Raw genomic sequence first — 57,254 nt, forward strand, 5'->3', positions numbered from 1 at the left:
CAGGCGTATGCCTAAGCCTCCATGATTATGCCCAAGTGTCCGGTCGAAAAGGGGGCCAGTTCACTCACCAAAGATGAAACCACGAAGAACGCTGTAGCCAGAGCCAAGGAGCTTCTAGACGGAAGAACTAAGGCGGTTAAGGAAGCTACAGACAATGATGTAGAGCGGGTACTTACAAGCTTCTTTGCTTATGGTGGCAATGAATACCAGATCATCCTGGATCAAGTGCCAGAGCAAGACAGACCGCTACTCGCGGAGTGTCGTGAAGCACTAACGGGTGAAGTTCTACAACGAACAACTGGAAGGAATGGGTTCAAACTCAAATCTAGTTGGTTCAACATTTATGAAACCGAAACACCAACTGGCAATAGTCGCTATCGTGTAGACACCACCTATCGGTCAGTCATTCTTGATGATAGCTACACCAACACTCCATTAGATCAAATTCTAAGTTTCAACCATCAACGTTGTGGTTACATCAAGGTAATCAGTCCATACACCCAAACCAAATGGCTGGTATCTTGCCAAGCTCCTGCAAGCAGGTGGCATGGTGTAGATGTAGAAGATGAAATGCTTACATTTGAGTGGCTAGAGATTCACAACAAACTAGTACAGGATAATCGGTACAATCGGAGCATCGCTCCATATAATCATGACACCTTCCTTTGCCATGACGTAGATCAAGCTGTACGCGCTCTCAACATCTCCGCCGCCAAAGTCACAGGGGCTGCTTTTCATTATTCCGTAGAGTTCAAAGACGTTCATGGAAGGCAGGGAACTACCTGGGGGTGTAGGGGGTGAAGTCGGAAATTTCCTGTAGGTCGCATTCGCTGATGGGTAACTGCTCGGTGAATATGTTCTAGGAGCCAACTTATCGTACCGTGCGATGGCAGTGGCGGCCTTCCCTATGCCATCCTACCTTAGAGTGCTTAAAGACGCTGTACGGTACGCTCCGCCCCTTTTCTTCAGTTGAACCTACGTGCAATGCGTCGCATAAATTATATAGTCGAGGGCACTCGCGGAGCTAGTAGATTTCTATGACCAGTCCTGACGATGAGGCGCAACGCCTAAGAGAGCAACTACATCGCAATCAGATCATCACGGCGGTTATCGCTGCTGCGCTGGTAGCTTTTGTAGTTGCTGCTTACCTAGGTGCATTCAGTCGAACTGAGTTCAAGGAAATTCCTGATTGGGTATCTGCACTTACATCGGTAGTTGCTGCGGCTATTAGTGCTTATGCGGTCTATTTGGTTGCTAGAACGCTTGAAGCTACAAAAGAAACTCTTAAAGCCACCCAAGAGATGGCGGCGGATACTAAACGAATTGGGGATGCGCAGATTAGGCCGTGGGTTCTGTTAAGCAACTATGAGGTCATCAATACGGCGTTTGGCCCTGAGGTTCTGGCGAGATTTGCAAACTACGGTTTCTCACCTGCCTTGCAGATCTTCTACGAAATTAAGGTTGAGTGCTATAGGTCTGTTTACTGGATTGGTGACAATGAGTGCGGTGATGATTTATTAGGCGAATGGATCGCTAAAAGTCAGAGGGAGTATTATTTGGTCCCTTCCGGAGAGGACAATATTTGCGCTCCGATAGATCGAAATAAGATACCTGAGGGAACGAGGTATATTCGAATCAACCTACATTGTCGCTATGGCGATCTTATTTCTGGTAAACTGCTTTCTAAGCGCTACTCTCAAAGCATCTCAAAAGGCGAATCATTGAACGCGGATAAGGCCATTCAAGAACCTTAAGCTTTCTAAGTTATCAGTCTGGTCATGAGAAGAATTTCTAATATGCAATGCAGTTTTTTGCCATTTGAGTTTGTTGATCGTCTCTTTTAGCAAGGCAAAGTCAAGTTTATTTCCTGAATATAGACCATAAGTCATGGTTGGAATATCGTGGCCTAACAGGTTCGCAGACACGTTCTCAGCTATGCCTAACCTTTCCCACTGTGTCGTTACACCCTTCCTGAATGAGTGAAAGACAAGATTGCTACCATAGCCAAGCTTGAGTTTGAGCTTACCAAACCTCTTGCCAATGGCGTTGGACCTGTCACCGTACTTGTTGTAGCTCAGTCCTGAAATTAGATAACCGTCTTTGCTTTCCTTCTTCATTGAAGCCACCAGATCAATAAGATCATCGTGCAGGGGAACAGTTCTCCATCCTGTTTCGGTCTTGGCATCTTCAATGAGGATTCGATCATCCTTAGCGGATTCAAGCTTTAGGCTGCAAAGTTCTTCAATCCTACAGCCCGTGAACGCTCCCAATTGAATGAGATTGGAAAGTTGGGCATCTTCTTTCTCCTGGCTTGCTTCAAGTAGCTTCTGGTAATCGTCAGGTTCGAAATGCCTTCTTCGCTGCGCTACTTCTTGCTTTCTGGTCATTGTCCTTGCAGGAACTACATCCTTGAAGGGTTCGGAGAGCTTTAAATCCTTCTTGTCTACAAGGTATTTCCAGTATTGCCTGAGATTCGAAACGATTCGCCTACATGTGGCAACTGATAGGCCATCTTCAGCAATAAGAGTCTGTTCCACCCAGTCCTTAACTTCTCGATTTGTAGCGTCTTCGGCACATTTGAATTTCTTCAGGAAGCGTTTAATGTCCGACATTCTCATGTCTTTGGACTTTGCCTCAAGATGGTTCAGTGTCTTTTCATAGTCTGAAAGGTGATGTTTGAGAGGGAACTTCTTACCGTGCAGCACAGCCAGCAGTTCATGCCGGTTCTGTTCCAGTTCCTTTAAATCTTCCTTCGACTGAGGCGAAAGAATCAAGGCAAGCTCAGTAGGATCAGGCTTCACCTTGGCGGTCATCTTCTGTCTGACCAGAACGACCCTATCCAAGTTTGTGGAGCTTCCCCGAGCGGCTTCAATCTCAGCCTTCCACTGGGCTACAAAGGCATGTTTCCTGACCTCTGCCACCTTCAGGGAGTCCGTTTGTAGGCTCTGAATGAACCTGGGCTTGCCCAGCTTAACCCTGAGGGATCTTGGGACCTCTACAACGCAGTACCAGCCCTGACGGCGCTTCTGTAGGTATTGGGGCACGATCGAGCCTTTCAGTGAGCTAACCACACACGCTAACCACACACGTTGACCACTTTAACCTTATGTACATCAAGGAGAATAATGGGTTAGGACCTTAGATCATCCCATCCCTTCGTCTCCGCCACCTTTCAACCCCGCCAGCGCTTGATATTCCGGATGGGTCAGGCTTGCTCAAAATGGCGGTGGTCCGGTTACTTCCTGCCGGGATCAATCGGAGAATCTGTCTCGTGACTGGGCGCAATAGTCCCACATGAGCCTTCGCTATCACTGACACTGTCGTCCCGAAAATTCAGATCGCTTGCATCGGTGCTTTGCCCGGTCGGATCGGCCCTCATGCTAGGGAGCGTCCTACCCTTGCGTACCGCACCAGCGGGCTGTCGTGTCGCCTGGGACGACCGTCCCGGCAGCGCCAAAAGGAAACCGGCCGCATGCTGTGGCATGCGACCGGTCGGGTTGGCGTCGGCGTGCAGACGCCGGTCGGAGGCCCACGCCAAGGGCGCGGGCAGTTCCGGTCAGTTCTTGGCGCGGATCTCGGCCAGCGATTTCTGGACCGCGTCGACGACGTCCGCGCCGATCTCGGCCTTGTGCTTCTCGTAGACCACTTGCGACTTCTCAAGCATGCGGGCCTGTTCTTCGGGGGTGATCGTGTTGAACTTCAGGCCGGCCGCCTCGACCTTCGCAAGCGAGGTCTTGTTCAGCTCCTGAATGACCGAGCGCTCTTCGTCGCGGCCGACCGCAGCGCAGTCACGCAGGGCCTGCTGCTCTTCGGGCGCATAGGTGTTGAAGATTGCCTTCGAGAACAGGAACAGGAACGGCGTGTAGGCGTGCTTGGTCTCGCTGACGTAGTTCTGCACTTCGTAGAACTTCGAGGTGTCCAGCGTCACATAGGGGTTTTCCTGCGCGTCGATCGCCTTGGTTTCCAGTGCCGAGAAGACTTCGCCGAAAGCCATCGGGGTCGCGTTCGCACCGAAGTTCGAGAAGGTGTCGAGGAAGATGTTGTTCTGCATCACGCGCAGTTTCAGACCTTCGAAGTCTTCCCATTTGGTGATCGGCTGTTTCGAGTTCGAGACGTTGCGGAACCCGTTTTCCCAGTAGCCGAGGTTGACGAGGCCCGCCGCATCCAGCTTTTCGTTCAGAAAGTCGCCGAACTCGCCATCCATGACCTCATAGGCTTCCTCGTTGCTGCGGAACAGGAAGGGCAGATCGAAGACGCCAAGCGCCGGGACGATACCGACCAGCGGCGAGGAGGAGGTCACGACCGCCTCTTGCACGCCCGAGCGCAGGGCCTGCGTGGCCTGAAGGTCGCCGCCAAGCGCGCCGCCCCAGAAGCCGGTCATCTTCATCTTGCCGCCGGTCTTTTCGTCCAGGCAGACCTGCATGGCCTTCATGCCGTTGTTGACCGGGTGATCTTCGTTGATCCCGTTCGAGACGCGGAAGTTGCGGTCCTGAAAATCGGCCAGTGCCGGGGTTGCCGCCCCAAGCAGGGTCGAGACGAGAAGGGCGGCCTTGATTGCAGTGCTTTTCATTTGGTTTCCTCCCAGGAGATGGAAAAGCGAAGATGGAATGGTGTCAGTAGAGCCAGCTTGCCGGAACCGTCACGATCTGCGGGAACAGGACCAGCAGGAACAGGACGAGGGTTTCGGCGATCAGGAAGGGCCAGACACCGGTGATGACCTTGCCCAGAGGGATCTTGCCGACGCCGCTGACGACGTTCAGGACGACACCCACAGGCGGGGTCAAGAGACCGATGCAGCAGTTCATGATGAACATGACGCCGAAGTAGATCGGGTCGATCCCGGCCTTGACGACGATCGGCAGCAGCACCGGCGTCAGGATCAGGATGGTTGGCGTCAGGTCCAGTGCCGTGCCCACGATCAGGATCAGGACCATGATGGCGAACATCAGCAGTTTGGGGTTGTCGATCAGCGGCTCGATATAGCCCGTGATCTCGTTCGGGATATTCGCGGCGGTGATCAGCCAGGCCGACACCAGCGCGGCGCAGACGAGGAACATGATCGCGGCGGTGGTCTTGGCGGCCGAGAGCAGCACCTTGGGCAGTTCGGAGGGCTTCAGTTCGCGATAGACGAACATGCCGACGAACAGTGCGTAGAAGGCTGCGACGACGGCGGCTTCGGTGGGCGTGACGACGCCCATCTTGATGCCGCCCAGGATGATGACCGGCATGCCAAGCGCCCAGGCCGCGCGCGCCGCCGAGCGGCCGCGATCCGGCCAGCTGGCTTTCGGCAGGCTTTCGATCTTGTCCTTGCGGACGACCAGCAGCCAGGTGACGAGCAGCGACAGGCCCATCAGCACGCCCGGCACGATCCCGGCCATGAACAGCTTCGAGATCGACACGTTTGCCGAGACGCCGAAGACGATGAAGGCCATCGACGGCGGGATGACCGGCGCAATGACGCCGCCTGCAGCGATGAGGCCCGCCGAGCGCGGCACGTTATAGCCGGCGCGCGCCATCATCGGGATCAGGATCGCGGCCAGCGCCGCGGTATCGGCAGCGGCCGAACCCGAAATCGAGGCCATGATGATCGCGGCGACGATCGCCACGATGCCAAGGCCACCCCGGATATGTCCGACGCAGGCAATCGAGAAGTCGATGATGCGCTTGGAGAGTCCGCCCGCATTCATCAGTTCGCCCGCCAGGACGAAGAAGGGGATGGCCAGCAGCGTGAACGTGTCTGCGCCGATCATCATGTTCTGGGCAATGATCTGGGTGTTGAACATGCCCATATAGGTCATGAGCATGACGCCGCAGAAGATCAGGGCAAAGGCGACCGGCACACCGATGGCCATGGCCCCGATCAGGGAAGCGATAAAGACGATCAGGGTCATACTGCGCGCTCCGCGAGCTCTTCGACGCTGTGGAATTCACCGGCGAAGGCGGCGATCTCGGCGTCGGTGATCTTGCCGGTCAGCAGCCGGACAAGGCGCTCAAGCGTGATCAGGATGATACAGGTGGCTGTGAAGATACCGGTTCCGTAGACCCAGGACATCGGAATGCCCGAGACAGGGGCAAGCATGCTGTTGTTGATCGGAAGCTGTTTCCAGGTCCCGACAAACAGCACGCCCGAGCAGCCGATGATCATGAGGTCGGACAGCCCCATCATAAGCATGCGACCCTTGCGGCCGAGCATGGCGACAAAGGTCTCCATGCCCATGTGCAGGTTGTGGCGATGGGCGACGACGGCGCCGATGAAGGTCAGCCAGACGAAGAAGAAGCGCGAGAGCTCTTCGGTGACAGGAATCCCCGAGTTCATCGCGTAGCGCATGACCACGTTGACAAAGACCATCAGCGCCATGCCCCCGATCAGGAGGATCAGCACACCGTCCAGAACGCGGTCGAAAAGCTTGATTGCGGTTTTCATCAGATCTTCCCTCCCAGTCCGCGCTTCACCAGGTTGCGCATCAGGTCACGGGTGCCGAAATCCCATTCCGGGCAGGCATCCGACCGGTCGACCCAGTTCACCAGGCTGCCAAGGCGCGGGGTCGAGATCTCGACACGGTCGCCGATCTCGTGGGTGAAGCCCTGGCCCTTGCCGCGGCGGTCCTTGACCGGGGCGAACATGGTGCCAAGGAACAGCACCGCGCCGTCGGGATACTGGTGCGAGCGGTTACGCATCTGCCCGACCAGATCGGCGGGCTTGCGGCTGATTGCTTCCAGCGGGCTTTCGCCGGTCATCTCGAAGCCGTCCTCGCCCTGAACCAGTAGGGTGACGACGACCTTTTCGACCACGTCCAGCGTGAATTCGCCGTCGAACAGGCGGATGAACGGACCGATGGCGCAGGACGCGTTGTTGTCCTTGGCCTTGCCCAGCAGCAGGGCCGAACGACCCTCGACATCGCGCAGGTTCACGTCATTGCCCAGCGTCGCGCCAAGGATGGTGCCGTCCGAGCGTGTGACCAGCACCACTTCGGGTTCCGGGTTGTTCCATTCCGAGATCGGGTGCAGCCCGACCTTGTCGCCGCAGCCGACCGAGGACATGGGCTGGGCCTTGGTGAAGATCTCGGCATCGGGGCCAATGCCCACTTCCAGGTATTGCGACCACAGGTTCATTTCCTGCAGCAGCGACTTGACCTGACGGGCCTTGTCCGAGCCGGCCTGCACGCCACGCAGGTTTTCCCCGATGACGGGGGCCAGACGAGCGCGGATTTCCTGGGCGCGGCCACTGTCGCCGCGTGCCTGTTCCTCGATCACGCGTTCCAGCATGCTGTCGGCAAAGGTGACGCCCGCGGCCTTGATCGCCTGCAGGTCCACCGGCGCCAGCAGCCGTCCGGCGCTGCCATCCAGGAATTCGTCAAGATGGCCAAGCCGGGGCAGATCCTCGGCGGCGACGCGCGTCAGAAGATCCGGGGTTTCCAGCAGCCCCGAGACGGTGGCGGAAATTCCGCTCAGATCGAAAACATCACCATTGCGCAGAATGACCGGGCAGGGGCCTTCGGCCGCCTGCGACCAGACCCGTCCGACCAGGACCGCGCGATCGGCGTCATCGGGCAATATCCCGACCGCCTTCAACGCTTGAGTTGAAGTCAAAGCAAACCTCCCTCCTACGCGGCGCCTCCGTGCCGCGTTGACACATGCGGTGTCAGACAACCTTATGACCGGATAACTAGCCGCCGAGCGACTTTCTGTCCACCGTCAAAGCAGAGTCGGGTAAAATTCGCTTAAAGATATGATTGTATTATGATTTAATTGTAAAACCGCAGGGCAAGGCCGACTCGTTGTGCCGATCCGGTCAGGTGAAATCGCATGGCCTGCCGCGCGGCAACCGGATCGCGGGCCCGGATCGCGTCGCGGATGGCGGTGTGTTCGGTGATGGTGATGGCCCGGATTTCATCAGGCATCGTCTGTTCCCGCGCCGCGATGATCACATGCCCGACCCGGTCCGCGATCGCGCCGATGAATTGCGGGAAATATTCGTTCCCAGTCGCCTGCGCGATGATGCGGTGAAAGTCCAGATCGGCGGCCACACCTTCGGTATTCCAGTCAAGCGGCAGGGCGATGCGGGCAAGCGAGTCGTCCAGCTGGATCAGGTGTTCGGCCCGGTGATGTGCCGCGGCGATCCCGGCGGCCTCAATCTCCAAGGGTACGCGAAGCTGGAAAAGGTCGCTGAAGGCGTGCTTGTCCATCCGCTGGCCATCCTCCAGCCGGATATGGCGGAACTGGCGCTCGACGACGAAGGCGCCGACGCCTTGGCGCGTCTCGACCAGTCCTTCGTTGCGCAGCTGCGCAATGGCTTCACGCACCACGGTTCGGCTGACGCCAAAGCTTTGCGCCATCGCATGCTCGGTCGGCAGCTTGTCGCCGGGCTTCAGCGCGCCGTCGTGGATCCGCTGCGCGAATTGCTTGGCAATCCGCGTCGGCAGATGCGTGTTGCGTTCGATCTGTTCCATTCCCTGCTGCATGTTTCGCCTCTCCCCCCTGCCTTGCCTTATTCCCGTGACGGATCAGCGGGGATCAAGCTGGCAGCCGGGATTCATCCGGCCGTCCGGGTCGATCCCGCGCCGGATCGCCAGCAGAAGCTGGCGCTGCGCCTCGGGCAGGCGGGCTTCGAAATCGGGCTTCTTCAGGCGCCCGATGCCGTGCTCCGCACTGATCGACCCCTTATAGCCATCCAGAACCGTATTCACGATCTTCTTCGCCTGCTTGATCTGCGGATCGATGCTGTCCGCCCCCAGCGATGTGTCAGGCATCACGTTCAGGTGCACGTTTCCGTCGCCGACATGGCCGTAGGACACGCTGACGCAGCCGGGCATGTCTCTGGCGATCGCGGCTTCGGCCTCGGCCACGAAATCGGCCAGCTTCGACAGCGGGACCGAGACATCGGTGCGCAGGTGCTTGCCACGGCGGGCCTGACCCTCGTTCATGCCTTCGCGGATCAGCCACAGGTTCTGGGCCTGTTGGCGGGACTGGGCGACGACGCCGTCGATAACCAGCCCGTCCTCCATGGCGCCCTCCAGGAAGCGCGCCATCAGGTCGTCGATATCGACCAGACCGGAGCCCGAGATTTCGACCAGCGCATAGGCCGGGTGGCTGGTATCGATCGGGATCTGCAGGCCGGGAATCCCCTCCTGCGCCAGTTGGAAGGCCAGCGGCGGCAGGAATTCAAAGGCCGACATCAGGTCGCAGCATTGCTGCCGCGCGCGCCGATACAGCGTCATCACGTCCGGCAGGCTGTTCAGGGCCAGAAGTGCAGTTGCGACATGTTCGGGGCGGGGCAGCAGCTTGACCGAAATGGCGGTGATGACGCCCAAGGTGCCTTCGGCGCCGATGAACAGCTGCTTCAGGTCGATGCCGCGGTTGTCCTTGCGCAGTTGCGACAGCCCTTCGAAGACGGTGCCGTCGGGCAGAACCACCTCCAACCCCAGAACCAGTTCCCGGGTCATGCCATAGCGCAGCACGTTCACGCCGCCCGCATTGGTCGAGACGTTGCCACCGATCTGGCAGCTGCCCTGCGCGCCAAGCGCCAGCGGGAAAAACAATCCGGCTTCCGCGACGGCTTCCTTGAAAGCCTCAAGGACGACGCCAGCCTCGACCACGGCCGAGAAGTCCTCGGCGTCGATCTGGCGGATGCTTGTCATGCGCTCAAGGCTGAGAACCACCTGCCTTGCGGGTTGGTCGGGCACGCCGCCCAGGACAAGGCCGGTCCGGCCACCCTGCGGGACCACGTCCAGCCCCAGCGCAGCGGCGGCACGCATCACCGCCGAAACCTCGTCGGTGCTGCGGGGGCGCAGGACGGCTATCGCGTCGCTTTGCACATCGCCATGCCAGTCGCGGCAATAGTCGTGCATCCCTTCGCCGGTCAGGACGATCTGCGGATCCAGCATTTCGGACAGGCGCTGCGCCAAATCCTTACGCCCGCCTTCGCCAGTGGCAAAGCCGGCCGCTTCCAATTGTCGATCCATCTCGCCTGACCCCTCCGGTCGTCCGTCGTGAAAACGACTTGCATCATACAGAGATCAGGTTATCAGACAACCAGATAAATCCGCCCCGGCATGTCGCCGCTGCGGTCTTCATTTTCGGGGGGAACCGGAATGCATATCCTGATCATTGGCGCAGCCGGCATGGTAGGGCGCAAACTCACGCAAAGGCTGGTCGCGGACGGCGCGCTGAACAATCGCCCGCTTGAGGCGCTGACCCTTGTCGACGTGTTCGAGCCGGAAGCACCCGCGGGCTTCACCGGCAAGGTGACCTGCCTGACCGCCGATCTGTCCGACGCGGGCATGGCCGAGCGCCTGATCGCGACCCGCCCCGACGTGATCTATCACCTTGCCGCGATCGTGTCGGGCGAAGCCGAGCTGGACTTCGAAAAGGGCTACCGCATCAACCTGGACGGTACCCGCGCGCTGTTCGAGGCGATCCGTCTGGCACAGAAGGAAGACGGCTACCGCCCGCGCGTGGTGTTTGCCTCGTCCATCGCCGTGGTCGGCGCGCCGCTGCCCTTCCCGATCCCGGACGATTTCCACACCACGCCCCTGACCAGCTATGGCACGCAAAAGGCGATGAGCGAACTGCTGCTGGCCGATTATTCGCGCCGCGGCTTCTTTGACGGCATCGGCATCCGCCTGCCCACGATCTGCATCCGCCCCGGCAAACCGAACGCGGCGGCTTCGGGCTTCTTCTCGAACATCCTGCGCGAGCCGCTGGTGGGGCAGGAAGCCGTGCTGCCGGTCCCGGAATCGATCCGCCACTGGCACACCTCGCCGCGTTCGGCGGTTGGCTTCATGCTGCACGCCGCCGGCATCGATGTCGATCTGGTCGGACCGCGCCGCAACCTGTCGATGCCGGGCCTGAGTGCCACGGTGGGCGAGCAGATCGAGGCGCTGCGCCGTGTCGCCGGGGACAAGGCCGTGAACCTGATCCGCCGCGAGCCGAACGAGATGATCATGCGCATGTGCGAGGGCTGGGCGCCTGGTTTCGAGGCGAAGCGCGCCCGCGAGCTGGGCTTCACCGCCGAGTCGAGCTTTGACGAGATCATCCGCGTCCATATCGACGAAGAACTGGGCGGCAAGCTGTGACCGACGGGAACATGAAACGCATCGCGTTTCTGGGAACCGGGCTGATGGGCGCACCGATGGTGCGCCGTCTGCTTGCGGCCGGTTTCCCGGTAACGGTCTGGAACCGTGCCCCTGAAAAGGCGCAGGCGCTGTCCGCCGATGGCGCGACGGTGGCCGAAAGCCCAGCCGAGGCCGTCGCCGGGGCCGAGGTCGTCTTCACCATGCTTTCGGACGGCCATGCCGTCCGCGACGTCCTGTTCGCGCGCGGCGTGGCCGAGGCGCTGGCACCGGCTGCGGTCATCATCGACACGTCCTCGATCACACCGCAGATGGCGCGGGAACATGCCGGGCAATTGGCGGAGCTGGGCTTTGCCCATGTCGACAGCCCCGTCTCCGGCGGTGTCGTGGGCGCCGAGGCCGGGACGCTGGCGCTGATGGCGGGCGGTGATGCCGCGGTGATCGAGGCGCTGGCGGATGTCTTTGCCCCGCTGGGACGCCTGACCCATGTCGGCCCTGCCGGTGCGGGGCAGGTCTGCAAGCTGGCGAACCAGCAGATCGTCGCCGTCACCATCGGTGCGGTGGCCGAAGCGATGATGCTGGTCGAAGCGGGCGGCGCGGATCGCGCAAAATTCCGCGATGCGATCCGTGGTGGCTTCGCCGAAAGCCGGATCCTTGAACTGCATGGCGGCCGCATGGTCGCGCGGAACTTTGCCCCCGGTGGCCCGTCGCGCCTGCAACTGAAGGATCTGGATGCTGTCGCGGTGCTGGCCGAGGCGACGGGTTTGACGCTGCCCTTGACAGAGACCGTCCGCACCGAGTTCACCGAGTTCGTCGCCGCCGGAAACGGTGACGCGGATCACAGCGGCTTGCTGCTGCATCTGGAAACGATGAATGCGGGCGCCCCCGCACAGGAGAGCAAATGACGACCGGTCATCAGCCACCTCGCCGCCTGCGTTCGCAGGACTGGTTCGACAACCCCGACCATGCCGACATGACCGCGCTGTATCTTGAGCGCTTCATGAACTACGGCACCACCCCCGAGGAACTGCGCTCGGGCAAGCCGATCATCGGGATCGCGCAATCGGGCAGCGACCTGAACCCCTGCAACCGCCACCATCTGGATCTGGCCAAGCGCGTGCGCGACGGCATCCGCGACGCGGGCGGGATTCCGATCGAGTTCCCCTCGCATCCGCTGTTCGAGAACTGCAAGCGTCCGACCGCCGCGCTGGACCGCAACCTTGCCTATATGGGTCTGGTCGAGCTGCTTTACGGCTATCCCTTCGACGGCGTGGTGCTGACCACCGGCTGCGACAAGACCACGCCTTCGGCGCTGATGGCGGCGGCGACGGTGGATATTCCCGCTATTGTCCTGTCGGGCGGCCCCATGCTGGACGGCTGGCATGATGGTGAGCTGGTCGGTTCCGGCACCGTCATCTGGCGCTCGCGCCGGAAATACGCGGCAGGCGAGATCACGCGCGAGGAATTCCTTGAGGCGGCGCTGGATTCGGCCCCCTCGGTCGGCCATTGCAACACGATGGGCACGGCGAGCACGATGAACGCGATTGCCGAGGCGCTTGGCATGTCGCTGACCGGTTGCGCTGCCATTCCCGCCGCCTATCGCGCCCGTGGCCAGATGTCCTACCGCACCGGCCGCCGCGCCGTGGAACTGGTGCTGGAAGACATCCGCCCCTCGGACATCCTGACGCGCGAAGCCTTCCTGAACGCGATCCGGGTGAACTCGGCCATTGGCGGGTCGACCAACGCCCAGCCCCATATCATGGCGATGGCCAAGCACGCGGGCGTCGATCTGCGCCCCGAGGATTGGCAGGCGCATGGCTATGACATTCCGCTGCTGGCGAACGTCCAGCCAGCCGGTGCCTATCTGGGCGAGCGCTTCCACCGCGCCGGCGGTGTCCCCGCGATCATGTGGGAACTGCTGCAGGCCGGGAAACTGAATGGCGATTGCCCGACGGTCAGCGGCAAGACCATGGCCGAGAACCTTGAAGGCCTTGAGGCGACCGACCGCGAAGTCATCAAGCCCTATGCCGATCCGATGATGGAACGCGCGGGCTTCTTCGTCCTCAAGGGCAACCTGTTCGATTTCGCGATCATGAAGACCTCGGTGATTTCCGCCGACTTCCGTACCCGCTACCTGTCGGAACCGGGCCGTGAAGGGATCTTCGAGGGCAAGGCATTCGTCTTTGACGGCTCGGAAGACTACCATGCCCGCATCAACGACCCGGAACTGGGGATCGACGAGCGGTCCATTCTGGTCATCCGTGGCGCGGGTCCGCTGGGCTGGCCGGGCTCGGCCGAGGTGGTGAACATGCAGCCGCCGGATCATCTGATCAAGCGCGGCATCACCAGCCTGCCGACCTTGGGCGATGGGCGTCAATCCGGGACAGCCGACAGCCCCTCGATCTTGAACGCCTCGCCCGAAAGCGCGGCGGGTGGCGGTCTGGCATGGGTCCGCACCGGCGACGTGATCCGTCTGGACCTGAACGCGGGCACCTGCGACATGCTGGTCGATGACGCCGAGATCACCCGCCGCAAGGCTGATGGCATCCCGGCCGTGCCGCCGTCGCGCACCCCGTGGCAACGCATCTACCGCGAGACGGTGACGCAGCTTGAGGATGGCGCGACCATTCGCGGGGCCGAGGATTTCCAGCGCATCTCCTCGACGCCGCCGCGCCACAACCACTGAAACCGGCAACGACGCCGCCCCCTTCGGGCGGCGTCATGCCTTGCGCGGGAGATGCCGCCTCAGCGCCGGTCGCGGCCCAGGGCGAAGGCGCCGGGGCCGGTCGTGACCAGCATCAGAAAGACAAAGCAGAAAAGGATGGCCGCATCGCCGCCATTGGCGACGGGGAAAAAGCTTTTGGGCGCGTGCACCATCCAATAGGCAAAGGCCATGTGACCGGCCAGGATGAAGGCTACGGGCCGCGTGAAAAGGCCCAGAACGATCAGAATCCCACCGCCGAATTCGAGAATGCCCGAAAGAAGGGTCAGGCCAGAAAGCGTCTCGGGTCCGGGAATGGGGAAGCTCAGAATTTTCTGCGTGCCGTGTTCAAGATAGAGCAGGCCGGCGATGATCCGCAGAAGTCCGATGGCATAGGATTGCAGGCTGTTCAAAGTGCTGACCATGAATGGTCCCCGCATGAGGTTGGCATCATAGCCAGTCAACCGCCCGATTCCGCAAAAATCAAGCGTCCCGCGTGCAAGCGGGCACACGGAAGTCGATGGAATCCAAATGGAAACGCCGTGACAGAGGCCGCATCCGCGGGCCAGCACCTGCCTTTCCACCCTGTTCAAGCCCGCGCACGCCGGAACACGAGACCCTGCTCTGGGTGAAATCCGCATTGCGGCAGGCGTCCACAGGTCTGGGTCCGTAGCCATGTTTTCTTGCAGGGCGCGAACATGACCACCCATGCCGAGGACCTGCCCGTCGTCGATTTCCCCGAAGGGCAGGGCTATGATCCTGACAAGGCCGAGGTTACCGTTTCGATCGACGACCGGTATATCGCCAATGACCAGGACCTGGATGGCGACGGGAATCCCGATGCCTGTATCACGTCCCGCCGCGCCTGACGCCCAGGATCAGGCAAGCGCGGCAGCGGTTGTCGTGCGGATCGCTTGCGGTTGCCGGGCAGGACCCCGGCAAGCCGCCGCGGATCAGGCGTTGAACAGGAAATGCAGAACGTCGCCGTCCTTCACCTCATAGGACTTGCCTTCGACCCGGAACTTGCCTGCTTCGCGCGCACCGGCCTCGCCCTTGTAGGTGACATAGTCCTCATAGGCGACGGTTTCGGCGCGGATGAAGCCGCGTTCGAAATCGCCGTGGATGACGCCCGCCGCCTGCGGGGCCAGCGTGCCCTGATGGATGGTCCAGGCGCGGGCTTCCTTGGGACCGACGGTGAAATAGGTCTCAAGCCCGAGCAGCTTGTAGCCCTCGCGGATCAGTCGGTCGAGCCCGGCCTCGTGCAGGCCCATTTCCTCAAGGAACATCGCGGCTTCGTCCGCGGGAAGCTGGCTGATTTCCTCTTCGATCTTGGCCGAGATCACGACATGGCCCGCGCCCTGCTCGGCGGCCATCTGCGCCACGCGCTCGGACTGGCTGTTCCCCTCGGCCGCCTTGTCTTCCTCGACGTTGCAGACGAACAGGACCGGCTTCGCGGTCAGAAGCTGCAGCATACCCCAGGCCTTCTGATCCTCGTCATCGACCTTGACCGTGCGGGCGGGCTTGCCAGCCTCAAGCGCGGACTGCGCAGCCTTCAGCAGCTTTTCCTGAGCCACGGCTTCCTTGTCGCCGCCTTTCAGCTTGCGCTGGATATTGGCCAGCCGACGCTCGATGCTTTCGAGATCGGCGATCATCAGCTCGGTCTCGATGGTCTCGGCATCGGCGATGGGATCCACGCGGCCCTCGACATGGGTGACGTCGCCATCCTCGAAGCAGCGCAGGACATGCGCGATGGCGTCCACCTCGCGGATATTGGCGAGGAACTGGTTGCCCAGGCCCTCGCCCTTCGACGCGCCCTTCACCAGCCCCGCGATGTCCACGAAGGTGATGCGGGTCGGGATGATCTGCTTGCTGCCCGCGATCGCGGCCAGCTTGTCCAGACGCGCGTCGGGTACCGCGACCTCGCCGACATTCGGCTCGATCGTGCAGAAGGGGAAGTTCGCGGCCTGCGCGGCTGCGGTTTTGGTCAGCGCGTTGAACAGCGTCGACTTGCCCACGTTCGGCAGCCCGACGATCCCCATACGAAAGCCCATGATGCACCCCTTTTCCCGGAAATCTCGCGCCTTTTATGGGCGGACGCGCCCCAAGTCCAGTGCGGGCCGTTGATCTTTACCGGGCGTTGGGGATAACGCTGGACGGCGGAACGAACTGGCTGACGGGGACCGGGGAAAAATGAGCAGAATCGACGACACCTTCGCACGGCTTGCCGAAACCGGCGGCAAGGCATTTGTCGCCTACATGATGGGCTGCGATCCCGATTTCGACACCTCGCTTGAGATCATGCGCGGCCTGCCGGATGCGGGCGTCGACGTGATCGAGCTGGGCATGCCCTTCACCGATCCGATGGCCGATGGCGCGACCATCCAGGCCGCCGGCCAACGCGCGCTGGAGGCGGGTGGCAGCGTCTCGCGCGTGTTCGACATGGTGCGGGCCTTCCGCGCGGGGGACGATCGCACGCCGATCGTGCTGATGGGTTACTACAACCCGATCTATGCGCGCGACGGCGGGGTTGACCGCTTCATCGCCGAGGCGGTCGAGGCGGGCGTCGACGGCCTGATCGTCGTCGACCTGCCCCCCGAGGAAGACAGCGAGCTTTGCCTTCCTGCCAACAAGGCCGGGATGAATTTCATTCGTCTTGCGACGCCGACGACCGACGACCAGCGCCTTCCGGCAGTCGTGCGGAACACCTCCGGCTTCGTCTACTACGTTTCGGTCACCGGCATCACCGGCGGTCCCGCCGCCAATGCGGCCGAGGTCGCACCCGAGGTTGCGCGCATCCGCGCCGCGGCCGGGCTGCCGGTCGTGGTCGGCTTCGGCATCTCGACCCCCGAGGCCGCGGCGGCGGTCGCGAGCGTCGCGGATGGCTGCGTCGTCGGTTCGGCGATCGTGCGCCTGATCGGCGAGCGCCGGTCGGTGCCCGAGATCCTGGGCTTCGTCTCGGATCTGGCCAAGGGCGCGCATTCCGCCGCCTGAGAACGGGCCGTTCGCGCCGACCAAACACCGGGTTGCGCGCGGGGGCCGTGGGCAAGTCCGTTCTTCGTGCTAAGTAACCTGCACAAGAAACGGAGATTGCCCATGCCTACCCTGTTCTTCCATGCGGGCGCCTGCTCGCTGGCGCCCCATATCGCGCTGGAGTGGATCGGCGCGCCCTATCAGGCGGTGCCGGTCGAATTCGGCTCTCCCGAGCTTCTGGCGGTGAACCCCGCCGGTGCCGTTCCCGCCCTGCGCGAAGACGATGGCTGGCTGCTGACGCAATGCGGCGCGATCCTGCATCACCTTGCCCGGATCCACCCCGAGGCGGGTTTGGGTGGCGGCGACGATCCCCGTGCACAGGCCGATCTGGACCGTTGGTCCAGCTTCTTCACCGGCGACCTTCACCCCGCCTTCTTCCCGCTGTTCATGCCGCAGCGCTATACGACCAGCCGCGAAAAGGCCGATCTTGAAGCCGTGCAGGAAGCGGGTCGCAAGCTGGTCCGGCGCAAGTTGGCGCTGCTTGATGACCACCTGAAAGGGCGGGAATGGGTGCTGGCGCAGCGATCTGTGATCGACGCCTATGCCTTCCCGATGATCCGCTGGGCGGCAAAGCTTCTGCCCGAAGGCATTTCCGGCTGGGCCAATGTCACGGCTCTGCATGACCGCATTGCCGCCGACCCGGCGGTTCAGAAAGTCCTGGCCCATGAGGAGGGCCCGAAAGGAGAATAAACCATGACGACCGGCATCCACCACGTCACCGGCATCACCCGCCGGGTCCAGGCCAATGTCGACTTCTATGCCGGCTTTCTGGGCCTGCGGCTGGTCAAGCGGACCGGCGGGTTCGAGGATGCCGAGCAGCTGCACCTGTTCTATGGCGATGCGCTGGCCTCGCCCGGTTCGCTGGTCACTTTCCTGGTGTGGGAAGACGGCGCGCCGGGCCGGGTCGGGCATGGTCAGGTCTCGGAAATCGCGCTGGCGGTTCCACCCGACAGCATCGGGACCTGGCTTGTCCGCGCGATGACCGCGCACGTCCCGGTCGAAGGGCCGACCCGTGAATTCGGAGAGACGGTGCTGCGGCTGAAAGACCCGGACGGGGTGACCGTGAAGCTGGTCGGCATCGACCTGCCCGCGGCCGCGCCCCTGCCGGATCCGCTCGCGCCGACGCGCCTGCGTTCGGTCACGCTGATGACCGAGAAGCTCGCGGATTCAGCGGCGTTCCTGGGGCAGTTCGGATATCGTCCCGGCACGGTCGAGGGCGCGGTCCGGCGCATGGTTTCGGACACGGACGTGATCGACATCCGCGACGGCTCGGGCTTTTTCGCGGGCATTCCTGGGACCGGAATTCTTGACCATGTCGCATTGCGCGCCGTGGATGCGGATGCGGTCCGCCGGATGCGTCTGGCATTGAAGGACACCGACGTGACCAGCGTTCACGACCGGAAGTATTTCCTGTCGCTTTACGTCCGTGATCCCGCTTCGATCCTGCTGGAATATGCGACCGACGGTCCCGGCTTCACCCTGGACGAGGCGCCCGACCAGTTGGGCACCACGCTGTTCGTTCCCCCCCAAGACGCGGCCCGGGCCGAGGATCTGCGTGTCCTGCTGCCGCAATTCGCCCTGCCGGGCGAGGAAAGGAGTCCCATGCGCGACCTGCATTTCGTCCACCGCTTCCACCGACCGGAAAACCCGGATGGCAGCACCATCGTCCTGCTGCACGGGACCGGCGGGAACGAGACCGACCTGATGCCGCTGGCCCATCGGCTGGCCCCGAACGCCACGCTGCTGGGGGTTCGCGGACGGTCCACCGAAGAGGGGATCAACCGCTGGTTCCGTCGTTTCGATGCCGTGACCTATGACCAGGAAGACATCCGCGCCGAGGCCGAGGCCTTTGTCGCCTTCATCGAGGACGCAGTGCGGTCCTATGGCCTTGATCCCGCGCGGATGACCTATCTTGGCTATTCGAACGGTGCGAACCTGATCGGTGCGATCTTGCAGCTTCACCCGCAGGCGATCCGCAGCGCCATCCTGCTGCGGGCCGTTCAGGCGCTTGAAAACCCGCCGGAACCCGCCGAAGGGGCGCTTGCCGGGCATGGGGTGCTGATGCTGAACGGGGCGCGCGACATGTTCGGCCGGATGGCACCGGCCTTGGAACAGGCGCTGCGCCGTGGGGGTGCCGAGCTGGACAGCCGCACCCTTGCCGCGGGACATGAGCTGTCCCCCGACGACCTGACCCAGGCCGGCGCCTGGCTGGCCTGACCGGCCCGCGCCCGGATCCTTCCGGGCGCGCCACCCCGGACAGGATTCGGCAACCTTTCGCGTCGCCGGGGTGTTTCCAAAATCCGAACATGGCATTTCATTCGTGGCGACTTGCCGAAACGCGGCACCCGCAGCAATCTCCACCCCGGAAGTGGTTGACCTGCCATGAACCATGCTCAGGAAAAGAGGATTGGGAAGATGAAGAAACCGCATATCGCCGTCATCATCGGTTCGACCCGCGCGACGCGATTCGCCGACAAGCCCGCGGCCTGGCTGTTCGAGAATGTCTCGAAACGCGAGGACATGACTTTCGAACTGGTCGATCTTCGGGACTACGACCTGCCGTTCTTCAACGAGGTGGCGTCGAACGCCTGGGTTCCCTCGCAGGATCCCCGGGCCGTGAAATGGCAGCAGAAGCTGGCAGAGTTCGACGGGTATCTTTTCCTGACCTCGGAATATAACCGCTCGATCCCCGGCTCGCTCAAGAACGCGCTGGACCAGGCCTACAAGGAATGGAACCGCAAGCCCGCCGCCATCATGGCCTATGGCTCTCTGGGCGGTGCGCGCGCGGCCGAGCATCTGCGCACCATCGCGATCGAGCTTCAGATGGTCCCGGTCCGCAGCGGCGTGCATCTGGGCGGCACCGAGTTCTTCAAGGTCTCGCCCCTGGGCGCGAATGGCGAGATGTCCGAGGTCGACGGCGTCCTGCAGCCCTCGCTGAAAGCGACGCTGGACGATCTGCTGTGGTGGTCCGAGGCCACGATCGCGCAGCGCGCGAAATCCGCCTGAACGGGCCAGTTCGGGGCGGTGAATGAACCGCCCCGGAACCCGGCATCGATCGGCGCTAGTTGACGATGAATTCGGCGTGAAGCGCGCCTGCGGCATGGACCGCCTTCAGGATGTCAATCATGTCGCGCGGGCGGACGCCAAGGGCGTTCAGTCCGGCGACGACCTCGGACAGGGACGATTCCCCGCTGACCTCGGCGAAGCCGATTCCCGGTTCCTGGGTGATCTCGGCCTGGCTGCGCGGCACGACGACGGTGTCCCCCGGCGCAAAGGGATTGGGTTGCGAGACAATGGGGGCTTCGCGCACCCGCAGCGTCAGGTTCCCCTGAGACACCGCGACATGTGAAATGCGCACGTCCTCTCCCATCACGATCGTGCCCGAGCGATGGTCGATGACCACGCGCGCCGCGATTTCCGGCTCGACGGTGATGTTTTCGATCTGGCCGATCAGGCGCGCCGGATTGACCTTGCCCAGCACGGTGGAGTCGATCTCGATGGTGCCGGAATCCAGAAGGTTCGCCAGTCCGCTGCCCAGGTTGCGGTTGATCGCCGCCTCGACCCGCGCGGCGGTGGTGAAATCCGGGTTGCGCAGCGCAAGGCGCAGGCTGGTCATCTGCGAAAAGTCGAAGGCCACCTCGCGTTCAACGCGCGCGCCGGACGGCACGGTTCCCGTCGTCGGCACGCCCTGGACGACCGAGGCTGCCTCTCCGCTTGCCTCGGCGCCTCCGGCCAGAACCGAACCTTGCGCGACGGCATAGATCTCGCCATCGGCGGCGTTCAGGGGTGTCATGACCAGCGTGCCGCCCAGCAGGCTTTTCGCGTCCCCGATCGCGGCGACGTTGACGTCGATCTGCGATCCCGCACGGGCGAAGGGGGGCAGGGTGGCGGTGACGATCACTGCGGCCACGTTCTTGGGGCGAAAGGCATCCTCGGTGACGTTGACGCCCAACCGCTCCAGCAGGCTGGACATGATCTCCTCGGTGAAGGGGGCATTGCGCAGGCTGTCGCCCGACCCGCTCAGCCCGACGACCAGACCATAGCCGACCAGGTCGTTCCCGCGCACCCCGTCCACATTGGCCAGATCCTTGATGCGCACGGGCGCGGCCCCGGCAGCGCCGGCCCAAACCAGAAGCCCGATCAGAAGCCAGGCGAGCCGCATCACAGATAATCCGCCAGGCTGAGCTTCGACAGCCGCGCGGTAATCGCGTAAAGCGTCTCGATCTGGGCCTCGGCCTCCTGCAGGGCGGTCGCGGTCTCATAGGGATCGGCGGCGATCAGGCCATTGCGCGCGACCTGCAGCGCCGAGCGTTCGGCCTGGTTCGAGGTGATGGCCTGCGCGACCTTCTCCTCGCCGACGCCGGTCAATGTGCGGGCCTCGGTCAGGTCCATCTCTCCCTGCACCAGAAACCCGCCCGCCGCGCGGGACAGTTCGCGCCGGGTGCTGTGGTCCAGGCCGCCGGCTTCCGCGGCATAGGCCATGATCGCGAACCCTTTCAGCGCGGCCCGCAAATCCTGCGAACTGGCGGTGATCGGCGGCGCTATCCGTGTCTCGGGGCTGATGGCGATGGCGGCATTGCCCGTGTCATTGCCAAGATAGCCGGTGTCGGCAAATCCGCCGCCCCCCGCGGGGGCATCGAAATAGGCGTCGATGCCGGCCAGGATGTCAGCCGCCGTGGTCGCGCCGCCGACGGCAGCCGAAATCTGCGCCATCATCGCATCATAGCCGACGACCGGCGCCTGCTCGGTCCGGCTTCCGGCAAAGACATAGCGCCCCGCGACCGCCGAGTTCAGGGAGTCGATGACCGCCCGCAGGTCGCCCGGCGCCTTGTTCAGATAGACATTCAGCGAGGCTTCGGACGACACCAGCGCATCCGACAGCAGCACGGTGCCGGTGGCGCTGGCGCGCGACTGGATGTTTTCCAGCCCGGATTGCGCGGCGCCCAGAAAACTTTGCGCCTCGGCCAGGTTGCGGGCATGCGTATCCAGCAGCGTCAGCCGGGATTCGATCTGGGTGATCCGGCCAAGGTCGCCCCCCAGCGCCTTGGGAATGTCGGCCTTGACGCCGGTCGCGGATTCCTCGGACAGGGTCGCCACCCGCGCCTTCAGCGAGGACTGGCCAAGGCGCATCTGGAAGGCACGCGAAAGGTCGCTGATCGAATTGAAATTGGTCATCACAGCCTCAGGATCTGGTCGAGCATGTCGTTGACGGTCTGAAGCACCTTTGCGTTCGAGGCATAGGCGCGTTCCAGGGACAGCAGCCCCTCCATCTCGCTGTCGGTATCGACGCCCTCGGCCAGCAAGGTCGTGCGCAGGGTGTCGGAATGGGTCTTGTCCTGCAGGGCCGTCGCCTCGCTTCCCAGCCGGAAGGTCGAGGCGCGCGACACGATGTCCGTGGCCAGCGTCAGCATGGTGCGGGGCGTGGTCGACATCGCGGCCGAAGCTGGGGCGCGGTTTTCCGACAGCGCCGTCGACATGCGCAGCAACAGGCCGCTTTCGCCAAGGTCGCCCGGACCCGCCGCGTTTTGCCCGGCGCGAAGCCGCCACAATTCGCCGCCCCGGTCGGGGTCATAGGTGTCCGAAACCGCAATCCGCCCGGCAAACCCCGTTTCGTTCGCTGGGTCCAGATCCGCCTGCAGGTCGCTGAACAGACCGTGGCCCCCGCCCAGTGTCGCATCGACCGCCGGATCGGCAAAGCGGTCATAGAGTTCGCGCGCGAAGCCATCGATCTGCTTCTGGTATTCCGGGGCAAGCTGGTCGCGGATCTGGAAATTCGCCCCGATCGAACCGCCGTCAAGGACCGCCATCTCGCTTTGCGAAAGCGCCTTGCCGTTGATCGTCAACGTCCCAAGCGCGCCGTTCTCGACGCTCATGTCGGCGGTGACGCGCCCGGCCGCCGCGAAACCGATCTGCGCCGGGGTCGTCCCGTCCAGCAGGGTCGCGCCCCCCTTGGTGAACAGCGCGACGCGGCCGTTTTCTCGCGTGACCTCGACCAGGGGAACGATGCTGCTGATCTCGTCGATGGCCGCCTGTCGCGCATCCATCAGCGACGACGGATCGCCGCCCTGCGAGCTGGTCACGGTGATCTGCCGGTTCAGCGCCGCGACGCGTTCCAGTGCGGTGTTCAGCTTGTCCACATCCGAGGCGATCGCCTTTTCAGCGCCGGTCCGGGCGTCCTCGATACCCTGAGACACGTCGCCGATCTTGGCGGCCAGGTTGCGCGCGCTGTCCAGCACATCCTGAAGCCGCACGTCGCTGTCCGGTCGAGATGTCGCCGCCGCGATGGCCGCGTCAAAGGCGGTCAGATGGCTTGTCAGCGAGGATGCGTCATCCGCAGTGCCGAAGTTGGCCTCGACGCTGGCATGGAATGTCGCCAGCGTTTCCGACCCGGTGGCACGGGCCAGCGCCAGCCGGCTTTCGGCCAGAAGCCCCGCATTGACCATGCGCTGGACGCCGTCGATGGCCACGCCCCCGCCATTTGCCGCGTAAAGGCGCGAGGACAGCTCCAGCTCTCGCCGGGCATAACCCGAAACGGATTTGTTCGAGATATTGGTCGAGACGACCTCGGTCCCGCGCGATGTCGCGGCGAGGCCGGAAAGGGCGTTCGAGATCGCCGATGAAAGGCTCATGCCGTTGCTCCTGTGTCAGTCCGGCGGTAGTCAGCGCTTGATGTTGGTCGTCTCCTGCAGCATCTCGTCGACGGTCTGGATGATCTTGGCATTCGAGGAATAGGCGCGCTGGGTCTGGATCAGGTCGGTCAGTTCGGACGCGACATCGGTGGTCGAGCTTTCGCGCGCATATCCGGCGACCGAGCCGGTCGGACCGTCCCCCGCATTCCACAGAAAGAACGCGCCCGAATCCTTCGAGATCTTGTAGGTCTGGTTGTCCAGCGCGGTCAGGCCGTTCGGGTTGGGCACATCGACAAGCGGGACCTGGTACAGGATGCGGGTCACCCCGCTGTCATAGGTGCCGTGCAGATAGCCGTTCTCGTCGATTTCCACTGCCGTCAGCACCCCCGCCGCGGTGCCGTTCTTGGTGATGTTGGTGGGTGAGAAATCGGCGCTGATCTGGGTCAGCCCGCCGGTGCCACCTGGCGCTCCGATATTGATGGTGATCGGGCCATGCGCGGCGTTGACGGTCAGTTCGCCCGTGGCGGGGTCATAGGCGCCGCCACTGAGTGTCGTTACCGCCCCCAGGGGGCCGCCGGGGGCGTCGTTGAAATCCAGCGTATAGGACGCGACCAGCGATTCGTCGGCCGGGGTCGCCGGGTCGTCGAAAGTCGCGGAATCTCGCACCTCCATCGTCCAGCTGTTGGACCGCCCGGTACCCGAGGCACCGACCGTCGGCACGAAGCTCATCGTCAGGGAACGCGAGGCGCCAAGGTTGTCGTAATATTCGATCGAGGTTGAAGAGGTTGTTCCCGCGCTTCCGCCCACCGTCGCCTCGGCGGGAAGGTTGAAGCCGACGCTGATCCGGGTCGTCGGCTCGGCATAGGTGTCGTTCACGTTCAGGACGATCGGTTGCAGCCCGGCGGTGGAATCGCGCGCCATCGTCGGGATGGTGCCGTCGCGGTTCGCGGGCCAACCCAGCAGCACCAGTCCCGAGGACGTGCGCAGGATCCCTTCGGCATCGGTGCGGAATGCGCCGGTGCGCGTCAGGGACAGCGGCACGTTCCCGGTCTGAAGCCCGTCCAGCTCGGACAGGTTCATGACCGGCAGCATCCCGCGACCGGTGATCGCGATGTCGAGGGGATTGCTCGTCCCGACCAGGCTGCCGCGCTGATCGACCACGCGGCTGGATTGCGACAACACGCCCCCCGCCGAATATTGTCCGCCACCATTCGAATTGCCGATCACGACGCTTTCGAATTCTGTCGTGACGCGGCGATAGCCATAGGTGCTGGAGTTGGCGATATTGTCCGAGATGCCCGCCAGCCGGGCCGAGTTTGCGGACAGGCCGGACACGCCGGCAGCGAGGGCGGAGGAAATCGACATTCTGGATCATCCTGTCTGAGTCGAACTGGTTCAGTCTGTCCGGCGGCGGGTTAAGATCGCCCTAATCGCCGGGAAAAGTGGTGCGTCATCTGAGTAAAATCACTTCGATGCGGTTGTTCTCGGGATCCATCGGATTGACCGAACGGTTGCGCCGGTCCGCCAGCGCGGTGACACGCTGGATCCGCCGCGCCTCGGTCCCCGCACCTTCCAGAAGGTTGCGCACGGCATGAGCGCGGGCATCCGACAGCGCCCAGACCGGAGAGTGGATCAGCAATTCGGGATAGGACCGGACATGGCCCGAGATCGCCAGCTGGTTGCGGACGCGGCCCAGGACACCGGACAGGATCCCGGCCAGGTCGCGCAGGGCGGGACTGGGCTGGGCACTGTCATCGATAAAAAGCGGCTCGTCCAGCAGGTCGGTCAGCTCGATGACCAGCCCTTCGTCCGTCATCCGGGTGACGACATGTTTCAGCAGGTTCTGGCGCTGCATGGATTCCGCGCCGCGCCCGGTCAGCTCGTCCTGGACGTGACGGGCCATCGCGTCGAAAGCGGTCTCGTTCGGGTTTCCGCCCTTGATGTCGCGGGATGAGCCGATGCCCTTGCCCGAATTGGCATCTGCATCCTGCAGGTCGCCGCCAAAGGGACCATGAGCGCCGCCCTTGGTCGATTGCACGATGGTGGGGTTGAAATACTCGGCCAGACCCTGACGCTGCTTTTCCGTGGTCGCGTTCAGCAGCCACATCAGCAGGAAGAAGGCCATCATCGCCGTGACGAAATCGGCATAGGCGACCTTCCAGGCCCCGCCGTGATGGCCGCCGCCGCTGCCGCTGCGGGCGCGGATCTTCCGGATGATGATGGGCGCGCCGCGTTCTGCCATGGCCAGTCCCTTGCCGCTGTTCCCTGTTGGTCTAGGCGCGCGGGGCCTAAGATCGGGTTAACGGATCAAATGCCGCGCATTCGGGGCGGTGCCCGCTGCGCCTTGCAAGGCGCGGGGCATCCCCTATTCTGGGCTGATGCAGATCGAAGGCACATATGACCTGACAAGCGGACGCGGGCTGATTGCCTGTCCGCGTTGCGACGCGCTTCATGTGGAACATGACCTTCATGCCGGGGAAACCGCCCGCTGCGTGCGGTGCAACGCGGTTCTGGCCAGCCCGCGCGCCGGGGCCTTCACCCGGATCATCGCCCTGTCGTTCACCACCATCGTCCTGATGCTGGCGGCGGTGTTCTTTCCGTTCCTGCGCATCTCGCGTTCGGGGTTCGGGAACGAGACATCGCTTTTCGACGTGGCACTGGCCTTCTCGCACGGGCCGCTGATCCCGCTGACGGTGGGGCTGCTGGGGGCAATCGTCGGCCTGCCGGTGCTGCGGGCCTGCCTGCTGGTTTATACCCTGCTGCCGCTGTCGCGCGGGCGGCCCCCCCGCGCCCATGCCGTGGGGGCCTTTCGCCTGTCCGAAACGCTGCGGCCGTGGTCGATGGCCGAGATCTTCGTGATCGGGACCACGCTTGCCCTGGTCAAGGTCGGCGGGCTTGCGACCATCAGCTTCGGGCCGGCCTTCTGGGCCTTCTGCGCGCTGATCCTGGTCAACGCGGCCAGCAACGTCTTTACCAGCGCCACCACGATCTGGGACGCGATCGAGGATGGCGGGGCGCATACCGACGGGCGCGAACTGCTGAGGGAGCGGCCGGAATGAACGACAGCCCGACGAATCCCGGCCATGACCACAATGCCGAACATGACGCGCCGATCCTGACGGCGCATCGCGCGGGGCTGATCGGATGCCGCGGCTGCGGTCGTGTCTGGCCCGCGGCCGAGGAAACCTGCCACCGCTGCGGCGCGGGGCTGGTGCCGCCCGATCGACGTTCGCTGAATGGGGTCTGGGCCTGGCTGATCGCGGGCTTCATCTTCTATATCCCCGCGAACCTGTTCCCGATGCTGCGGACCTCGACCTTTGGAGGGCTGGCGGGAAACAGTGAATCCACGATCTTCGGCGGCGTCCTGGAACTGCTGCATTACGGCAACTGGTTCGTCGCCGCCGTTGTCTTTACCGCCTCGATCATCGTGCCCATCGGCAAGTTCATCTCGATCGCCTGGCTTGCCCTTGTCGCGGGGCGCCCCGCCACGGTTCATGACGCGCATCGCCGCCTTGTTCTCTACGAGGTGGTCGAATTCATCGGGCGCTGGTCGATGATCGACGTCTTCGTCGTGGCGATCCTCTCGGCACTGGTCCAGCTGGGATTTGTCGCCTCGATCCATCCCGGACCGGCGGCGGTCGCCTTTGCGCTGTCTGTTGCTTTCACAATGCTTTCTGCGCAAAGCTTTGACCCAAGACTGATCTGGCGGGGGCTGCCGCTGCGAAGCCGCAAGGACCAAGACCACCTATGACCGACACACCCCCGCCCGCCGAGCCTGGCCCGGCGCTGAAACCGGCCGAGCCTGTGCGCAAGACCGCGGCCCGCGCCGTGCGTGCAGGATCGTCGCTGATCTGGCTGGTTCCGATCATCGCGCTGATCGTGACCCTGGGGGTGGGTTGGAACGCCATCGCCAGCCGCGGCACGCTGATATCGGTGAACTTCAAGGATGCGACCGGGATCACGCCCGGCGAAACCGCGCTGAAGTTCCGCGAAATCACGGTGGGCAAGGTCGAATCCGTCCGTTTCACCTCGGATCTGCAACAGGTCGAGGTGAATATCCGTGTCGACAAGGATCTGGCCCGCTTCATCGACAGCCAGTCCCAGTTCTGGATCGTGCGGCCACAGGTCTCGGCGCAGGGAATTTCGCGCCTGGACACCGTTCTGACCGGATCCTTCATCGAAGGTTATTGGGACGGACAGGCCGATGAGCAGCAGACCGAATTCCAAGGCCTGGAAAAGCCGCCCTTGACCAGCTTTGGCGCCAAGGGAACCTGGATCGTGCTGTCGGCCGAGCGGTCGCGGGGCATGACCGACGGCGCTCCCGTCACCTTCCGCGGCTTGCAGGTTGGGCGGATGCAGAACCTGCGGCTGGCCGAGAACAACGAAGGCGTGCTGGCCGATGTCTTCGTCGCCGCCCCGCATGACGCGCGGCTGACCAGCAACACGGTATTCTGGGATACGTCGGGGTTTTCGATCTCGTTCGGGGCGCAAGGTCTGGCGGTCAACGTGAACTCGCTGGCCTCGTTGCTGCAGGGCGGGGCCGAATTCGCGACGCTGACATCAGGCGGTGAGCCTGTCGAGAATGGCCATGTCTTCGCGCTGCAACCCAGCGAGGCCTCGGCACGTGAGAACCTGTTCATTGACGCGGCCAACGTCCTGCGCCTGACCATGCTGATCGACGAATCCGTCAAGGGGCTCGAGACGGGCGCGAATGTCCAGTACATGGGCCTGACGGTCGGACGCGTCACCGACCTTGCGTCGCGCACCGTCGACGGCCCGAACGGTGAACGGATTCAGCAAGAGGTGACGCTGGCCATCACGCCCGAACGGCTGGGCCTGTCCGGCGATGTGACGCGCGAACGCGCACTGGACTTCGTGGCCGAGCAGGTGGGCAACGGGCTTCGCGCGCGCATCGCCAGCGCCGGGTTCTTTGGCACCTCGCTTGAGGTCGAACTGGTCTCGCTGTCCGACAGCGCGCCCGCGGAACTGAACCGCGATGCCAAGCCAAATCCGGTCATCCCGACCGCGCCGGGCGAGATCTCGGACTTCTCGGAAACGGCGCAGGGCTTCCTGTCGCGGGTTGGCAACCTGCCGATCGAGGAGGCGCTGAAATCCGTCACCGACATGATGAACTCGATCACCTCGCTGGCCAGCAGCGAAGACACACGGGCCATTCCGGGCGCCCTGCGCGGCACGCTGGACGACGCCCGGACCACCAGCGGCGAGATGCGCCAGATCGCGACCGAGCTGCGCGAATCCGGCGCGGCGGGTCAGCTTCGAAAGATGATCGACGAGGCTTCGGCCGCGGCCGAGGCGGTCAAGCTGGCCGCTGCCGATGTCCCCGCCATGGTCGAGGAAATCGACAAGGCCGCGACCTCGGTGGCCGAAGTCGATTTCGCCGCCCTTTCCACCGAGGCGCAGGGAATCCTGAAGGATGTCCGCGCCATGATCGGCTCGGAGGACGCCGCGCAGCTGCCGCGCAACCTGTCCGACACGCTCGAGGCGGCATCGGGGCTTCTCAATGACCTGCGCGACGGCAATGCCGCCGGCAGTCTGAACGAGGCGCTGAGTTCCGCCAAGCTGGCGGCGGACAGCATCTCGGACACCGCCCGGCAGCTTCCGCAGCTGACCGCGCGGCTGGAATCGCTGGCAGCGCGGGCGGAGAGCGTGATTGCGGCCTATGGCGACCGCTCCGCCTTCAACACCGAGACGATCAATTTGATGCGCGAGATGCGGCGCGCGGCCAATTCCTTCGCCAACCTGGCCCGCACCATCGAACGCAATCCACAAGCCTTCATTCTGGGACGATAAGATGCGCCACCTTTTGATCGCCTCTGCACTGCTGGCCGCGCTGGCCGGCTGCTCGAATGGCGAAAAGACCGCCCGCTACCTGATCGACCCGCCGGCTTCGGGCGAGCGGTTGCCCAACCGCCTTGGCACCGCCGAGCTGAGGGATGTGTCGCTGCCCGAATACGCCTCGGCGGGTGAGGTCAGCTGGCAGGGTGGCGATGGAGCGGTGCGTTCGAACACGCGCCAGCTTTGGGCGGACCAGCCGCAGCGCGCCTTTACGCTGACGCTGGCGCGGGCGATTTCGGACATGTCGGGCGCGACGGTCATCGCCGAGCCCTGGCCGCTGGCCGAGCCCCCGCGCCGCACCGTCGAGGTCCGGGTGGAAAAGGCTCTGGCCCAGTCCGATGGCAGCTTCCGGCTGAGCGGGCGCTATTACGTTGCAGACTCTGCGGCTGGTGGCGCGAACCATGCGCGCAGCTTCGACATTTCGGTCCCGATGGGCGTGCAGGGCGACAAGGCGGGTCCCGCGACCATCGCGCGGGCGCAGTCGCAGGCCATCGCGCAGCTTGCGCGCCAGATCGCGACCTTGAGCGGGGCGGGAAATTCGCTGCGCACTTCGCAAGCGGCGCCGGGGCGGATCGACGACATCTTCTCGCAACCGCTGCCGCCTCTGGACGGCAGCTGAGGGGTCAGCCCGCCGCCGGGTCGAACTGGCCAAAGCGGCCCGCAGCAAAGACCAGCGGGTGATCGCCGGGTCCGGCGACCGTGACCCGCAGGACGCGGCCGATCATCACCGTGTGGTCGCCCGCATCATGGGCGGCGTGGCTTTGGCAATCGAACCGCGCGGCGGCACCGGGGATCAGCGGCACGCCCTGTTCACTCAGCCCGTGGGGAAGGCCCTGGAACTGAAGCCCGCCACGCGTGAAGCGCAGGCAGGTGTCAAGCTGTTCGGCCCCCAGGATATGCACCGACCAGAAGGGCGCGTGCACGAAACCTTCGTGCCGGGCCGAGGCTTTGGCCGGGCACCACAGCAGTAGCGGCGGTTCCAGCGAGACGCTGGTGAAGCTGTTCACCGTCATGCCCATCGGACCGGCATCGCCCGTGGCGGTGACTACCGTGACGCCGGTGGCAAAGCGCCCCAGCGCTTCACGCAGCAGGCGCGCCTCGGCGGTCGCGGGATGAAAGGTGATTTCGTCCGCGAGCCGGTCGCGGGTCGCGGGAGGAATGCGGCTCATGCGCGGAACCCTGTCATCTGCGGTCGCCCATTCATAGCCGCGCCCCGGCAGGTCATCAAGCCGAGCCAGCCGGGCCGAGCCCCGCGATCATCTGGCGGTGCAGGCCGGGTGGCGCGACGACCAGGCCGTCGCACAGCGCACGGGCAGTGTTGAACCGCAACGGGCGCCCCGAAAGCTCTGTCGCAAGGCAGCCCGCGCGCTCGGCGATCAGGCTGCCCGCGGCGATGTCCCATTCCCACGCGGCCCGTGTCGACAACGCGGCGTTGAACTGGCCCTGCGCCACCAGGCACAGCCGCCATGCGAGCGAGGGGCGGAATTCCCGCCGCACCGGCGGAACCACTCCGCGCCAGAACACCGGGTCGAGGCTGGGTTTCCCTGTCAGCACGCGCGCCCCGTCCAGCGCGCTGTCTGCCGGGGTCATCGGTTTGCCGTTCAGCAGGGCCGGTCCTTCGGAATGGGCCAGATAGGTCAGGCCGCGCGCAGGCAGATGGACCACCGCCGCCGTGATCCGGTTCCCGGTGGCGATGGCCAGCGAATGCGAAAACCCGTCCTGCCCGGCCAGGAAGGCACGGGTCCCGTCGATCGGGTCCAGGATGAAGCAATGTTCGGCGTCCAGCCGGGCGGGTTCGTCCGCGGATTCCTCGCTGAGCCAGCCGTAATGCGGCCGGGCTGCGCGCAGCACCTGTTCCAGATGCGCATTGACGGCGAGGTCGGCCTCGCTGACGGGGCCGGCGCCGTCGCTTTTCTCCCAAGCCTGGGGATCCTTGCGCCAGAACCGCAGGGCGATTTCCCCTGCCTCGCGCGCGGCATCGGTCAGCAGGTCCAGGTCACTCGCCGGCAACGGTCATCCCTTCGATCAGCAGACTGGGCACCCGGGAGGCGCGCCAGTCGCGGACGTCATTGGCGGCGGTCAGGCGCATCAGCATGTCGCGCAGGTTGCCCGCGATGGTGCATTCGTTCACAGCATGGGTGATCTGGCCATTCTCGACCCAGAAGCCGCTGGCCCCGCGCGAGTAATCTCCGGTTGTCGAGTTGATCGAGGCACCCAGCATCGACGTCACCAGAAGGCCGCGACCCATGTCCCGGATCAGGTCTTCGCGGCTTTTCTCTCCGGGTGTCAGCACCAAGTTGGTGATGCCGGGCGAAGGCGGGCTGCCCGCGCCACGCATTGCGTTCGCGGTTGATGGCATGCCCAGCTTGCGCCCGGTCGCAAGGTCAAGCGTCCAGCCCTGCAGGACACCGTCGCGGACGATGGCACGCGGGGCGGTGGCCAGCCCCTCGGCGTCGAAGATGCGCGATCCGCCCATGCGCGGCAGATGCGGTTCTTCGATCAGGTCGAAGCCCGGCGGCAGGACCGCTTCGCCCAGGGCATCGCGCAGCCAGCTCGCGCCGCGCGCAACGGCCGCGCCATTCGCGGCCGAGACCAGATGTCCGATCAGGCCCGAGGCGATGCGTTCGTCGTAAAGGATCGGAAACGCGCCGGTCGGAGGCTTGCGCGCGCCCCGCCGTTCGACCGTGCGTTCCCCCGCTTGCCGCCCGATATCCTCGGGCGAGGGCATGTCGGATCCGTGGACCCGGCTTTCCCCGGCCCAGTCACGCTCCATCCCCGTGCCTTCGCCCGTGATCGCGATCGCCGACAGGCCATGCCCGCTGCGGGCGACACCGGCGGAAAAGCCGTTCGTCGCCGAAATCCACATCCTGCGATGCGAGAAAGAGGCACCGGCGGCCTCGATCTTGGAGATGCCGTCCACGGCCAGCGCCGCGGCTTCGGCCCGCAAGGCGGCGTCCTGCAGAAAGGCGGGTTCGGGTTCGGGGCCGTGGTCGAACAGGTCCAGCCGCGTGCTGTCGGTGTCGCGGGTCAGCTCGTCCGGCTCGGCAAGGCCCAGCGTGTCATCGACCGGCGCTTCGCGCGCCATCGCGACTGCGCGCTGGGCCATGTCGCCGATGGTCCGCTCGGACCGGTCCGAGGCCGAGACGCAGGCCTGGCGTCCGCCCAGCAGCACGCGCAGCCCGATCTCGACACCCTCGGCGCGTTCGGCGTGTTCCAGTTTGCCCGCCCGCACGTCGACCGAAACCGCCGCGGCCTCGACCGCCACGGCATCGGCCTGATCCGCCCCGGCCCGGCGCGCGGCCGCCAGAAGCTGCTCTGTCAGGGACTGAAGGCGCGCGAATTCGGACATGGTCTCTCCTCGGGTCGACGGCGGCGGCGGAATGCCTTGCGCCCCGGACGGGCCGGGGCGCGGCAGGATGGCGTTGTGGCGCCGGACTTACTTGATCTGCTGCCCGTTGGCAAAGATCGCTCCGCCGTCCTTGAATTCAAGTTCGGTGGTCAGCTTGTCGTCGCTGCCCTCGACGGGCTTGGCGAACATGGCCAGCATCATGCGCACGCCCATCATCTGGTCCTGAGGGATCAGGCCGATGCTGCCCAGCTTGTCGAGCAGGCCGTTGATCCCCTGGAACTCGGCATGAACCTGGCCCACAGGGGCATCCATCGAACCGGATTCAGGCGTCTTCAGGCTGCCGGTGGCGGTTGCGCTGGCACCGAGCAGGTTCAGCGCGATCTGGTTGATGTCCAGCTGGACGGGTTCGAAGCCCGAGGGTTCGGCGCTTGTTTCATCGTCCATTTCGTCCATCTGGGCCTGGGCTTCGGCGTCATCGGCGGGGGCGTCGGGCGACATGCTTTCGGCGGTGGCGTCGTCGGTCGCATCCGCCGGGGGCGTCTCGTCGCCGGTATCGGGCTCGGGCAGGGCGAAAAGATCCTTGGTGACCTTCATCAGCCCGCCCAGGTCGATTTCAAGCGAAGCCGGATCGCGCGGCAGCTTGGCTTCGGGGTCGAACATGTTCCAGATCGCATCGCCCAGCGAAACGCCTTGCAACGAATAGGCGAATTTGAACGGCTGCGGCGCGTCCTGCTGTGTGACCGGAAGCTGCATGTTGAAGCTGCCGCTGTTCACCGCATAGTTGATCGGGAAGGGCAGTTGCGGCGAGGTCATGTCGAACTGCATCGCGTCCGAACCAAGCTGATAGCCCATGCCCGCGCTGGACAGCGTGAAGCTGCCGTCGAAGCCCTTGCCGTCATATTTGCCCGCGCCGCTGCTGGGCTGGCCGCTTTCGTCAGTGCCCGAGAATTCGAAGGTGGCGTTGACCGCCCCCGACCTCATCCGACCGTCCATCGCCAGGCCCGCCTTCAGCGCCTCGCTCATCTGCTCTTCCAGGTTGGCGATGCCCTCGGGCGCGGTCATGCTGCCATCGCCCTCGATCCCCTCCATGCTGCCCGCGAATTTCACGCTGCCTTCTTCTTCGTCGCTGACATCGCCGCTGAAGGTGACCTTTTCGGTCTTCAGGTCATAGTCATATTTCGCCGGATTCCCCGACACGACGTGGAAGTTGCCGGTCGAGTTCTGCAGCGCGAAGTTCATCGGCAGCGGGCGTTCGTCGCCGTCGCTGGTCATCGTGGTCAATGCCAGCTCGATCGTCGGGTAGTTGAAGGCGTGGGTCATGTCCTCGGGCGCGCCCGAAGTCACCATGCCGTTCCCCGGCAGTGAGACTTTTACCGGGATCGTATAGGTCCCGCCTTCGGGCTCGGCGCCTTCCAGGGTCAGGTCCATGTTGTCCGAGAAGACGGTCTTGACCTTGCCGTCGCCCTGGCCGGTCAGCAGCGCCTGCGGCAGCTTGACCTCGACCCGGCCGGTTTCAGGACCGCCCGCGATCAGGATGTCGCGCACGGTCAGCGTGTCGCCGGACATGTCGCGCCCGCCCTCAGTCACGGTGTAGCCCATGGACTGATAATATTCGACCCAGGACTGCCAGACCTGTTCCGGAGTGACGTCGGCAAAGGCGGGCGTGCCGATGGCGGCAAGGGCCATGGCAGAGCTTGTCAGTTTGCGGAACATTTCATTACCTTTCATGGGCGGAGCAAGTCATCGTCGAAGCAAGGAAAGAACATTTGCCTTGGGTTGTGCCATAGCATGCGCGGGGCTCCAAGGAGTGTTGGCATGATCTTGAGCGATTTCTCGGACGGTTTGGGGCGGATCACCATCTCGCGCCCGGACAAGGCGAACTCGTTGACCGGGGCAATGCTTGCCCAACTGACCGGGGCTTTTGCCGCAATGGCCGAACGGACCGATCTGCGCGCGGTGGTCCTGACCGGCGCGGGGCGGGTGTTTTCCGCGGGGGCCGATCTGGACGAGGCACGGGCGGGGCTGGCGCTTTCCCCGGAATGGGAACGGCTGTCGGCCCGCGTCGCCTCGATGCCCTGCCTGACCATCGCGGCCCTGAACGGCACGGTCGCGGGCGGTGCGATGGGAATGGTGCTGGCTTGCGACATCCGGCTTTGCGCGCCGGGGGCCAGCCTGTTCTATCCGGTCATGCGGCTGGGTTATCTGCCGCAGCCAAGCGACGCGCGCCGACTGTCGGAGTTGGTCGGACCGTCGCGGGCGCGGATGATCCTGCTGGCGGGACAGAAGGTTCCGGCCGACGAGGCGCTGGCCTGGGGGCTGGTCGACCGGCTGGTCGCCCCCGAAACGCTGCTGCCCGCGGCCGAGGCGCTGACGGCTGATGCGCGTGTCGCACCAGCCGGTCATGTCGCTGCGATCAAGGCCCTGATGACCTGACGCGTTGCCTGGCCGTTCAGGCGTAGGCCGACTGTCGCGAGAAATGCTGGCACAGCATGTAATAGACGACGGCGCGATACTTGTTACGGTTGGCGCTGCCGTATTTCGCGACGACCGCGTTGATCGCATCCATCAGCTCGGGGCTGTCGCCCAGTCCCAGCTTCTTGATCAGATAGTTCTGCTTGATGCGCTCCAGCTCGGCCGGATCCGAAGCCGCGACGGTTTCCGCATCGCTGTTATAGATCGATGGCCCGCATCCGACCACGACCTTGGTCAGCAGGTCCATGTCCGGCGCGGTGCCCAGTTTGTCCTTCATATCGGCTGCGTATTTCGCGATCAGGTCGTCCCGTTTGCTCATGGTGCATCCCCCGAAATGTGAACTTCCGGGGGAAAGCCTAGCGGGACGGGGCGAAATATCAACCGCAAGCATGGGCTTGCCGGTCGGCGCGGCCCGTCAGTAGCGGTAATGCTCGGCCTTGAACGGCCCTTCGGGGGTGACGCCGATGTAATCGGCCTGCTCTTTCGACAGGGTCGTCAGTTTGACACCGATCCGGTCCAGATGCAGGCGTGCGACCTGCTCGTCCAGATGCTTGGGCAGGATATAGACGCCGGGCTGGTAGTCGTCGCCCTTGGTCCACAGCTCGATCTGCGCCAGCACCTGGTTGGTGAAGCTGGCCGACATCACGAAGCTGGGATGGCCGGTCGCGTTGCCAAGGTTCAGCAGGCGGCCCTGCGACAGCAGGATGATGCGGTTGCCCGAGGGCATCTCGATCATGTCCACTTGGTCCTTGATATTGGTCCACTTGTGGTTGCGCAGCGCGGCGACCTGAATCTCGTTGTCGAAATGGCCGATGTTGCCGACGATCGCCATGTCCTTCATCTCGCGCATATGCTCGATGCGGATGACGTCCTTGTTGCCGGTGGTGGTGACGAAAATGTCGGCCGATGCGACCACATCCTCAAGCAGCACGACCTCGAAACCGTCCATCGCGGCCTGCAGCGCGCAGATCGGGTCGACCTCTGTCACCTTCACGCGCGCACCGGCGCCGCGCAGGCTGGCCGAAGAGCCCTTGCCGACATCGCCATAGCCGCAGACCACGGCGACCTTGCCCGCCATCATCACGTCGGTGGCGCGGCGGATGCCGTCGACCAGCGACTCCTTGCAGCCATACTTGTTGTCGAATTTCGACTTGGTGACGCTGTCGTTCACGTTGATTGCCGGGAAGGGCAGCAGACCCTTCTTGTGCAGGTCGTAAAGACGGTGGACGCCCGTGGTGGTTTCCTCGGACACGCCCTGCAGGGCCGCGCGCTGCCGCGTGAACCAGCCCGGAGACTGCGCGAGGCGCTTCTTGATCTGGGCGAACAGGAATTCTTCCTCTTCCGAGGTCGGGACGGCGATCAGCTCGGTTTCACCGGCTTCGACACGAGCACCCATCAGGACATACATGGTCGCATCGCCGCCATCGTCCAGGATCAGGTTCGCGGTGCCTTCGCCGAACTGAAAGATCTGGTCGGTATAGGACCAGTATTCCTCAAGCGTTTCACCCTTGATAGCAAAGACAGGCACGCCGGACTTGGCGATGGCCGCCGCGGCGTGATCCTGGGTCGAATAGATGTTGCACGACGCCCAGCGGACTTCGGCGCCAAGCGCGGTCAGCGTCTCGATCAGTACCGCGGTCTGCACGGTCATGTGCAGCGACCCGGCGATGCGCGCACCCTTCAACGGTTGGGTCGCGCCGAACTGGGCGCGAAGCGCCATCAGGCCCGGCATCTCGGTTTCGGCGATGTCCAGTTCCTTGCGGCCGAAATCGGCCAGGCTGATATCTTTGATGATGTGATCGGTCACGGCAATGCCTCAAGAATGGGTGTTTGCCGCGCCATAGCATTTGCAGGCATTTCCTGCAAATGGCGGGTCAGCTGTTGAGCCCGACCTTGACGAAATAGGTCTGGGGACTTTCGCCCGAGTTGAATCCTATGCCCGAGGCGATGATGCAGCTGGTGGCGTCGGGACGCTCCAGCACCACGGTCCATGTGCCCATCAATTCGGATCCCCACAGCGCAGTGTCGCGGGAATTGGTTGCGACCTTGTGTTCGTCGAATTCGTCGCGCAGGGCGGACTCGATCTCGGCATTGCGGTCGCACCAGGGCTGGCCGGGACCGGCATCGGCCGAAACCGGCAGCGAGCGGGCCATTTCGCGCACCGCGCGCGGATCCATGCCCGCCACGGCGGACCAGCCGCGCGGGTTGCCGGCGTTTTCTTCGCGCGGGGTGATGGTGGCGCCAGCCTGACCGGCGGGCAGCGCGACAAGCGCGGCAAGAGTTGCGGCAAGCAGGCTGCGGGTCATGGAATTCGGCATGGTTTCAACCTTTCGATTTCGCGGCGATCCCAAGGAAGAAACACGACGGAAGCGGGCCGGGTTCCGGTCTTTCCGCATGGTCCCGGTGTTGTGAGCGCTAGCACCACCGGCGGCGATCTTCTAAAAGGACCGGGACAACAGGGGGAAAGGAATCCGCGATGGCGATCTTGCTGGCAGATGTGGGCGGCACCAATGCAAGGCTGGCGCTGGCGCGGGCCGAAGGCATCATGACCGGCAGCATCTCGCGTTTTCGCGGCGAGGATCATGCCGATTTCGACCAGGTCGTGCGCCTGTTCCTGGAACGGCAGGGCAAACCCCGGATCGAGGCCGTATGCGTCGCGGTGGCCGGTCCTGTCTCGCAAGGGCAGGCGCGGTTGACCAACCGCGACTGGGACTTCAGCGAAGAGCGGCTGCTGGCGCTGACCGGCGCAGGACGGGCACGACTGATCAACGACCTGACCGCCCTGGGGTATGCCACGCCCGCGCTGTCGGGCGACGCGGCGGGCTTCTTGCGGCAGGCGCCCACGGATGGCGCGCGCAATGGCCAGCGGCTGGTCGTCAACGCGGGCACCGGCTTCAATGTCTGCGCGGTCAAGGTTCTGCCCGGCGGCGGCATCGCCTGCCTTGAGGCGGAAGAGGGACATACGCGGCTGCCCGTCTCGGTCGCCATTCCGCTGGCCGAGGCGCTGGGCGACAAGGCCCGCGCCTTTGATTCCGTCGAGGAACTGTTTGCAGGCCGCGGCCTTGCGCGGCTGCATGCCGTTCTGCACGACCTTGCCCCCCAGCGCGCCGAAGAGGTCGTCACCGCCGCCGAGTCCGGGGATGCCGCGGCGGTCACGACCTGCGATCTTTACGCCAGGCTGTTCGGGCTGATCTGCCGCGAGCTGGCGCTGCGCTTCATGCCGATGGACGGGATGTTCCTGGCAGGCAGCGTGGCCCGCAGCGCGACGCGGCGCATGCCGCTGTTCGAGGCCGCGTTCCTGTCCGATCCGCTGATGGCGCAGATCCCCGCCGCGGTTCCGATCGGCGTGATCCTGGATGACATGGCGGCCCTGCATGGCTGTCTTGCCGCAGTTGGGTGAACATCCGCCGATCACGGGTGCTTGACACTGGCTTTTGAGGGCTCCTCCTGCAAGACTGCCCCGAAAGCCAGAGCAGGGCAGGTGGAATGGGACGGATTTTGAAGGCTGGCGCTGCCGCGGCAATCATGCTGGGGGTGGCAACGGGGGCTGTGCTGGCCCAATCCGGCAGTTCTTCATCCGCATCCTCATCACCCTTCTCGGGCTTGTTCGGCCGCAAGGACAATAACGAAGGCTCGGCCGTTGACCTGAGCTTCCAGATCGGTGGCCGCGACGACGACATCCTGCCCGCGGTGCGCAATACCTCGCTGCTGCTTGGCGCGCAGAAGGACGGGCGCGTCACCGGACAGGACATGCTGGCGGCGGCGCGTGGTGATTACGCGCGCATTCTGGGCGTCCTTTACGACGAAGGGTATTTCTCCGGGATCATCAATATCCGGCTGGACGGGGTCGAGGCTGCCTCGATCGCTCCGCTTGATGCACCGCGGAGCGTGCGCAAGGTCGAGGTCGTGGTCGATCCGGGGCCGCGATTCCGCTATAGCCGCGCCGATATCGGTCCGGTTGCGCCGGGGACCAATATTCCCCACCAATATCGGACGGGCGAAGTCGCGCGCACCGGAGACATGAAATCAGCCGCAACCACGGCCGTCGATGGTTGGCGCAATGTCGGCCATGCCAAGGCTGCCGTCGCGCAGACCGATATCGTTGCCGATCACGCGACGAATCTGGTCGACAGCCGCATCATGCTGGCCCCCGGCCCGTCGCTGCGATTCGGCCAGCTTAGTATCCGCGGCTATCAGCGCATGGACCCGCGCCGCCTGCGCAAGATCGCGGGCTTTCCCGAGGGCGAGCGCTACGATCCCGAAGAGCTTGAGGACGTGCGCAAGCGTCTGCGGCGTTCGGGTGTCTTTTCCGCGATCACACTGACCGAGTCCGATTACATCGGCCCGAACGACACGCTGGATGTCGACCTGCTTGTAGTCGAACAGAAGCTGCGTCGTTTCGGGGGTGGTTTCGAATATTCCAGCGTCGAGGGCTTCTCGCTGACCGGCTACTGGCTGCACCGCAACCTGATGGGCGGGGGCGAGAGACTGCGCATCGACGCCAGCATCGAGGATGTCGGCTCCAGCACCTCGGGCACGGATTATCGGCTGGGCGCGCGGATCGACCGTCCGGCGACCCTGCATCCGGATATCACCGGCTATGTCATGGCCGAGGTCAGCAGCGAGCAGGAAGAGGATTACGACCAGCAGGCCGGCACCTTTGGCCTTGGCTTCACCTATCAGCCCAGTGACGAGCTGACGGCGGATATCGCGCTGCAATTCCGCGCGCTGCGGGTCGATGACGATTCCGGACGCACGAACTTTCGCCTGTTCGCATTCCCGATGTCGGTCACATGGGACAAGCGGGACGAGCCGACAGATGCCAAGCGCGGATACTGGCTTTACGGCTCGGCCACTCCCTTTGTCGGGTTGCAGGACGAAACCGGCTCGGGCGCGCAGCTGATCGGGGAAAGCCGCGGCTATTACAGTTTCGGCACCGATGATCGGGTGACGCTGGCGGGGCGGGCGCGGCTTGGCACGGTGCTTGGGCCCGAAATCGATGAAGTGCCGCGCGACTACCTGTTCTATTCGGGCGGTGGCGGCACGGTGCGCGGCCATTCCTTTGAATCGCTGGGCGTGAACGTGATCCGCGGCCCCGGCGGCACGGTCAAGACCGGCGGTATGAGCGTTGTGACCCTGACGGCCGAGACCCGCTATCAGATCCGCGAAAAGATCGGCCTTGCCGTCTTTACCGATGCCGGTCGCGTGTGGGAGGAAAGCGGCTTTTCGGGAAGCAGCGACTGGCAGGCCGGGGCAGGGGCGGGCATCCGTTATCGCACCCCGATCGGGCCGCTGCGCTTCGACATCGCAGTGCCCGTCGGCGGCGGCTTCGAGGACGACGACGACGATGGCGGCGTTCAGGTCTATATCGGGCTGGGGCAGGCATTCTGATGAAATTGCATGATCTGACCTTTCGCATCCTGCTTGGCATCTGGCTGGCCACGACGGTTCCGCTTTGGGGCACCGCGCAGGAGGCCGAGCCCGACAGCGCCGCCGAGATTTCCGAACAGGTCGAGGATGACCGCGGCTTCATCACGCGCTTCCTTGAGGAAAAGCTTTCCGGCGCTGGTCGCCAGGTGGTGCTTGAGGGGTTCCGCGGGGCGCTGTCATCCAGGGCGACCTTTACCCGCCTGACCATCGCCGATGACCAGGGCGTCTGGATCACGCTGGAAAACGGGGCGCTGCAATGGCAGCGCTCGGCCCTGCTGGGCCGTCGCGTCCAGATCGAGGAGCTTTCGGCAGAACGCGTGATCCTGCCGCGCCGGCCGGGCGGCGGCCCCGCGGGCGCGCCGCAGGCCGAGACGCGTGAATTCTCGCTGCCGCAGCTGCCGGTGTCGGTCAATATCGACAAGATCTCGGTCGGACGGGTGGAACTGGGTGCGCCAGTCATGGGACTAGAGGCGGTGCTGGCCGTGCAGGGCTCGATGAACCTTGCCAATGGCGAGGGCGCGACGAACCTGACCATCAACCGCGTCGACGGGCCGCGCGGGCAATTCGGGCTGGTCACGTCCTTTTCGAACGAAAGCCGCGTCCTGAATCTGGACCTGAATCTGGACGAGGATAAGAACGGGCTGTTCTCGAACCTCGTCAACATGAACGGGCGCCCCGCCGTCAAGGCCGAGATCAAGGGCAATGGTCCGCTTTCGGATTTCGCGGCCGAGATCCAGCTTGCGACCGACGGCCAGCCGCGCGTCAAGGGCAAGGTCGAAGTGATGGCCCAGGCCCAGGACGGTGCGCCGGGGACAGCTTTCCGCATGGATCTTGACGGAGACATCGCCCCGCTGATCAAGCCGGACCGGCAGGAATTCTTTGCCGGTCAGTCCAGGATCCGCGCGAATGGCTGGCGCGGGCAGGATGGCCGGCTGGACGTCCCCGAACTGAAGGTCACGACCGGCGGGCTGGACCTGCAGGGCGCGGTCAAGGTGAACGCCAAGGGCGCGCCCGAAAGCGCGAACCTGACCCTGCTTCTGGGGCAGGACGCGGGGGCGACCCAATTGCCGGTCGCGGTCCCCTTCGGCAAGATACCGACAACCGTGCGCTCGGGCAGCGTCCTGCTGACCTATGACGCCGCGCAGGATTCCGGCTGGCGGCTGACGGGCCGCATCGGCGATCTGTCCCGCCCCGATATCAGCCTGTCCGAAGTTCGGCTGGACGGCCGCGGCCGAGTGGTCCTGACCCCTGAACAGGCCCTGTCCGAAGTGCGCGGCTGGGTTGCATTCGGCATGGACGATCTGGAACCCAGCGGTCCCGGCCTGGCCGAGGCGCTGGGGGACACGCTGAACGGCGGTCTGAACTTTGCCTTCACCCCCGGCAATGCCCTGAAGCTGTGGGGCATGAATATCAATGGCGACGATTTCCGCGTGACCGGCGACATGGACGTTTCCGGCCTGCAAAGCGGGATCGCGCTGGCGGGCGACCTGAATGCCGAACATCGCAACCTGTCGCGCTTTTCGGTCCTTGCGCAGCGGAAGCTGGGGGGCAGCGCGACTGCGGCGATCAAGGGGCGCTATGTCCTGCTCAGCAAGGCCTTTGACGTCGACACCCGGATCGAGGGGCAGGATATCAGCATCGGGCAGGTGAATGCCGACCGCATGCTGGCAGGCGCTTCGCGCATCGAGCTTAGCGCCCGGCGGGACACGACCGGGATCGATCTGCGGCGGCTGTTCGTCAATGCGCAGAACCTGACGGCCGAGGCGCAGGGCAAGCTTAGCAGCGCCGACAGCAATGTCTCGGCCAAGATCACAATGCCGGACCTGTCGGTCGCCGATCCGAAGTTCTCGGGGCTGCTCAGTGCAGATGCCCGCCTGACCGGTCCGGCCGGGTCGCGCCGGCTGGTGGTCAAGGGCGATGCGCAGGACCTTATTCTTGGCATCCCCGAGATTGACGGCGCCTTCAAGGGCGAGACCGGCCTGACGGTCGAGCTGATGCAGTCCAAGGACAGCTATGAATTGCAGCGCTTCCAGCTGGTGAACCCCCAGCTTGACGCGCAGGGTCTGGGGCATTTCACCCCGCAGGAACTGAACGGCGAGCTTTCGGTGTCGATGCCCGACCTGGCCGTGCTGGGGCGCGGCTTCTCGGGCGGGCTGACGGCGCAGGCGACCGCGACCCAAAAGGACGGCGCGCGCCAGATTCGCATGACCGGGCGCGGGACAGATCTGCGCCTCGGGCAGCAGGACGTGGACGGCGCGCTGACCGGCATCACCGAGCTGAAGCTGTTCGCCGAACAGCGCGGGGAAGAGATCACGGTCCACGAATTCGACCTGAAGAACCAGCAGATGCAGGCCAATGCGCAGGGCACCTTGGGCAGGGCCAAAACCGACATGAGCGGGCAGCTTCAGGTACGTTCGCTGTCCAGCTTCGGGCGCGGCTGGCGCGGGTCGCTGGATGCGCAGGGCAGCTTCCGCGACGATGGCACCGGCGCCCGGCGGCTGGACGTGACCGGCACCGGCAACAACCTGTCCTTTGGCCAGGCGCAGGTCGATGGTGCGCTTAGCGGGGCGACAAGGCTTTCCGTCCGGGGCGTCGAACGCGATGGCGTCTTTTCGATCGAGACGGCGCAGGTCGACAATCCACGCCTGAACGTCACGGCCGAGGGGCGTGTGGGGGCCGGGGCGACGGATCTGCGAGCGAACCTGCGCGCCGACGACCTGCGCTTTCTGGGCAATGGGTTCCGGGGGGCGGTACAGGCGCAGGCCCGTGTCGTCGACCAGCAGGGCGGTAGCCGCGCGATCACGGCGCAGGGCACGGCGCGCGGTCTGGCCATCGGCAAGCCACAGGCCGATGCGGTGCTTGCCGGCGAAACCCGAATCGACCTTGCCGCCACCCAGCGCGCGGATGGCAGCCTGACCGTCAGCCGGCTTGAGGCCGGGAACGGGCAGTTCCGCCTGACCGGCAATGGCAGTCCGGCCGAGGGGCTGAACCTGGACGGGCGGCTGAACGATCTTGCCCTGGTGGTTCCTGGCTTTCCCGGCCCGGCCGAATTGCGCGGTCGCATCCGCAATACGGGTGCTGCCTATGACGTGAACCTGACCGCGACGGCGCCGGGTGAGACCAGCGCAACCATCGTCGGACAGGCACGCACCGACTTTGCCAGCATGGATATCCGGGTCCAGGGCCGCAGCAATGCGGCCGCTGCGAACCCCTTCCTGCGGACCCGCAGCGTCGAGGGGCCACTCAGCTTCGATATCCGCATGAACGGCGCGCCCTCGCTTGAATCGCTGACCGGCCGGGTCGAACTGTCGAACGGACGGCTGGCCGAACCGAAGCTGGGGCTGAGCATTGCATCGCTGAATGCGCGCGCCGATCTGAATGCCGGGCGCATCGCGGTGGATGTCAGCGGCGCGGTGGAATCGGGCGGCACCATCACGGTTCGCGGGCCGATCACGCTGACCGGCGACCGGCCCATGGATCTGGACGTGCGCATCCAGAATGTCGTGCTGCGCGATCCCACGCTTTACGAGACGCGGGCGAATGGCAACGTGCGCATCTCGGGGTCGCAGGCGGCGGGGCCACTGGTGACGGGCCGCATCGACCTGGGCACGACCGAGATCCGCATCCCTTCGACCGGGCTTGGGGGCGCGCGTGCCATTCCCGACATTACCCATCTGAACGAACGCCCACCGCAGCGGCAGACGCGGGCCAAGGCCGGCCTGCTGGAATTCCCCAGCGAGGATTCGCGCGCGGCAGGCATGACCACGCCACCGGCCACGCCTCCGGCCGTCCCGGCCCGGTTTGATCTGGTCATCTCGGCCCCCGATCAGGTTTTCATCCGCGGGCGCGGCGTTGATGCCGAACTGGGCGGCGAGATCAGGCTGACCGGCAATGCCCGCCAGCCGATCCCCATCGGCAAGCTGGAACTGATCCGCGGTCGCGTCGACCTGCTGGGCAAGCGCTTCGACCTGACCGAAGGGATCATCGAACTTCAGGGCAGCCTGATCCCGGTGATCCGCCTTGTGGCCGAAGCGGTGCAGGATTCCGTCACCACGCGCATCATCATCGACGGCGAGGCGCGGGACCCCGACATCACCTTCGAATCCTCGCCGGAAATGCCGGAAGAAGAGGTGCTGTCCCAGCTTCTGTTCGGTCGTGGCCTGGACAATATCAGCGGTCTTCAGGCAGCCCAGCTTGCGACCGCCATCGCGACCCTGGCCGGCCGGGGCGGGGACGGCATCATCGGCCGCCTGCGCGCCTCGACCGGGCTGGATGATCTGGACTTGACCACGGACGATCAGGGCCGTGTGTCGGTCCGCGCGGGCAAGTACCTGTCCGAGAACCTTTATACCGACGTTCAGGTCGGGGATGAGGGGACGACCAAGCTGCAGCTGAACCTTGACGTCTCGAACAGCCTGACGGCGCGGGGATCAGTCGCAAGCGACGGGGAAAGCACGCTGGGCCTGTTCTACGAACGCGATTACTGATCCCGCGCGTCCCTTGGAATCCTGCAACAGGCCCCGTTGTCGATGACAGCGGGGCTTGAAAATTTTCGCGCCTTTCATTAGCTAGCTAACATTATCATTAGCAAGCTAACGTGTCCTCATGGCAGATCGCCCGCTTACCCTTTTCGATGAGCTTCTGACGCTGACCCGTACGGTCCGGCAGGGGTTCGAACTGCGCGTGCGCCAGCTTGGTCTGACCTATGCCAGGGCGCGCCTGCTGACGACGATCGGTCGCAATCCGGGGGCAAGCCAGGCAGAACTGGCCGCTGCGCTGGAAATCGAGACGCCGACGCTGAAACGCCTGCTGGACGCGGTCGAGGCACAGGGCCTGGCTGAGCGCCGCCCACTGCCCGAAGACGGGCGCAAGCACGCCGTGCACCTGACCGATACCTGCCGCATCGATCCGCTGCTGCGCTTCCGCGACGAGGTCGATGCCGCGCTGGTCGACGGTATCACGGCCGAGGATCTGGAGGCCGCGCGCCGCGTGCTGACGCGGATGACCTCGAATGCGGAAAGGTTGCGCCGGAAATGAGCGACGCGGCTTCCCCAACGTCGCAGGGGGCCGAGCAGGCCCCGACCCCGGCCGCCCCCCAGCCGCCGGTTTTCCAGCCGATGCCCTTGCCGCGCGCATTGGGATACATGTCGGCCTCGATCGTGATCGCGCTGACGCAGGGCATGGCGCAGGGCTTTGTCAGCACCAACATTCCGCAGATCGCAGGGGATCTTGGCGCCACGACGACCCAGGCAAGCTGGCTTATGGCGGCCTTCCTGATCCCGCGCGCCTCGATGCCGCTTTTGCTGATCAAGCTGCGCGCGCAATACGGCCTGCGCCGCTTTGCCGAAGTGGCGATCGTCATCTACGTTGTCGTTGCGCTGCTGTCCTTTGCGGCGCTTGACCTGCGTTCGGCAATCACCACGCAGTTTTTTGCGGGCATGGCCTCGGCCCCGCTGTCGACGCTGGCCTTTCTTTACGCGCTGGAACCTCTGCCCCCGGCCTGGAAGATGCGGCTGGGTCTGCCCGTCTCGCTCAGCATGATCGCGGTCGGGCCGCATCTGGCGCGGGTGATCTCGCCCGCGCTGATGAACGACCAGGGCTGGGGCGCGCTGCACCTGATGACGCTGGGCATGGCGGGGATCTCGCTGGCGCTGGTCTATCTGCTGCCGCTGAAGTCGCCGCCCCGCGTCAAGGCCATTGCGCCGCTCGACCTGGTCAGCTGGCTGCTGATCGCCTGCGGCTTTGGCGGGCTTATCACCGGCTTCGTCATGGGCCCCACGCTGTGGTGGACCGAGGTCCCGTGGCTGGGCAAGGTCGTGGCCGCATCGGTCGTGTGCCTGACCCTGGCGGTGGTGATCGAATTGCATCGCAAGGCGCCGCTTCTGGATATCCGCTGGCTCGCAAGCCCGGCGATGCTGCACCTGACCGTGACGCTGCTGGTCTTTCGCCTGATCCTGTCCGAGCAAAGCGCGGGCGCGCCCCGCATGTTCCAGATGCTCAGCATTACGCAAAGCCAGCTAGTGCCGTTGTTCGCCGTGATCTCGGTCGCGACGGTGCTGGGCGGACTGGCGCTGATTCCCTGGCTGAAGCCCGAGCGCGTGCCGGTCATCCACCTGATCGCGCTGGTGCTGATCGCGGCGGGGGCCTTTCTCGACAGCCGCTCGACCCTTGACACAAGGCCGGTCCAGATGATGTTCAGCCAGGGTCTGATCGCGTTCGCCGGATCGCTTTTCATGGCGCCCGCGATGATGCGCGGGCTGATGGCGGCGTTGGCGCGGGGTCCGAACTATCTGCTGTCCTTCGTCATCGTGTTCCTGTCGACGCAAAGCATCGGCGGGGCGGCGGGGTCGGGGATGTTCACGACCTTCATCAACCACGGCCAGGCGCTGCACCTGCAGGTCCTGCGTGAAGAGCTGATGACCGTCGATCCGCTCGTCGCGCGTGAACTGGCGGCCCGCGTCGCCCAGCTTGCCCCGCAGATCGCCGACCCTGCCCAAAGCCGTGCGCAGGCCGCCGCGCTGATCGCGCAGGAGGCGTCGAACCTGGCCTATGTCCTGGCCTATAACGATGCCTATTTCCTGACCTTCCTGGCCGCGATTGCCGCGGCGTCGGCGCTGGTCCTGCACATGGGCCGCGATTGGCTGGCGGCGCATTGGCCGCGCGGCCGCAACCCTTCCCCCTCTGCCGAGTCCCTGCAATGACCAAGACGCATATCCTTCCCACCGTGATCGCCATCCTTGTCGGAATCGCCGGCCTGTTGATCGTGCTGTTCGCCTGGCACCTGCCACCGTTCAGCTCGACCCATCCCCGGACCGAGAACGCCTATGTCCGCGGCCGCATGACCACGCTTGCCCCGCAACTGTCGGGCTATGTCGCCGCGGTCGAGGTGCAGGACTTTCAGCAGGTGACCAAGGGCCAGGTCATCGCCCGCATCGACGACCGCCAGTATCGCCAGAAGCTGGCCCAGGCCGAGACCTCGCTTCAGGGCGCGCAGGCGAGCTTGCAGATCCAAGAGCAGACCGTCCATTCCGCCGAGGCCCGCGTCAAATCGGCCGAAGCAGCGTCGAAATCAGCCGAGGCGCAGCGTGACAATGCCCAGCTTGGCTGGCAGCGCGCCAGCCAGCTGCGCCAGCGCGGCGCGACCGCTCAAAGCGCGGCCGAGGAAAGCGAACTGGCCCTGCGTCAGGCCGAGGCGCAGGTCGTGCAGGCCGAAAGTGCCATCGATGTCGCGCGCGAGGATCTGAACGGCGCCCGGGTCGGGATTGCCGCCAGCAAGGCCGACATCGCCTCGGCCGAGGCGGCGGTGGAACTTGCACGCATCGACCTGTCCAATACCGAAATCCGCGCCCCCTCGGACGGGCGGCTTGGTCAGGTCGGCGTGCGCGAGGGCCAATATGTCACCGCCGGGACCGCATTGGTCAGCCATGTCGGTCCCGATGTCTGGATCATCGCGAACTTCAAGGAAACCCAGCTTCACGGGATGCGGCTTGGCGACCGCGCGGTCTTTACCGTTGACGCGATGCAGCACCGGGAATTCACCGGCCGGATCGAGTCCTTCTCGCCCGCCACGGCGTCCGAGTTCAGCCTGCTTTCGGCCAGCAACGCGACTGGCAACTTCACTAAGGTGGCGCAGCGCCTGCCCGTGCGCATCTCGATCGACCCAGGGCAAGAGTTGGCCGGTTATCTTGCGCCTGGCCTGTCGGTTGTCGTGACCGTCGATCAGGGCACGGGCGAGGGCGCGACCGAAGACGCGGCCACGCAACCCACCAAGGGATCGCCAGTCGTCGCGGCAGAGTGAGACCGGCCGATGTCTCGTCAACAGCTTGTGCGCCGGCTACCCTTTTCAGCCGCGCCAGTGAAAAAGGCCGAGGCTTGATGCCCCGGCCTTTTTTCCGCGCCCGCTTCCCGAAACTCAGACCTCGGGGACCAGAACCTCGCGCTTGCCGACGTGGTTCGCGGCGCTGACGACGCCCTGATCCTCCATCTGTTCGACCAGCCGAGCGGCCTTGTTGTAGCCGATCGCCAGTTTCCGCTGGATATAGCTCGTCGAGCATTTGCGATCCTTGGCCACGATCGCGACCGCCAGGTCGTAAAGCTCGGCGTCGCCACCCTCTCCGGTGGAAAGCCCCAGCACCTGGTCGATGCTGTCCGCGCGTTCCTCGTCCGGCCCCTCGACGACGCCCGACATATAGGTCGGCGGGCCGAAGCTTTTCAGGTGGTTGACGATCTCCTCGACTTCCTCGTCGCTGACGAAGGGACCGTGGACGCGGGTGATCTTGGACCCGCCCGCCATGTAAAGCATGTCGCCCATGCCCAGAAGCTGTTCGGCACCCTGTTCGCCCAGGATGGTGCGGCTGTCGATCTTCGACGTCACCTGGAAGCTGATCCGGGTCGGGAAGTTCGCCTTGATCGTGCCGGTAATGACATCGACCGAGGGGCGCTGCGTGGCCATGATGATATGGATGCCCGAGGCCCGCGCCATCTGTGCAAGCCGCTGGATGCAGGCCTCGATCTCTTTCCCCGCGACCATCATCAGGTCGGCCATCTCGTCGACGATGACGACGATATAGGGGAAGGTTTCGGGCTGGAACTCCTCGGTCTCGAAGATCGGCTCGCCAGTATCCTCGTCGAAGCCGGTCTGGACGGTGCGCTTGAACATCTCGTCCTTGGCCAGCGCCTCACGGACGCGGCCGTTATAGCCCTCGATGTTGCGGACGCCCATCTTGGACATCTTGCGATAGCGCTCCTCCATCTCGCCCACCACCCATTTCAGGGCGACGACCGCCTTCTTGGGATCGGTGACAACGGGGGAAAGCAGATGGGGAATCCCGTCATAGACCGACAGTTCCAGCATCTTCGGGTCGATCATGATCAGCCGGCATTCCTCGGGCGTCAGCTTGTAAAGCAGGCTGAGGATCATGGTGTTGATCGCGACGGACTTGCCTGAACCGGTGGTCCCCGCGATCAGCAGGTGCGGCATCTTCGCCAGGTTCGCGACGACCGGGCCGCCACCGATGTCCTTGCCAAGCGCCAGCGGCAAGGGCTGGGTGCCGTCGGCATAGGCGGGGGCGGCCAGGATTTCGCGAAGGACGACCTTTTCGCGGCGGGCATTCGGCAATTCGATCCCGATGACCGAGCGGCCCGGCACGGTCGAGACACGTGCCGACAGCGCCGACATCGACCGCGCGATGTCGTCGGCCAGCCCGATCACCCGGCTGGCCTTCAGCCCCGGCGCGGGTTCCAGTTCGTAAAGCGTGACGACGGGACCGGGCCGGACATCCGTGATCTGACCCTTGACGCCGTAATCGTCCAGCACCGCCTCAAGCATCCGGGCGTTTTCCATCAGCGCCTCGGGCGGCAGCTGATGGCGGTCCGAAGTCGAGGGCGCGGTCAGAAGCGACAGCGGCGGACGTTCGTAATGGCCGAAGGATTCGGCCGTCGCACCGCGCCCCGACCCCGACACGGGGGCCGGAATGCGCGGCGCGACGTGAACCTGCCGGGCCGCGACCGCGGGGCCGCGGCCGGCGGGCAGGTCGTCCTCATCCTCGTCATCCTCGTCGGCAAATTCGGGTTCGATCCGGGGGGCGGCGCGGCCCCCGGTCAGCTTGGCGGTCACCGCCGACAGGACCGAGCCCTTGTCGCCCGGGCGATCGGTGCGGTGATGGATGGCCTGGTTGATCCGGGCAGAGATCTCGACATCCGAGGGGCCCTCGTCATCCTCGTCGTAATGCGTCTCGGGTTCAACCAGTTCGGGCTGGGGAGAGAAGGCTTCCCCCGGTCCGGGGGCGGTCGGCACATAGCGGCGGGGCGTCGCGCTGCCCGGTGCGTGGATGCGCGGCTCGGGAAGGGCGGCAGAGCCGGCACGGGCGACGCGTTCGCGTCGCGCATCGGCCCGCGTCTTCAACTCGCGCGCCGCGCCCGAGGACATGCGCGCGCTTTTGTCGACCGCATGCAGCAGCATCAGCCGCGCCGTCGCCAGCCCGCGGCGCAGGAAGCCGCCGATCGCCGAAAGCTCGACCCGGTCGAAGCCCAGAACGAAGGACAGGAAGGCCAGCGCACCGGCGGCGGTCAGCAGCGCCAGGACCTTGATCGCGATCGAGGCCTTGATCGGCATGATGGACAGCATCGCGCCCATCAGCATGTCGCCCAGATGCCCGCCCAGCCCGAAGCTTTGGGTCCATCCCGGAGGCGGTGTCATCGAGGTCGCGTAGATCGAGACAAGGACCATCGCGATGGGCAGGAAGATGCCCCGCATGATCCGTTCCTCGCCCCGGTGCAGCATCAGGCGCAGGCCCCAGACCGCCCCGCCGATCACCAGCACCCAGCTGCCGTGGCCGGTAATCATGTAAAGCGCCGAGGCGACATAGGCGCCGATCCGGCCCAGGTAGTTCTGTGCCGGCTGGTCGGTCGCCGACATGAAGCTGGGGTCTTCGGGGGCATAGCTGGCCAGCATCATCGCGATCAGGACCCCCAGGACCACCAGGCTGGCGCCCAGCACCTCCTTGCCGCGCCGTTCCAGCGCGGCCTGGGTGGACTGATCGAACAGCGGATCGCGGTGTTTGGCTTGCCAGCTCGCCATGCTTTAGCCCCCTTCGTACAAGCAGTTCTTCAGGCGGATCAGCGCCGCCTCGGTCGGTCCGGCCGGATCGACCAGGGCGACCCGGATATAGTCCCGCCCTGGATTTCCCTGGGCGGTGTCGCGTGACAGGTAGGCCCCGGGCAGGACCTGGATGCCCGCTTCGGACCACAGCTTTTTCGCCGCATCCTCGCCGGTGCCCAGATGTGCAGGCACGCGCAGCCACAGGAAGAAGCCGCCCTGGGGCGAACGATAGCCGGGCGTATTGCCAAGGATCCGGTCGGCCACGGCGTATTTCTGGTGATAAAGCGCGCGGTTTTCGTCCACATGTGCCTCGTCCGCCCAAGCGGCGGCGCTGACGCGCTGCGCGGGCAGGGACAGGGGCGCGCCGGAATAGCTGCGCAGCCGGCGCAGTTGCGCGATCTGCGCCTTGCCCCCCGCCGCGAAGCCAGAGCGCAGCCCGGGCAGGTTCGAGCGTTTCGAAAGCGAATTGAACATCACCACCCGATCGGCCAGCCCCATGCGGGTCGCAACCGCAAGCGCGCCGGGGGGCGGGGCATCGCGCCAGATCTCGGAATAGCATTCGTCCGAAAAAATCAGGAAATCATGGCGATCGGCCAGAGCGATCAGCTCTTCCAGATAGGCTTCGGGAGCGACCGATCCCTGCGGGTTCGCGGGCGAACACAGATAGGCGATGGCCACCCGGTCCAGCATTTCGGGCGCGAGTTCCGAGAAGCGGGGCAGGAAGCCCGATTCCTCGGTCGCGGGCACGAAGACCGGCTCGGCACCGACGGCCGCGGCGGCGACCGCATAGACCTGATAGAACGGGTTCGGGATCAGGATCGCCGGCCGCCCGCCAGCCTTGGTTTCGGGGCAAAGCGCCAAAGCCGCGTTGAACAGCCCCTCTCGCGTGCCGTTGAGCGAGGTGATGCGCGCGGGCTCGACCTCGATCCCATGGCGGCGCCCGATCCAGGCCGAGATCGCGGCCAGCAATTCCGGGGTGCCCTCGTTCGGGGGGTATTTCCCGAACTCGGCGATGCTTTCCGCCATGATGCGACCAGTGAATTCGGGAACCGCGTGGCGCGGCTCTCCGATGGTCATCACGACGGGATCTGCCGCGGGGGAAATGCCCGCAAGCAGCGTCCGCAGGCGCGGGAACGCATATTCCGGCAGGTTCGAGAACCGCTCGGGTATTGCCATGACTGCCTCTCAATCGGGGTCGTGCCGCCCCGTTTCCGGGAAGGATACCGGCAAACCCCCTTTGCGTCCAGAGTTTCGGGCCGCAGCCCATTGGTATCGCGGGATTGTCCCGCGGATTCAGGGGCTAGCGCAGTGCGGCTTCGGCGGTGGCGGCGGCGACCAGAAGCGCCAGGTCCTGGCCCGCCTGGCCCATCATCATCAGGCCGCAGCCGGGATGCCCGGTCGGCAGGCTGATGGCGGGCAGGCCCAGAAGATTCGCGATCCGGGTATTGCGCAGGGTCAGCAAGTTCTCGGTCGCGAAATAGTCGGCATCGTTCAAAAGCCGCTGGGCGTCCGGGGGCAGGATCGGAGAGGTCGGCAGGATCACCGCGTCGTGGCCCGCGACCAGCCGTGCCCAGTCGGCGCGCAGGCGATTCAGCTTTTCCCAGCCGGCGATGTAATCCGCCGCCCCAACCTCGCGTCCACCCCGGAACCGCTCGAGGATGGCCGGATACATCAGTTCGGGCGCGTCCTCGATCTGGTCACGCCAGATGCCATAGGCTTCGGGAGCAAACAGGATCGGGGCCAGCGCCATCGCTTCGGCCACGCAGGGCAGGTCGGCATGGGTGATGCGGACATTCGCCTCCGACAGGCGGCGGACCGCATCCTCGAAGGCGGCGACGGGCGCGTCGCGCGCAGCATCAAACGGGACCCCGTCCAGCACCATCAGCCGCAGCGGACGGTTCGCGGCATCCCCAAGGTCGGGGGCCGGGGCGCCGCGCAGCACCGCGAACAATTCGGCGCAATCCTCGACCGTGCGCGCTATGGGGCCGGCGATGTCAAAGCGACGGCACAGCGGCAAAAGCCCGGCATCGGGCAGCGCCCCGTGGGTGGGTTTGAAGCCGACCAGCCCGTTCCAGGCGGCAGGAACACGGATCGAGCCGCCGGTATCCGACCCGATCGCGGCTGCGGCCAGTCCCAGCGCGACCGAGACCGCGGCGCCAGAGCTGGACCCGCCGGGTGCCAGCGCCGGGTCGATGCTGTTCGGAGGGGTCCGGGTCATCGGGTTCAGGCCCAGCCCCGAAAATGCCAGTTCGGTCAGGTGGGTCTTGCCCAGACAGACCAGACCCTGAAGCGTCGCGCGGGACAGGATTTCGGCATCCTGTTCGGGCGTGCGGCCAGCCAGCAGGCGCGATCCACCCTCGGTCGGGATGCCGGCGCTGTCGATATTGTCCTTCCAACTGATCGCGACCCCGTCCAGCAGCCCGCGCCGCAGCCCGGCGCGCGCGCGGTCATGCGCCGCGATCGACTCGGCCCGCGCCCGGTCGTGGGTAAGACGGGCATAGATGTGACCGCCATAGGGATGGCGCGAGGCGGCCTCGATATAGGCCTCGGTCTGTTCGGCGGGGCTGATCAGCCCGGCCAGAATCGCCCGCCCCTGTTCCGCCGCCGATGCCTTGAGCCAGTCCATCCCGGATTCCTTCCTGTTTCGTCTTGGGGCACAGGCTAATCACCCGACCCCGTCGCCGCAATGGCGTGCGACGGCGAAGCGCATGGACATTGATGCCCGGGGCAGCATAGTGCTGGCCCATGGACAAGGAATTCGACATCGTGATCGCTGGCGGCGGCCTGAATGGGCCGACGCTGGCGCTGGCACTTGCGGATGCGGGCATGAGGGTCGCGGTCGTCGATGACCGCCCCGCCACGGCCCGCGCTGGCGACAGTTTCGACGGACGCGCCTATGCACTGGCGCTTGCCTCGCAGCGGCTGCTTGCGGCGCTGGGATTGTGGTCCGGGTTGTCCGGGCAGGCCCAACCGATCCTGAAGGTCGAGGCGACGCAGGGCGACGCGGGCGAAGGAGCGGGGCCGTTTGGCCTGCATTTCGACAGCGCCGAGATCGAGGAAGGCCGCCTTGGCTTTATGCTTGAGGACCGCTTCCTGTATCACGCCCTGCTTGAGGCGATGCGGGACCGCGTGACCCATCTGCCGGGGTTGTCGGTGACAGGTCAGATGCCGGGCCCGACGGGGGTCGAGGTTGCGCTGTCCGATGGCCGCAGCCTGTCGGCGCGGGTGCTGGTCGGGGCCGACGGGCGGCGCTCAGGCGTGGCGGCGCGGGCCGGGATCCGGCGCATTGGTCATGATTATGGTCAGATCGCACTGGTCGCTGCCGTGGATCACGACCTGCCGCATCAGGGCACCGCGCATCAGTTCTTCATGCCGGGCGGGCCGCTGGCGATCCTGCCATTGCCGGGCAACCGCAGCTCGATCGTCTGGTCCGAGCCGCGGGACGAGGCGCAGGCAATCCTTCAGCTGGATGACGAGGCCTTCCTGCAGGTGCTGCGCCCGCGTTTTGGCGATTTCCTAGGCGAGATCCGCCTTGCCGGGCCACGATTCTCTTATCCCCTGAACCTGACGCTGGCCGAAAGCTATGTCGCGCCGCGGGTCGCGCTGGTGGGGGATGCGGCGCATGGCGTCCATCCCGTCGCGGGTCAGGGGCTGAACCTGGGACTGCGAGACGTGGCCGCCCTTGCCGAAGTTCTGATCCTGGCCCGCCGCCGGGGCGAGGATATCGGGACCGCCCCGGTACTTGCCCGCTATCAGGAATGGCGGCGACCGGACGCGACCTTCCTTGCGCTTGGAATGGACGGTGTAAACGCGCTGTTTTCCAACGGCAATCCGCTTCTGCGAGCGGCTCGGGAACTGGGCATGGGACTGGTCGACGCGCTGCCGCCACTTCGGCGCGGCTTCATGCGTCAGGCCGCGGGGCTGAGACTGGACCCGATGCCGCGGCTGCTGACCGGCCAGCGGCCCTGATCGGGGGCCAAGCGAGGAACGGTCACGGTGTTGCGAGCGTTGGTTCCTGCACATCCAAGCGAACGTGAATGTGCAAGCAACCGCAGACCGGATACATTCGCCGCATGAACATCAGATCGCTCGCCCTTGCACCCGTCCTCGCTTTGGCCCTGGCCTTTCCGGCCCTGGCTGACAAGATCCCGCTGAACGACATCTCGCGCTACCTGAACGGTCTGAAGACCGCGCAGGCCGAGTTCACGCAGGTGAATGCCGACGGCACCATCTCGACCGGGGTGCTTTACATCCATCGCCCGAACCGGGTGCGCTTCGAATACAAGGGCAACAAGTCGCTGGTCCTGGCCTCGGCGGGGCAGGTTGCGGTCTATGACGGCAAGACGCGCGGCGGCCCGCAGCAATATCCGCTGTCGAAGACGCCCCTGTCGCTGATCCTTGCGCCGAACATCAACCTTGGGCAAGCCAAGATGGTGACGGGCTATGCCGAGAAGAAGAACACGACCGTGGTGACGGCGCAGGATCCGCAGCATCCCGAATACGGCAATATCCAGATGGTCTTTACCGCGAACCCGACCCAGTTGCGGCAATGGGTGGTGACGGATGACGCCGGCAAACGGACGACGGTGATCCTGGGCGACATGAAGACGGGGGTGTCCATTCCGCCTTCGAAATTCGCGATCCGTTGATCCCGCGCGCGACTGGCGTGCCTGTCACCTGCGACAGGACGCCAGTTGCAGGCGGTAAAGTTCGGACCGGGCGCTGACCTTGCCGGCGACGTCCATCAGCCAGCCCTTGCTGCGATGCGAGCCATTGGCAAAGCCCGAGCGGCCTTCGTGATAGGCAAGATATTGCGAGGCCGCGTCCTGTTTTGAAATTCCCAGGATGCGGGTGGAATCGTTCATGTACCAGCCCATGAAGTCGGTGGCGTCGGCGATGTCGTCGCGCTGGGCGCGGCGGTTACCGGTTTCCTGCCGATAGTCGTCCCAGGTCCCATCCAGCGCCTGACTGTAGCCATAGGCCGAGCTTTGGCGCCCCATCGGGATGATCCCCAGCGCATAGCGGTGCGGGGTGCGGGCGTCGCCGATGAATTTCGACTCTTGGTGGATGACAGCCATCTGCACGTTGACCGGGACGCCCCAGCGCCGTTCGGTCGCCTTCATCGCGCGCATATAGGTCGGGCGTTCGGCCGCGATCGCGCAGGCATTTTCCAGATTCCGGGGCGCCTTGTAACTCCCGCCGCCGCCGCAAGAGGCCACCAGCCCGACTATGGCGAGCTTCAGAAACCTGTTCATACTGCCCCTCATGCTCTTTTTTGGGCGAAGCATAGGAGAGTTGGCCCCTGCTGCGCAAATGACAAAGGCACGATTTCATTCTAGCTGGGCAGAATGGACACGGATTTGATGATGGCAAAGCAGCTGTTTCCTGCTTTCAGATCAAGGCTTTGAATGGATCTTGGCGTGACTTGCGCAAGCATCCGCTCATCCCCCACCCGCAATTGCACCAGCCCGTCGCGGATCGCGACAACCGTCGCGGGCAGCACGTTCAATGCCGAAAGCCCGACCGGCGGGTCACGGGACAGGATCACCTCATGCGCCAGAACGCGCAGGCGCAGCACCTCGCCGGGGCGGGCGGTCCCGCCTTGCACCAGCATCGGCCCCGAACCCGTGGAGACGCGCAGCATTCCGTCCTGCTCGACCGCCTCGACCCGGGCGCGGATCAGGGCGCCGGCTTCGCGCGAGCCAAGAGCGGGGGCAAGTTTCGGATCGGCAAGGATGTCGCTCAGCGTGCCGGAATGGGTGACGCGACCGCGTTCCATCAGCACGACCGTGGTGGCAAGGCGCACGATTTCGGGGACGGAATGGCTGACATACAGGATCGGCAGGCGGACCTCGTCGCGCAGGCGTTCCAGCCAGGGCATGATCTCGGCCTTGCGGGCATCGTCCAGCGCGGCAAGCGGTTCGTCCATTACCAGCAGATCGGGGTCCGACAGCAGGGCACGACCTATCGCGGTGCGCTGCTTTTCCCCGCCCGACAGGCTGTGGGGATGGCGTGCCAGCAGCGGACCTAGCGCCAGCATCGCGGTGATACGGTCGAAATCGCGTGCCGCGCCCCGACGCCAGCGCGAGGGATAGCGCAGGTTTGCCTCGACCGT

49 protein-coding genes (1 of these 49 running past the window's edge) are annotated in these 57,254 nt (G+C 64.7%); 23 read left to right on the forward strand and 26 right to left on the reverse strand.

From position 1 onward, the window contains the following. Nucleotides 1-21: 21 nt before the first annotated feature. On the forward strand, nucleotides 22-801 hold the full coding sequence (locus RM190_RS14495) for a hypothetical protein (RefSeq protein WP_311760172.1): 780 nt from the start codon (nucleotides 22-24) through the stop codon (nucleotides 799-801). 236 nt (nucleotides 802-1,037) lie between these two features. Continuing rightward, nucleotides 1,038-1,754, forward strand: a complete 717-nt coding sequence (locus RM190_RS14500) for a hypothetical protein (protein WP_311760173.1) — start codon at nucleotides 1,038-1,040, stop codon at nucleotides 1,752-1,754. On the opposite strand, the gene RM190_RS14505 is transcribed toward RM190_RS14500, so the two are convergent. From RM190_RS14505 to RM190_RS14535, 7 genes are all read right to left on the reverse strand, one after another. After that, nucleotides 1,719-3,044 (reverse strand): tyrosine-type recombinase/integrase, encoded by a 1,326-nt coding sequence (locus RM190_RS14505; RefSeq protein ID WP_311760174.1) that lies wholly within the window; start codon nucleotides 3,042-3,044, stop codon nucleotides 1,719-1,721. The genes RM190_RS14500 and RM190_RS14505 overlap by 36 nt on opposite strands. Before the next feature lie 512 nt (nucleotides 3,045-3,556). After that, entirely contained in the window at nucleotides 3,557-4,570 is a 1,014-nt protein-coding gene (locus RM190_RS14510; protein WP_311760175.1) for a TRAP transporter substrate-binding protein, read from the reverse strand. A gap of 43 nt (nucleotides 4,571-4,613) precedes the next feature. Beyond that, a complete protein-coding gene (locus RM190_RS14515) occupies nucleotides 4,614-5,891 on the reverse strand; it encodes a TRAP transporter large permease (protein WP_311760176.1) in 1,278 nt (425 codons plus the stop codon). Beyond that, a complete protein-coding gene (locus tag RM190_RS14520) occupies nucleotides 5,888-6,424 on the reverse strand; it encodes a TRAP transporter small permease (RefSeq protein ID WP_311760177.1) in 537 nt (178 codons plus the stop codon). The genes RM190_RS14515 and RM190_RS14520 overlap by 4 nt, the downstream gene beginning before the upstream one ends. Next, nucleotides 6,424-7,590 (reverse strand): fumarylacetoacetate hydrolase family protein, encoded by a 1,167-nt coding sequence (locus RM190_RS14525; RefSeq protein ID WP_311760178.1) that lies wholly within the window; start codon nucleotides 7,588-7,590, stop codon nucleotides 6,424-6,426. The genes RM190_RS14520 and RM190_RS14525 overlap by 1 nt, the downstream gene beginning before the upstream one ends. 155 nt (nucleotides 7,591-7,745) lie before the next feature. Further along, entirely contained in the window at nucleotides 7,746-8,462 is a 717-nt protein-coding gene (locus RM190_RS14530; protein ID WP_311760179.1) for a FadR/GntR family transcriptional regulator, read from the reverse strand. Nucleotides 8,463-8,504: 42 nt separating this feature from the next. Next, nucleotides 8,505-9,962, reverse strand: a complete 1,458-nt coding sequence (locus tag RM190_RS14535) for an FAD-binding oxidoreductase (protein WP_311760180.1) — start codon at nucleotides 9,960-9,962, stop codon at nucleotides 8,505-8,507. Between the two features lie 129 nt (nucleotides 9,963-10,091). Between RM190_RS14535 and denD the strand changes: the two genes are divergently transcribed. From denD to RM190_RS14550, 3 genes are read left to right on the forward strand one after another with little or no spacing between them, the layout of a single operon-like run. Beyond that, complete coding sequence (gene denD, locus RM190_RS14540) at nucleotides 10,092-11,075, forward strand: D-erythronate dehydrogenase (RefSeq protein WP_311760181.1); 984 nt, start codon at nucleotides 10,092-10,094, stop codon at nucleotides 11,073-11,075. A gap of 11 nt (nucleotides 11,076-11,086) precedes the next feature. Then, complete coding sequence (locus RM190_RS14545) at nucleotides 11,087-11,977, forward strand: NAD(P)-dependent oxidoreductase (protein ID WP_311760182.1); 891 nt, start codon at nucleotides 11,087-11,089, stop codon at nucleotides 11,975-11,977. Next, the gene (locus RM190_RS14550; protein ID WP_311760183.1) at nucleotides 11,974-13,758 is read left to right on the forward strand and encodes an IlvD/Edd family dehydratase; all 1,785 of its coding nucleotides are present in this window, start codon (nucleotides 11,974-11,976) and stop codon (nucleotides 13,756-13,758) included. The genes RM190_RS14545 and RM190_RS14550 overlap by 4 nt, the downstream gene beginning before the upstream one ends. A 59-nt stretch (nucleotides 13,759-13,817) precedes the next feature. Here the strand turns inward: RM190_RS14550 and RM190_RS14555 are convergent, their stop codons facing one another. Then, entirely contained in the window at nucleotides 13,818-14,198 is a 381-nt protein-coding gene (locus RM190_RS14555) for a DoxX family protein (RefSeq protein ID WP_311760184.1), read from the reverse strand. Nucleotides 14,199-14,471: 273 nt separating this feature from the next. On the opposite strand from RM190_RS14555, the gene RM190_RS14560 reads away from it, so the two are divergent. Continuing rightward, complete coding sequence (locus RM190_RS14560; protein ID WP_311760185.1) at nucleotides 14,472-14,642, forward strand: hypothetical protein; 171 nt, start codon at nucleotides 14,472-14,474, stop codon at nucleotides 14,640-14,642. 84 nt (nucleotides 14,643-14,726) lie between these two features. On the opposite strand, the gene ychF is transcribed toward RM190_RS14560, so the two are convergent. Then, complete coding sequence (ychF, locus tag RM190_RS14565) at nucleotides 14,727-15,824, reverse strand: redox-regulated ATPase YchF (RefSeq protein WP_311760186.1); 1,098 nt, start codon at nucleotides 15,822-15,824, stop codon at nucleotides 14,727-14,729. 139 nt (nucleotides 15,825-15,963) lie between these two features. Between ychF and trpA the strand changes: the two genes are divergently transcribed. The 4 genes from trpA (at nucleotide 15,964) to RM190_RS14585 (ending at nucleotide 19,809) form a co-directional block, all read left to right on the forward strand. Next, nucleotides 15,964-16,764: a tryptophan synthase subunit alpha gene (trpA, locus tag RM190_RS14570; RefSeq protein WP_311760187.1), complete on the forward strand. Its 801-nt coding sequence runs from the start codon at nucleotides 15,964-15,966 to the stop codon at nucleotides 16,762-16,764. A gap of 102 nt (nucleotides 16,765-16,866) precedes the next feature. Next, entirely contained in the window at nucleotides 16,867-17,493 is a 627-nt protein-coding gene (locus RM190_RS14575) for a glutathione S-transferase family protein (protein ID WP_311760188.1), read from the forward strand. A 3-nt stretch (nucleotides 17,494-17,496) separates the two neighbouring features. Then, nucleotides 17,497-19,020, forward strand: a complete 1,524-nt coding sequence (locus tag RM190_RS14580) for a VOC family protein (protein ID WP_311760189.1) — start codon at nucleotides 17,497-17,499, stop codon at nucleotides 19,018-19,020. 198 nt (nucleotides 19,021-19,218) lie between these two features. Beyond that, nucleotides 19,219-19,809, forward strand: a complete 591-nt coding sequence (locus tag RM190_RS14585; RefSeq protein ID WP_311760190.1) for an NADPH-dependent FMN reductase — start codon at nucleotides 19,219-19,221, stop codon at nucleotides 19,807-19,809. A 55-nt stretch (nucleotides 19,810-19,864) separates the two neighbouring features. Here RM190_RS14585 and RM190_RS14590 read toward each other — a convergent pair whose 3' ends face one another. The 5 genes from RM190_RS14590 to RM190_RS14610 form a co-directional block, all read right to left on the reverse strand. Continuing rightward, complete coding sequence (locus RM190_RS14590) at nucleotides 19,865-20,965, reverse strand: flagellar basal body P-ring protein FlgI (protein WP_311760191.1); 1,101 nt, start codon at nucleotides 20,963-20,965, stop codon at nucleotides 19,865-19,867. After that, on the reverse strand, nucleotides 20,965-21,978 hold the full coding sequence (locus RM190_RS14595) for a flagellin (RefSeq protein WP_311760192.1): 1,014 nt from the start codon (nucleotides 21,976-21,978) through the stop codon (nucleotides 20,965-20,967). Before RM190_RS14595 ends, RM190_RS14590 begins: the two co-directional genes overlap by 1 nt. Further along, on the reverse strand, nucleotides 21,978-23,432 hold the full coding sequence (gene flgK, locus RM190_RS14600; protein ID WP_311760193.1) for a flagellar hook-associated protein FlgK: 1,455 nt from the start codon (nucleotides 23,430-23,432) through the stop codon (nucleotides 21,978-21,980). The genes RM190_RS14595 and flgK overlap by 1 nt, the downstream gene beginning before the upstream one ends. Nucleotides 23,433-23,462: 30 nt before the next feature. Then, nucleotides 23,463-24,797, reverse strand: coding sequence for a flagellar hook protein FlgE (locus RM190_RS14605; protein WP_311760194.1), 1,335 nt, complete (start codon nucleotides 24,795-24,797; stop codon nucleotides 23,463-23,465). An 85-nt stretch (nucleotides 24,798-24,882) separates the two neighbouring features. After that, nucleotides 24,883-25,674 (reverse strand): flagellar motor protein MotB, encoded by a 792-nt coding sequence (locus RM190_RS14610; protein WP_311760195.1) that lies wholly within the window; start codon nucleotides 25,672-25,674, stop codon nucleotides 24,883-24,885. Between the two features lie 136 nt (nucleotides 25,675-25,810). Here RM190_RS14610 and RM190_RS14615 point away from each other — a divergent pair, with 136 nt between their 5' ends. The 4 genes from RM190_RS14615 to RM190_RS14630 are packed head-to-tail and all read left to right on the forward strand — an operon-like array spanning nucleotide 25,811 to nucleotide 29,907. Then, nucleotides 25,811-26,491, forward strand: a complete 681-nt coding sequence (locus RM190_RS14615) for a paraquat-inducible protein A (RefSeq protein ID WP_311760196.1) — start codon at nucleotides 25,811-25,813, stop codon at nucleotides 26,489-26,491. After that, complete coding sequence (locus RM190_RS14620; RefSeq protein ID WP_311760197.1) at nucleotides 26,488-27,183, forward strand: paraquat-inducible protein A; 696 nt, start codon at nucleotides 26,488-26,490, stop codon at nucleotides 27,181-27,183. Before RM190_RS14615 ends, RM190_RS14620 begins: the two co-directional genes overlap by 4 nt. After that, nucleotides 27,180-29,243: a PqiB family protein gene (locus RM190_RS14625; RefSeq protein WP_311760198.1), complete on the forward strand. Its 2,064-nt coding sequence runs from the start codon at nucleotides 27,180-27,182 to the stop codon at nucleotides 29,241-29,243. Before RM190_RS14620 ends, RM190_RS14625 begins: the two co-directional genes overlap by 4 nt. Nucleotide 29,244: 1 nt before the next feature. Continuing rightward, nucleotides 29,245-29,907, forward strand: a complete 663-nt coding sequence (locus tag RM190_RS14630) for a PqiC family protein (protein ID WP_311760199.1) — start codon at nucleotides 29,245-29,247, stop codon at nucleotides 29,905-29,907. Nucleotides 29,908-29,911: 4 nt separating this feature from the next. Here RM190_RS14630 and RM190_RS14635 read toward each other — a convergent pair whose 3' ends face one another. The 4 genes from RM190_RS14635 to RM190_RS14650 form a co-directional block, all read right to left on the reverse strand. After that, nucleotides 29,912-30,457: a flavin reductase family protein gene (locus RM190_RS14635; RefSeq protein ID WP_311760200.1), complete on the reverse strand. Its 546-nt coding sequence runs from the start codon at nucleotides 30,455-30,457 to the stop codon at nucleotides 29,912-29,914. 55 nt (nucleotides 30,458-30,512) lie between these two features. After that, entirely contained in the window at nucleotides 30,513-31,298 is a 786-nt protein-coding gene (locus tag RM190_RS14640; protein ID WP_311760201.1) for an inositol monophosphatase family protein, read from the reverse strand. Continuing rightward, nucleotides 31,285-32,637: a TldD/PmbA family protein gene (locus tag RM190_RS14645; RefSeq protein WP_311760202.1), complete on the reverse strand. Its 1,353-nt coding sequence runs from the start codon at nucleotides 32,635-32,637 to the stop codon at nucleotides 31,285-31,287. Before RM190_RS14645 ends, RM190_RS14640 begins: the two co-directional genes overlap by 14 nt. An 87-nt stretch (nucleotides 32,638-32,724) precedes the next feature. After that, nucleotides 32,725-34,350, reverse strand: a complete 1,626-nt coding sequence (locus RM190_RS14650; protein ID WP_311760203.1) for a DUF2125 domain-containing protein — start codon at nucleotides 34,348-34,350, stop codon at nucleotides 32,725-32,727. Nucleotides 34,351-34,452: 102 nt separating this feature from the next. Here RM190_RS14650 and RM190_RS14655 point away from each other — a divergent pair, with 102 nt between their 5' ends. Beyond that, the gene (locus RM190_RS14655; protein WP_311760204.1) at nucleotides 34,453-35,070 is read left to right on the forward strand and encodes an enoyl-CoA hydratase/isomerase family protein; all 618 of its coding nucleotides are present in this window, start codon (nucleotides 34,453-34,455) and stop codon (nucleotides 35,068-35,070) included. Between the two features lie 16 nt (nucleotides 35,071-35,086). Here the strand turns inward: RM190_RS14655 and RM190_RS14660 are convergent, their stop codons facing one another. The 3 genes from RM190_RS14660 to RM190_RS14670 form a co-directional block, all read right to left on the reverse strand. Then, the gene (locus RM190_RS14660) at nucleotides 35,087-35,428 is read right to left on the reverse strand and encodes a DUF2853 family protein (RefSeq protein WP_311760205.1); all 342 of its coding nucleotides are present in this window, start codon (nucleotides 35,426-35,428) and stop codon (nucleotides 35,087-35,089) included. A 96-nt stretch (nucleotides 35,429-35,524) separates the two neighbouring features. Next, entirely contained in the window at nucleotides 35,525-36,916 is a 1,392-nt protein-coding gene (ahcY, locus tag RM190_RS14665) for an adenosylhomocysteinase (protein WP_311760206.1), read from the reverse strand. A 67-nt stretch (nucleotides 36,917-36,983) separates the two neighbouring features. Then, complete coding sequence (locus RM190_RS14670) at nucleotides 36,984-37,415, reverse strand: hypothetical protein (RefSeq protein WP_311760207.1); 432 nt, start codon at nucleotides 37,413-37,415, stop codon at nucleotides 36,984-36,986. Between the two features lie 170 nt (nucleotides 37,416-37,585). Here RM190_RS14670 and RM190_RS14675 point away from each other — a divergent pair, with 170 nt between their 5' ends. From RM190_RS14675 to RM190_RS14700, 6 genes are all read left to right on the forward strand, one after another. Next, a complete protein-coding gene (locus tag RM190_RS14675; RefSeq protein ID WP_311760208.1) occupies nucleotides 37,586-38,509 on the forward strand; it encodes a glucokinase in 924 nt (307 codons plus the stop codon). Between the two features lie 86 nt (nucleotides 38,510-38,595). Further along, nucleotides 38,596-40,500 carry an autotransporter assembly complex protein TamA gene (locus RM190_RS14680; RefSeq protein WP_311760209.1) on the forward strand — a complete coding sequence of 635 codons (1,905 nt, stop codon included), beginning with the start codon at nucleotides 38,596-38,598 and terminating at the stop codon, nucleotides 40,498-40,500. Next, nucleotides 40,500-45,026 (forward strand): translocation/assembly module TamB domain-containing protein, encoded by a 4,527-nt coding sequence (locus tag RM190_RS14685; RefSeq protein ID WP_311760210.1) that lies wholly within the window; start codon nucleotides 40,500-40,502, stop codon nucleotides 45,024-45,026. The genes RM190_RS14680 and RM190_RS14685 overlap by 1 nt, the downstream gene beginning before the upstream one ends. Nucleotides 45,027-45,144: 118 nt before the next feature. Continuing rightward, a complete protein-coding gene (locus RM190_RS14690; protein ID WP_311760211.1) occupies nucleotides 45,145-45,576 on the forward strand; it encodes a MarR family winged helix-turn-helix transcriptional regulator in 432 nt (143 codons plus the stop codon). Continuing rightward, nucleotides 45,573-47,240 (forward strand): MFS transporter, encoded by a 1,668-nt coding sequence (locus RM190_RS14695; RefSeq protein ID WP_311760212.1) that lies wholly within the window; start codon nucleotides 45,573-45,575, stop codon nucleotides 47,238-47,240. Before RM190_RS14690 ends, RM190_RS14695 begins: the two co-directional genes overlap by 4 nt. Then, a complete protein-coding gene (locus tag RM190_RS14700) occupies nucleotides 47,237-48,337 on the forward strand; it encodes an HlyD family secretion protein (protein ID WP_311760213.1) in 1,101 nt (366 codons plus the stop codon). The genes RM190_RS14695 and RM190_RS14700 overlap by 4 nt, the downstream gene beginning before the upstream one ends. 114 nt (nucleotides 48,338-48,451) lie before the next feature. On the opposite strand, the gene RM190_RS14705 is transcribed toward RM190_RS14700, so the two are convergent. From RM190_RS14705 to RM190_RS14715, 3 genes are all read right to left on the reverse strand, one after another. Next, the gene (locus RM190_RS14705; RefSeq protein WP_311760214.1) at nucleotides 48,452-51,118 is read right to left on the reverse strand and encodes a DNA translocase FtsK; all 2,667 of its coding nucleotides are present in this window, start codon (nucleotides 51,116-51,118) and stop codon (nucleotides 48,452-48,454) included. 3 nt (nucleotides 51,119-51,121) lie between these two features. Next, complete coding sequence (locus RM190_RS14710) at nucleotides 51,122-52,315, reverse strand: aminotransferase class I/II-fold pyridoxal phosphate-dependent enzyme (protein ID WP_311760215.1); 1,194 nt, start codon at nucleotides 52,313-52,315, stop codon at nucleotides 51,122-51,124. Between the two features lie 124 nt (nucleotides 52,316-52,439). Then, on the reverse strand, nucleotides 52,440-53,765 hold the full coding sequence (locus RM190_RS14715; protein ID WP_311760216.1) for an amidase: 1,326 nt from the start codon (nucleotides 53,763-53,765) through the stop codon (nucleotides 52,440-52,442). Between the two features lie 119 nt (nucleotides 53,766-53,884). On the opposite strand from RM190_RS14715, the gene RM190_RS14720 reads away from it, so the two are divergent. Together RM190_RS14720 and RM190_RS14725 are read left to right on the forward strand one after the other, a co-directional pair. Continuing rightward, nucleotides 53,885-55,108: a UbiH/UbiF/VisC/COQ6 family ubiquinone biosynthesis hydroxylase gene (locus RM190_RS14720; protein WP_311760217.1), complete on the forward strand. Its 1,224-nt coding sequence runs from the start codon at nucleotides 53,885-53,887 to the stop codon at nucleotides 55,106-55,108. Between the two features lie 104 nt (nucleotides 55,109-55,212). Next, nucleotides 55,213-55,788, forward strand: a complete 576-nt coding sequence (locus RM190_RS14725; protein ID WP_311760218.1) for a LolA family protein — start codon at nucleotides 55,213-55,215, stop codon at nucleotides 55,786-55,788. A gap of 24 nt (nucleotides 55,789-55,812) precedes the next feature. On the opposite strand, the gene RM190_RS14730 is transcribed toward RM190_RS14725, so the two are convergent. Together RM190_RS14730 and modC are read right to left on the reverse strand one after the other, a co-directional pair. Continuing rightward, nucleotides 55,813-56,394: a transglycosylase SLT domain-containing protein gene (locus RM190_RS14730; protein WP_311760219.1), complete on the reverse strand. Its 582-nt coding sequence runs from the start codon at nucleotides 56,392-56,394 to the stop codon at nucleotides 55,813-55,815. A gap of 80 nt (nucleotides 56,395-56,474) precedes the next feature. Further along, nucleotides 56,475-57,254 carry the 3' portion of a molybdenum ABC transporter ATP-binding protein gene (gene modC, locus RM190_RS14735; RefSeq protein ID WP_311760220.1) on the reverse strand. The gene runs 267 nt beyond the window's last position, so only the last 780 of its 1,047 coding nucleotides appear in the window; its start codon lies off the right edge, out of view — the gene reads right to left on this strand; it ends in the stop codon at nucleotides 56,475-56,477.

Source organism: Paracoccus broussonetiae, from assembly GCF_031854425.1.
GTDB lineage: Bacteria > Pseudomonadota > Alphaproteobacteria > Rhodobacterales > Rhodobacteraceae > Paracoccus > Paracoccus broussonetiae.

Excerpts from the sequence above, each read along its gene's own strand:
- RM190_RS14495 (WP_311760172.1), top strand. The coding sequence starts at position 22 with ATGATTATGCCCAAGTGTCCGGTCGAAAAGGGGGCCAGTTCACTCACC.
- RM190_RS14500 (WP_311760173.1), top strand. The coding sequence starts at position 1,038 with ATGACCAGTCCTGACGATGAGGCGCAACGCCTAAGAGAGCAACTACAT.
- RM190_RS14510 (WP_311760175.1), bottom strand. The coding sequence starts at position 4,570 with ATGAAAAGCACTGCAATCAAGGCCGCCCTTCTCGTCTCGACCCTGCTT.
- RM190_RS14515 (WP_311760176.1), bottom strand. The coding sequence starts at position 5,891 with ATGACCCTGATCGTCTTTATCGCTTCCCTGATCGGGGCCATGGCCATC.
- RM190_RS14520 (WP_311760177.1), bottom strand. The coding sequence starts at position 6,424 with ATGAAAACCGCAATCAAGCTTTTCGACCGCGTTCTGGACGGTGTGCTG.
- RM190_RS14530 (WP_311760179.1), bottom strand. The coding sequence starts at position 8,462 with ATGCAGCAGGGAATGGAACAGATCGAACGCAACACGCATCTGCCGACG.
- RM190_RS14535 (WP_311760180.1), bottom strand. The coding sequence starts at position 9,962 with ATGGATCGACAATTGGAAGCGGCCGGCTTTGCCACTGGCGAAGGCGGG.
- denD (WP_311760181.1), top strand. The coding sequence starts at position 10,092 with ATGCATATCCTGATCATTGGCGCAGCCGGCATGGTAGGGCGCAAACTC.
- RM190_RS14545 (WP_311760182.1), top strand. The coding sequence starts at position 11,087 with ATGAAACGCATCGCGTTTCTGGGAACCGGGCTGATGGGCGCACCGATG.
- RM190_RS14550 (WP_311760183.1), top strand. The coding sequence starts at position 11,974 with ATGACGACCGGTCATCAGCCACCTCGCCGCCTGCGTTCGCAGGACTGG.
- RM190_RS14555 (WP_311760184.1), bottom strand. The coding sequence starts at position 14,198 with ATGGTCAGCACTTTGAACAGCCTGCAATCCTATGCCATCGGACTTCTG.
- RM190_RS14560 (WP_311760185.1), top strand. The coding sequence starts at position 14,472 with ATGACCACCCATGCCGAGGACCTGCCCGTCGTCGATTTCCCCGAAGGG.
- ychF (WP_311760186.1), bottom strand. The coding sequence starts at position 15,824 with ATGGGCTTTCGTATGGGGATCGTCGGGCTGCCGAACGTGGGCAAGTCG.
- trpA (WP_311760187.1), top strand. The coding sequence starts at position 15,964 with ATGAGCAGAATCGACGACACCTTCGCACGGCTTGCCGAAACCGGCGGC.
- RM190_RS14575 (WP_311760188.1), top strand. The coding sequence starts at position 16,867 with ATGCCTACCCTGTTCTTCCATGCGGGCGCCTGCTCGCTGGCGCCCCAT.
- RM190_RS14580 (WP_311760189.1), top strand. The coding sequence starts at position 17,497 with ATGACGACCGGCATCCACCACGTCACCGGCATCACCCGCCGGGTCCAG.
- RM190_RS14585 (WP_311760190.1), top strand. The coding sequence starts at position 19,219 with ATGAAGAAACCGCATATCGCCGTCATCATCGGTTCGACCCGCGCGACG.
- RM190_RS14590 (WP_311760191.1), bottom strand. The coding sequence starts at position 20,965 with ATGCGGCTCGCCTGGCTTCTGATCGGGCTTCTGGTTTGGGCCGGCGCT.
- RM190_RS14595 (WP_311760192.1), bottom strand. The coding sequence starts at position 21,978 with ATGACCAATTTCAATTCGATCAGCGACCTTTCGCGTGCCTTCCAGATG.
- flgK (WP_311760193.1), bottom strand. The coding sequence starts at position 23,432 with ATGAGCCTTTCATCGGCGATCTCGAACGCCCTTTCCGGCCTCGCCGCG.
- RM190_RS14605 (WP_311760194.1), bottom strand. The coding sequence starts at position 24,797 with ATGTCGATTTCCTCCGCCCTCGCTGCCGGCGTGTCCGGCCTGTCCGCA.
- RM190_RS14610 (WP_311760195.1), bottom strand. The coding sequence starts at position 25,674 with ATGGCAGAACGCGGCGCGCCCATCATCATCCGGAAGATCCGCGCCCGC.
- RM190_RS14615 (WP_311760196.1), top strand. The coding sequence starts at position 25,811 with ATGCAGATCGAAGGCACATATGACCTGACAAGCGGACGCGGGCTGATT.
- RM190_RS14620 (WP_311760197.1), top strand. The coding sequence starts at position 26,488 with ATGAACGACAGCCCGACGAATCCCGGCCATGACCACAATGCCGAACAT.
- RM190_RS14625 (WP_311760198.1), top strand. The coding sequence starts at position 27,180 with ATGACCGACACACCCCCGCCCGCCGAGCCTGGCCCGGCGCTGAAACCG.
- RM190_RS14630 (WP_311760199.1), top strand. The coding sequence starts at position 29,245 with ATGCGCCACCTTTTGATCGCCTCTGCACTGCTGGCCGCGCTGGCCGGC.
- RM190_RS14635 (WP_311760200.1), bottom strand. The coding sequence starts at position 30,457 with ATGAGCCGCATTCCTCCCGCGACCCGCGACCGGCTCGCGGACGAAATC.
- RM190_RS14645 (WP_311760202.1), bottom strand. The coding sequence starts at position 32,637 with ATGTCCGAATTCGCGCGCCTTCAGTCCCTGACAGAGCAGCTTCTGGCG.
- RM190_RS14650 (WP_311760203.1), bottom strand. The coding sequence starts at position 34,350 with ATGTTCCGCAAACTGACAAGCTCTGCCATGGCCCTTGCCGCCATCGGC.
- RM190_RS14655 (WP_311760204.1), top strand. The coding sequence starts at position 34,453 with ATGATCTTGAGCGATTTCTCGGACGGTTTGGGGCGGATCACCATCTCG.
- RM190_RS14660 (WP_311760205.1), bottom strand. The coding sequence starts at position 35,428 with ATGAGCAAACGGGACGACCTGATCGCGAAATACGCAGCCGATATGAAG.
- RM190_RS14670 (WP_311760207.1), bottom strand. The coding sequence starts at position 37,415 with ATGACCCGCAGCCTGCTTGCCGCAACTCTTGCCGCGCTTGTCGCGCTG.
- RM190_RS14675 (WP_311760208.1), top strand. The coding sequence starts at position 37,586 with ATGGCGATCTTGCTGGCAGATGTGGGCGGCACCAATGCAAGGCTGGCG.
- RM190_RS14680 (WP_311760209.1), top strand. The coding sequence starts at position 38,596 with ATGGGACGGATTTTGAAGGCTGGCGCTGCCGCGGCAATCATGCTGGGG.
- RM190_RS14685 (WP_311760210.1), top strand. The coding sequence starts at position 40,500 with ATGAAATTGCATGATCTGACCTTTCGCATCCTGCTTGGCATCTGGCTG.
- RM190_RS14690 (WP_311760211.1), top strand. The coding sequence starts at position 45,145 with ATGGCAGATCGCCCGCTTACCCTTTTCGATGAGCTTCTGACGCTGACC.
- RM190_RS14695 (WP_311760212.1), top strand. The coding sequence starts at position 45,573 with ATGAGCGACGCGGCTTCCCCAACGTCGCAGGGGGCCGAGCAGGCCCCG.
- RM190_RS14700 (WP_311760213.1), top strand. The coding sequence starts at position 47,237 with ATGACCAAGACGCATATCCTTCCCACCGTGATCGCCATCCTTGTCGGA.
- RM190_RS14705 (WP_311760214.1), bottom strand. The coding sequence starts at position 51,118 with ATGGCGAGCTGGCAAGCCAAACACCGCGATCCGCTGTTCGATCAGTCC.
- RM190_RS14710 (WP_311760215.1), bottom strand. The coding sequence starts at position 52,315 with ATGGCAATACCCGAGCGGTTCTCGAACCTGCCGGAATATGCGTTCCCG.
- RM190_RS14715 (WP_311760216.1), bottom strand. The coding sequence starts at position 53,765 with ATGGACTGGCTCAAGGCATCGGCGGCGGAACAGGGGCGGGCGATTCTG.
- RM190_RS14720 (WP_311760217.1), top strand. The coding sequence starts at position 53,885 with ATGGACAAGGAATTCGACATCGTGATCGCTGGCGGCGGCCTGAATGGG.
- RM190_RS14725 (WP_311760218.1), top strand. The coding sequence starts at position 55,213 with ATGAACATCAGATCGCTCGCCCTTGCACCCGTCCTCGCTTTGGCCCTG.
- RM190_RS14730 (WP_311760219.1), bottom strand. The coding sequence starts at position 56,394 with ATGAACAGGTTTCTGAAGCTCGCCATAGTCGGGCTGGTGGCCTCTTGC.